At 62.1% G+C, this 57,671-nt stretch carries 39 protein-coding genes (2 of these 39 running past the window's edge); 15 read left to right on the top strand and 24 right to left on the bottom strand.

What is annotated here, in order from left to right; translation table 11 throughout:
* The 3 genes from LVJ94_37820 to LVJ94_37810 all read left to right on the top strand — a co-directional run.
* On the top strand, nt 1-1,068 hold the end of the coding sequence (locus LVJ94_37820; protein ID WXB02663.1) for an SDR family NAD(P)-dependent oxidoreductase. The gene continues 8,037 nt to the left of window position 1, outside the view; only the last 1,068 of its 9,105 coding nucleotides appear in the window; its start codon lies off the left edge, out of view; it ends in the stop codon at nt 1,066-1,068.
* Nucleotides 1,065-11,612, top strand: coding sequence for an SDR family NAD(P)-dependent oxidoreductase (locus LVJ94_37815; GenBank protein ID WXB02662.1), 10,548 nt, complete (start codon nt 1,065-1,067; stop codon nt 11,610-11,612). The genes LVJ94_37820 and LVJ94_37815 overlap by 4 nt, the downstream gene beginning before the upstream one ends.
* A 67-nt stretch (nt 11,613-11,679) precedes the next feature.
* On the top strand, nt 11,680-13,470 hold the full coding sequence (locus tag LVJ94_37810) for an AMP-binding protein (GenBank protein WXB02661.1): 1,791 nt from the start codon (nt 11,680-11,682) through the stop codon (nt 13,468-13,470).
* A gap of 37 nt (nt 13,471-13,507) precedes the next feature.
* Here LVJ94_37810 and LVJ94_37805 read toward each other — a convergent pair whose 3' ends face one another.
* Entirely contained in the window at nt 13,508-14,785 is a 1,278-nt protein-coding gene (locus LVJ94_37805; protein WXB02660.1) for a hypothetical protein, read from the bottom strand.
* An 88-nt stretch (nt 14,786-14,873) separates the two neighbouring features.
* Between LVJ94_37805 and LVJ94_37800 the strand changes: the two genes are divergently transcribed.
* The 4 genes from LVJ94_37800 (at nt 14,874) to LVJ94_37785 (ending at nt 18,668) form a co-directional block, all read left to right on the top strand.
* The gene (locus LVJ94_37800; GenBank protein WXB02659.1) at nt 14,874-15,137 is read left to right on the top strand and encodes an acyl carrier protein; all 264 of its coding nucleotides are present in this window, start codon (nt 14,874-14,876) and stop codon (nt 15,135-15,137) included.
* A gap of 226 nt (nt 15,138-15,363) precedes the next feature.
* Nucleotides 15,364-16,515 (top strand): ACP S-malonyltransferase, encoded by a 1,152-nt coding sequence (gene fabD, locus LVJ94_37795; GenBank protein WXB02658.1) that lies wholly within the window; start codon nt 15,364-15,366, stop codon nt 16,513-16,515.
* A gap of 117 nt (nt 16,516-16,632) precedes the next feature.
* Nucleotides 16,633-17,892, top strand: a complete 1,260-nt coding sequence (locus LVJ94_37790; protein ID WXB02657.1) for a hydroxymethylglutaryl-CoA synthase family protein — start codon at nt 16,633-16,635, stop codon at nt 17,890-17,892.
* The gene (locus LVJ94_37785) at nt 17,880-18,668 is read left to right on the top strand and encodes an enoyl-CoA hydratase/isomerase (GenBank protein ID WXB02656.1); all 789 of its coding nucleotides are present in this window, start codon (nt 17,880-17,882) and stop codon (nt 18,666-18,668) included. The genes LVJ94_37790 and LVJ94_37785 overlap by 13 nt, the downstream gene beginning before the upstream one ends.
* Before the next feature lie 13 nt (nt 18,669-18,681).
* Here LVJ94_37785 and LVJ94_37780 read toward each other — a convergent pair whose 3' ends face one another.
* Nucleotides 18,682-20,280 (bottom strand): protein kinase, encoded by a 1,599-nt coding sequence (locus LVJ94_37780; protein WXB02655.1) that lies wholly within the window; start codon nt 20,278-20,280, stop codon nt 18,682-18,684.
* Nucleotides 20,281-20,414: 134 nt separating this feature from the next.
* On the opposite strand from LVJ94_37780, the gene LVJ94_37775 reads away from it, so the two are divergent.
* Nucleotides 20,415-23,744 (top strand): type 2 lantipeptide synthetase LanM family protein, encoded by a 3,330-nt coding sequence (locus LVJ94_37775; GenBank protein ID WXB02654.1) that lies wholly within the window; start codon nt 20,415-20,417, stop codon nt 23,742-23,744.
* A gap of 381 nt (nt 23,745-24,125) precedes the next feature.
* Here LVJ94_37775 and LVJ94_37770 read toward each other — a convergent pair whose 3' ends face one another.
* From LVJ94_37770 to LVJ94_37685, 18 genes are all read right to left on the bottom strand, one after another.
* Nucleotides 24,126-24,977 (bottom strand): formylglycine-generating enzyme family protein, encoded by an 852-nt coding sequence (locus tag LVJ94_37770; GenBank protein WXB02653.1) that lies wholly within the window; start codon nt 24,975-24,977, stop codon nt 24,126-24,128.
* Between the two features lie 113 nt (nt 24,978-25,090).
* On the bottom strand, nt 25,091-26,632 hold the full coding sequence (locus tag LVJ94_37765) for an arylsulfatase (GenBank protein ID WXB02652.1): 1,542 nt from the start codon (nt 26,630-26,632) through the stop codon (nt 25,091-25,093).
* Nucleotides 26,633-26,781: 149 nt separating this feature from the next.
* Entirely contained in the window at nt 26,782-27,012 is a 231-nt protein-coding gene (locus LVJ94_37760; protein ID WXB02651.1) for a hypothetical protein, read from the bottom strand.
* Between the two features lie 506 nt (nt 27,013-27,518).
* Nucleotides 27,519-29,141: an NAD(P)-binding protein gene (locus LVJ94_37755; protein WXB02650.1), complete on the bottom strand. Its 1,623-nt coding sequence runs from the start codon at nt 29,139-29,141 to the stop codon at nt 27,519-27,521.
* A gap of 266 nt (nt 29,142-29,407) precedes the next feature.
* Complete coding sequence (locus LVJ94_37750; GenBank protein WXB02649.1) at nt 29,408-30,430, bottom strand: hypothetical protein; 1,023 nt, start codon at nt 30,428-30,430, stop codon at nt 29,408-29,410.
* A gap of 501 nt (nt 30,431-30,931) precedes the next feature.
* On the bottom strand, nt 30,932-31,969 hold the full coding sequence (locus LVJ94_37745) for a hypothetical protein (protein WXB02648.1): 1,038 nt from the start codon (nt 31,967-31,969) through the stop codon (nt 30,932-30,934).
* A 42-nt stretch (nt 31,970-32,011) separates the two neighbouring features.
* Nucleotides 32,012-32,782: an SDR family oxidoreductase gene (locus LVJ94_37740; protein ID WXB02647.1), complete on the bottom strand. Its 771-nt coding sequence runs from the start codon at nt 32,780-32,782 to the stop codon at nt 32,012-32,014.
* Complete coding sequence (locus tag LVJ94_37735) at nt 32,779-34,293, bottom strand: FAD-dependent monooxygenase (protein ID WXB02646.1); 1,515 nt, start codon at nt 34,291-34,293, stop codon at nt 32,779-32,781. The genes LVJ94_37740 and LVJ94_37735 overlap by 4 nt, the downstream gene beginning before the upstream one ends.
* A gap of 65 nt (nt 34,294-34,358) precedes the next feature.
* On the bottom strand, nt 34,359-35,309 hold the full coding sequence (locus LVJ94_37730; protein ID WXB02645.1) for an aromatase/cyclase: 951 nt from the start codon (nt 35,307-35,309) through the stop codon (nt 34,359-34,361).
* 50 nt (nt 35,310-35,359) lie between these two features.
* Complete coding sequence (gene fabG / locus LVJ94_37725; protein WXB02644.1) at nt 35,360-36,145, bottom strand: 3-oxoacyl-ACP reductase FabG; 786 nt, start codon at nt 36,143-36,145, stop codon at nt 35,360-35,362.
* Nucleotides 36,142-36,423, bottom strand: a complete 282-nt coding sequence (locus tag LVJ94_37720) for an acyl carrier protein (GenBank protein ID WXB02643.1) — start codon at nt 36,421-36,423, stop codon at nt 36,142-36,144. The genes fabG and LVJ94_37720 overlap by 4 nt, the downstream gene beginning before the upstream one ends.
* Before the next feature lie 23 nt (nt 36,424-36,446).
* Complete coding sequence (locus LVJ94_37715) at nt 36,447-37,676, bottom strand: ketosynthase chain-length factor (GenBank protein ID WXB02642.1); 1,230 nt, start codon at nt 37,674-37,676, stop codon at nt 36,447-36,449.
* Nucleotides 37,673-38,953, bottom strand: coding sequence for a beta-ketoacyl-[acyl-carrier-protein] synthase family protein (locus LVJ94_37710; protein ID WXB02641.1), 1,281 nt, complete (start codon nt 38,951-38,953; stop codon nt 37,673-37,675). The genes LVJ94_37715 and LVJ94_37710 overlap by 4 nt, the downstream gene beginning before the upstream one ends.
* Entirely contained in the window at nt 38,953-39,282 is a 330-nt protein-coding gene (locus LVJ94_37705) for a TcmI family type II polyketide cyclase (protein ID WXB02640.1), read from the bottom strand. The genes LVJ94_37710 and LVJ94_37705 overlap by 1 nt, the downstream gene beginning before the upstream one ends.
* Before the next feature lie 110 nt (nt 39,283-39,392).
* On the bottom strand, nt 39,393-40,307 hold the full coding sequence (gene fabD / locus LVJ94_37700) for an ACP S-malonyltransferase (protein ID WXB02639.1): 915 nt from the start codon (nt 40,305-40,307) through the stop codon (nt 39,393-39,395).
* A 505-nt stretch (nt 40,308-40,812) separates the two neighbouring features.
* Nucleotides 40,813-41,343, bottom strand: a complete 531-nt coding sequence (locus tag LVJ94_37695) for a hypothetical protein (GenBank protein ID WXB02638.1) — start codon at nt 41,341-41,343, stop codon at nt 40,813-40,815.
* Nucleotides 41,344-41,912: 569 nt separating this feature from the next.
* A complete protein-coding gene (locus LVJ94_37690) occupies nt 41,913-42,173 on the bottom strand; it encodes a hypothetical protein (protein ID WXB02637.1) in 261 nt (86 codons plus the stop codon).
* A gap of 268 nt (nt 42,174-42,441) precedes the next feature.
* Complete coding sequence (locus LVJ94_37685) at nt 42,442-42,918, bottom strand: hypothetical protein (protein ID WXB02636.1); 477 nt, start codon at nt 42,916-42,918, stop codon at nt 42,442-42,444.
* Between the two features lie 906 nt (nt 42,919-43,824).
* Here LVJ94_37685 and LVJ94_37680 point away from each other — a divergent pair.
* Both LVJ94_37680 and LVJ94_37675 read left to right on the top strand, forming a co-directional pair.
* The gene (locus LVJ94_37680) at nt 43,825-44,592 is read left to right on the top strand and encodes a GAF domain-containing protein (GenBank protein ID WXB02635.1); all 768 of its coding nucleotides are present in this window, start codon (nt 43,825-43,827) and stop codon (nt 44,590-44,592) included.
* Nucleotides 44,593-44,707: 115 nt separating this feature from the next.
* The gene (locus LVJ94_37675) at nt 44,708-46,237 is read left to right on the top strand and encodes an FAD-dependent oxidoreductase (protein WXB02634.1); all 1,530 of its coding nucleotides are present in this window, start codon (nt 44,708-44,710) and stop codon (nt 46,235-46,237) included.
* A 33-nt stretch (nt 46,238-46,270) separates the two neighbouring features.
* Here the strand turns inward: LVJ94_37675 and LVJ94_37670 are convergent, their stop codons facing one another.
* Nucleotides 46,271-48,967: a protein kinase gene (locus LVJ94_37670; GenBank protein WXB02633.1), complete on the bottom strand. Its 2,697-nt coding sequence runs from the start codon at nt 48,965-48,967 to the stop codon at nt 46,271-46,273.
* Nucleotides 48,968-49,217: 250 nt separating this feature from the next.
* Between LVJ94_37670 and LVJ94_37665 the strand changes: the two genes are divergently transcribed.
* The 3 genes from LVJ94_37665 to LVJ94_37655 are packed head-to-tail and all read left to right on the top strand — an operon-like array spanning nt 49,218 to nt 52,327.
* On the top strand, nt 49,218-50,450 hold the full coding sequence (locus tag LVJ94_37665) for a hypothetical protein (protein WXB02632.1): 1,233 nt from the start codon (nt 49,218-49,220) through the stop codon (nt 50,448-50,450).
* 51 nt (nt 50,451-50,501) lie between these two features.
* Nucleotides 50,502-51,482, top strand: coding sequence for an alpha/beta hydrolase (locus LVJ94_37660; GenBank protein ID WXB02631.1), 981 nt, complete (start codon nt 50,502-50,504; stop codon nt 51,480-51,482).
* Complete coding sequence (locus tag LVJ94_37655; protein ID WXB02630.1) at nt 51,479-52,327, top strand: isocitrate lyase/phosphoenolpyruvate mutase family protein; 849 nt, start codon at nt 51,479-51,481, stop codon at nt 52,325-52,327. Before LVJ94_37660 ends, LVJ94_37655 begins: the two co-directional genes overlap by 4 nt.
* Here LVJ94_37655 and LVJ94_37650 read toward each other — a convergent pair.
* Together LVJ94_37650 and LVJ94_37645 are read right to left on the bottom strand one after the other, a co-directional pair.
* Entirely contained in the window at nt 52,318-53,298 is a 981-nt protein-coding gene (locus tag LVJ94_37650) for an aldo/keto reductase (GenBank protein WXB02629.1), read from the bottom strand. The two genes, LVJ94_37655 and LVJ94_37650, sit on opposite strands and share 10 nt — an antisense overlap.
* The gene (locus LVJ94_37645) at nt 53,265-54,125 is read right to left on the bottom strand and encodes an EamA family transporter (GenBank protein ID WXB02628.1); all 861 of its coding nucleotides are present in this window, start codon (nt 54,123-54,125) and stop codon (nt 53,265-53,267) included. The genes LVJ94_37650 and LVJ94_37645 overlap by 34 nt, the downstream gene beginning before the upstream one ends.
* A gap of 92 nt (nt 54,126-54,217) precedes the next feature.
* On the opposite strand from LVJ94_37645, the gene LVJ94_37640 reads away from it, so the two are divergent.
* Together LVJ94_37640 and LVJ94_37635 are read left to right on the top strand one after the other, a co-directional pair.
* Nucleotides 54,218-54,688, top strand: a complete 471-nt coding sequence (locus LVJ94_37640; protein WXB02627.1) for an Lrp/AsnC family transcriptional regulator — start codon at nt 54,218-54,220, stop codon at nt 54,686-54,688.
* Nucleotides 54,689-54,859: 171 nt separating this feature from the next.
* On the top strand, nt 54,860-57,115 hold the full coding sequence (locus LVJ94_37635; GenBank protein ID WXB02626.1) for a zinc-dependent metalloprotease: 2,256 nt from the start codon (nt 54,860-54,862) through the stop codon (nt 57,113-57,115).
* A gap of 4 nt (nt 57,116-57,119) precedes the next feature.
* Here LVJ94_37635 and LVJ94_37630 read toward each other — a convergent pair whose 3' ends face one another.
* Nucleotides 57,120-57,671: the 3' portion of an ABC transporter substrate-binding protein gene (locus tag LVJ94_37630; GenBank protein ID WXB02625.1), read on the bottom strand. It continues 912 nt past the right edge of the window; 552 of the gene's 1,464 nt are visible here — the last part of the coding sequence; its start codon lies beyond the right edge, outside the window — the gene reads right to left on this strand; it ends in the stop codon at nt 57,120-57,122.

Genomic DNA, 57,671 nt, shown 5'->3' with positions numbered 1-57,671 from the left:
CATTCAAAGCCGGAGTTGGCTCAAAAGCTCGAGGAATTCATCGAAGGCAGGGATGGCACGGAAGGCGTCTATTCAGGGCAGGTCAAGAAGAACAAAGAGATCGTGACGGACTCCGGAGCCGATGAAGACCTGCGGGAAGCGGTGGGCAAATGGATGGAGGGCAAGGAGTTCGCCAAGGTTCTCGAGCTGTGGGTGAAAGGTTTGAATGTCGATTGGAACGGACTTCATGGTGCGCGCAGACCGCGGCGGATCAGCGCGCCTACCTATCCGTTCGCCAGGGAGTGCTACTGGGTGGAGCCCCGCAGTGCATCGGTGGCAGACAGTGCGCCGTCGGAGATCGTCCTTCGCGCGGATCCCCCAGCCTCCTTGAACTCTGCCGGCCCCCCAGCCGGCATGGGCCAGTTGCTATGTTTCGAGGAGACTTGGCAACCCGTCACCGCCCGGCCCGATGCGCGTCATCGCGTGGCGTGGACTCCGCGCAGTGTACTCTGCTTTCTCTCGGACAGCGCGGAGCAGCAGCACCTGCGCCGCTATCTCGAGGCAAAGAGTCCGGCCATAAAGACCTCTTTCATTTCCACGACGGTATCCTCTTCCGGGGCAAGTTGGCGGGTGGAGCCCGGCAACAGGGACAGCTTCCGGGAAGCCTTCCAGCGCGTCGCCGGGGCCGCAGCCGATGTGGATGCCATGCTGTATTTGTGGCCGCTGGAAAATCCGGCCTTCATCGAAGACGCGGCCGGTATCGCGACGATCCTTCAATCCCTGAACCTGGCGGCGATCCATCCCCGCCGCATCGTGCTCGCCGGTGAATACAGCGACGGCCTGCAGCGCAGTCACCTCGAATCCTGGATCGGTTTCGAGCGATCCATCGGCCTGGCGTGGCCGGACACCCGGGTGACGGCGCTTATCCGGGAGCAAGGCGGTGGCGACCGGGCTGATTGGTGGCCAATGCTGTGGCGCGAACTCACCAAGGCGGAGACCAGCAGCGTGTTGTACGAGGGGCAGATGCCGCGCGAATTGCGCATTCGCCCGCTTGCAGAAGAGTTGCAAACAGGGGCGGCAACACGATGACGGAAACCATACTGATTACTGGCGGCTGCGGCGGCCTGGGGGCTATCGTCGCCGGGCACCTGGCGGCCAAGGGACCCGTCAATCTGATTTTGAACGGAAGGTCTCCGTTGGGTGAGCGACAACGGAGCCAGCTTGCGGCGTTGGAGCAGCACAATTGCAATCCATTTTATCTGGAGGCGGATGTTAGTGACGCCAGCGCGCTTCGCCGAGGTTTGGCGGAAGCCCGAGCGCGGTTTGGTCCGATCGATGGTGTGATTCACGCCGCGGGTCTGGCCGGGCGGAAACTCTTCGAGCAGCCGCCAGGGGAGTTCCAGAAATTTCTGGACCCCAAGGTCCGCGGCGTACAGGTGCTCGATGAGGTGCTGGCCGGGGAGCCGCTGCGATTCGTGTGTTACTTCTCCTCGACTTCCGCCGTATTGGGTGACTTCGGCGCTTGCAACTATGCCGTCGGTAACCGTTTCATGATCGCCTACGCCCGCCACCGCAATGCGCTGTGGGAGCAGGGGCAGCGCCAGGGGCGCACCATCGTGATCAACTGGCCGCTGTGGCGCGATGGCGGCATGGGTTTTGGCGACGATCGGGTCGCGGCGCGGTACCTCAATGCCAGCGGCCAGCGGATGTTGGAGACGCGAGAAGGGCTGGCGCTGCTGGACCGTTTTCTCGGCGCGCAGCAGGAGTCGACCCAGCCTCTGGTGTTCGCAGGCCGACCCGATCGGATTTGCCGTTTTCTCGGTGTCGAGACCGCGGAGCAAGAAACGGCGCAGATTGCCGATGCGCCGGCCGCCGGCTCGGACAGCTCGGACAGCAGCGGCAAAAACGGGTTGGGCCGAGCGGCGCACATGCACGGCTGGCCGCTGGAAAACTGCCTGGCCTGGGACCTCAGAGAGATGATTACGGCGTTGCTCAAAGTGCCGGGCGATCGCCTGGACGAGACGACGCAACTGACGGACTTCGGTTTCGATTCGATCGGCCTGGTCCATTACGCGCGCGCGCTTTCGGAGCGCTACGGTCTTGCGATCACCCCCGATCTTTTCTTTGCCCATTCAACGCTGGAGCAACTGGAGCACTATTTCCTCACCGAGCACGGCCCGGTCATGGCGCGTTGCTATCGCGAAGAGCACGAAGAGCATCGAGGGGAACAACGAGAACAACGAGATCATCGGCAGGAACAACGACCCGTCCCCGCCTCCACGATTCGGGCAGAAGCCCCGTCGAATACGTCGGAGCCGATCGCCATCATCGGCATGAGTGGCCGATTTCCCAAAGCCCGCACGGTGGACGAACTGTGGAAGCTTCTTGCCGAGGGAATCAATGCGGTCGATAGAATTCCCGCCGATCGTTTCGACTGGCCAGCGTATGGCGGCTCCCTAGGTGAAGGTGCCGATCGGCCGTTGCCCCAATGGGCCGGCATGATCTCCGGGGTGGCGGAATTCGATCCGCAGTTTTTCGAGCTCTCCCCGCGCGAAGCCAACAGCATGGATCCCCGCCAGCGCCTTCTGCTGCAGGAAGCCTGGAATGCGCTGGAAAATGCCGCCTACGGGCCGCGGCAAATCGAGCGTCAACGCATGGGCATGTTCGTCGGCGTGGAGGAGGGGGACTACCATCGCTTGGGTGAAGAGTATTCGGTAGATCTGGATAAGGAGTCTTCGATAGCCTCCAATCACACCGGGATACTCGCCGCCCGCCTGGCCTACTTTCTCGATTTCAAAGGGCCGGTCATGGCCATCAACACCGCTTGTTCCTCGGCCCTGGTGGCCGTGCATCAGGCCTGCCAGAGTCTCTATAGCGACGAGTGCGACACTGCGCTGGCCGCGGGGGTCAACCTGCTCCTGACACCGGGCCCGCTACTCGACATGGCGCGGGCTGGCATGTTGTCGCCGGACGGGGAGTGCCGGCCCTTCGATAAACGCGCCAATGGGCTGGTGCCTGGCGAGGCGGTTGCCGTGGTGGTGCTCAAGCGCCTTTCCCGCGCCCTCGCCGACGGCGATCCCATTCACGCCATGTTGCTCGGCAGCGGCATCAATCACGACGGCCGAACCAACGGCATCACGGCGCCGAACCGGCTTTCCCAGACCGAGCTGATTCGCCGGGTTCACGCCAAGTCGGGTATCGAAGCCGCCCATATCGGCTACATTATCGCGCACGGCACCGGCACGTCATTGGGGGATCCGGTGGAGGTCAACGCCCTCAACGATGCCTTCCAAGGTGCGCCAGCGCGCGACGCTTGCGCCCTGACCTCGACCAAGTCCAACCTTGGCCACACCTTTGCGGCCTCCGGGCTGGTGAGCCTGCTGTGCATGGTGCAGGCGCTTCGCCACCGGACCATTCCCGCGAGCCTTCATTGCGAAGAGGAGAACGATTTCATTCAATGGGGCAAAGGCCCGTTCTTCGTCAACAAGGCGAATCGGCCTTGGCAGGTCGGGGCCGGTGAGCGGCGGCGCGGCGCGGTCAGCGCGTTCGGGATCAGCGGCACCAACGCCCATGTGGTGTTGGAGGAGTTCGATGGAGAGCCTGTAACCGGGGCCGGTGACGGGACGGAACCGCCGTACCACTTGCTGGTGCTTTCGGCAAAGACAGCGGCGGCGCTCACGGAAAACGCGCGCTCGCTCGGGCGGGCGCTCGGGGACGAAACCCTGGCGCGGCGGGGACTCGCCGCCATCGGCTACACCTTGCTCGAGGGGCGCACCCACTTCCGTCACCGCTGCGCCCTGGTGGTGACGTCGATCGACGACGCCAGAGAGCAGTTGAATCGGTTCGGCGAAGGAAAGCGGCGGACGCTGTTCGAGGGCGTGGTGCCGCGCGAGTTCAGCGAGCAGAAAGTGGTGGCGAATCACATCGCCGAATTGCTGCAACGAAGTCCCGATTTGATACGGGATCCTTCCTCTTATCGCGACATACTCTTGGGGCTGGGCGAATTTTACTGCCGCGGCTACCACATCGACGGCGAGATGCTGGCGGGAGGTCCGCGCCGCCGGATCTCCCTCCCGGCCTACGCGTTCGCGCGCGGGCACTACTGGCAAACGCGCGGCACGGGCGCCGAGCGTCGAACTGCCCGGGAAGAAAACAGGGAGGTAAACGTCGCACCGGAGGCCATTGGCACAGCCAGCTTCGAACCAATTTGGCTGGCTTCACCGCTGCCGGAAACAGCGGAAGAACTGGATTTTGCCGAACGGATCCAGTGGGTGTGCCGCGCCAATGAAAGCTCGATCCGCGAATTCTCCGTCGATGAACGCTCGACCGATGTGCATTCGACCGACGAATTCGATGCCCAAACTCCGTGCGAGCGTTACGAAGCCATCGCGCTACAGGTTTTCGAGCGGCTGCAGGGGATTCTGAGCCGCAAACCGGAGGCGGAAATCCTGCTGCAGTTGGTGGTCTGCGGCGAGGGGGACGACTCTCCGTTGACCAATCTGACGGGATTGCTGCGCACTGCCCAATGGGAAAACCCCGCGCTGGTCGCCCAGTTGATTCACGTAGAAGGCTCGCCCTCCCGACGACGGCTGGCGGATATCTTGGCGGAGAACCGCCGCGCGTCGAGGGATCGACAGATTCGCTACCGGCAAGGGCAGCGCGAGGTCATGCGCTGGGTGCCCCTGGAGAATGGACCGGTCGACGCGGAGGATGGCAGAATTCCCTGGCGCCATAACGGCGTCTACCTGATCACCGGTGGCAGCGGAGAACTCGCCCGCCTGCTCGCCAATGACATCTCGGCCAGCGCCCCGCAGGCCCGGTTGATTCTGTGCGGCCGCTCCGCGCCCGACGCCAGGATGGAAGCACGGCTTGCCGCCGGGCAGGGCTATCGACAAGCCGATATGAGCCGCCGGGAGGATGTCGAGAAGCTGATCGCTGATATCGAATCTCGGTATGGGCGGCTCACCGGCGTCATTCACTGCGCGGGCATTGTCGAAGATGGCTTCATCGTCAACAAAACAAGCCGGCAATTCCGCGCCGTCCTGTCGCCGAAGGTGGCCGGTACCGAGTGGCTCGACGGGGCCACGCGCGATATGGACCTCGATTTCTTCTTGCTGTTTTCGTCGAGCACCGGCGCACTGGGCAATCCCGGACAAGCGGATTATGCCGCGGCGAACGGTTTCATGGACGCCTTTGCGGACTACCGCAACCGGCTGGTGGCGGCGGGCGTGCGCCGCGGACACACGTTGTCGATCAATTGGCCATTGTGGCGCGAGGGCGGAATGCGGGTGGAGGCCGGCCGCCTGGAAATCCTTCGGCGCGACAACGGCATCGCGCCGCTGGAGACGGCCGCCGGGATGGGGGCGCTCCGGCGCGCGTTGACGGGAAGGAGGGCGCGCGTGATGGTGCTCGCGGGCGAAGTTTCCCGCCTGCCGTCGATATTGCAGCTCCCACAATCGCAGAACGCGCAACCACGGCATCGAAGCCCCGAGGCCCAAACCCCACCGCCTTCGAACCGAGAAGGGGTGAACGGGCAACGGATGACCCGGGCGGCGGCCGGCAGCCTGCTGATGCGGGAAATTCGGCAACAACTCCTGATCGGCGATGAACAGCCCCTGGATGCGGAAGCGACATTCACCGAACTCGGGCTCGATTCGATTCAATCGCTACGCTTGATGCGCGCGTTGTCGGCAAAGTTCGACCGGCCTTTGCGCGAGACACTGGTATTCGACTACCCAAACATCGCCGCCCTGGCGGAATATCTTTCCGGGCAGGAAATTGAAAAACCGCGGCCGCTGCCGCGGCCACTGAGCGCCGAGCCGCAGCCGGCCGATTTCAAAACGCATTTGGCCGCGCTGCGCCAGCGCTACGATGAAATCGTGCCCCTGCAGATCGAGGGCGACGGGCCATTGTTGTTCTGTATCCACCCCATGTCCGGGGACGTTGGTATCTACACCAAACTGGCGGAGTTCGCGGCGCGGCGGTTTCGCGTGATCGGCATCCGGTCGAGAGGATTGCTGAGCGGGCAGGAACCGCTGGCCACGGTGGAGACGATGGGTCGTCACTACGCGGGCATCCTCGCCGCGCTCGAACCGGGGAGGCCGAAGCATCTCATCGGCGCCTCCATGGGCGGTGCCGCCGCGTACGAGACCGCGCGACAACTTCAGCTGCAGGGCGAAAGCGTCCACACGCTGTTCCTGGTGGAGGCGCCGCTCATCGAGACGGACGAAGACGCCGCGCTCTGGGCTAGCGACTGGGTTGAAAACCATGTGATGAACGCCAATTTTCTATTGATTGCCCTGTTGCATCTCGAAGCCGATTTCCGCGCCAGAAAGGCCGCCGGCTACATCCAGTGGAGCGACCTGGAGATTCGCAGAGATGAACTCGAATCCCCGGGCGAAGCAAGGAGCAATGGGCAACAGCTGTGGGGTCACGGCGAAGAGTCGCTGGTCGAGCGCCTGGTTAGCCTGATCAAAGGCCGCGGCGTAACGCCGGAAAAGCCCTATCTCAAACAGCGGCTGCAATCCATGGCCGCCATTCATTCGGCCAACCTCCGGGCGCTGCAGGGTTATCGGGCGTCGCCCCGGTCCGCGGAGCGGGCGCAGTTGCCCCGTGTGCCCCGCGCGTTTTTTCTGCGCAGCCGCAGCGGCCAGGCGGTGTCCACCGGGGTTTACAATCCCGACTATCTCGTCAGGGTTCAACGCGCCAAGGGCGGTTTGTTGCCTTTTTTCGAGCCCTGGCAGGCCCTACTCCCGGGCATGACAACCTTCGAGGCGGAAGGCGGTAATCATTTCGACCTGCTCAGCAGCGATGCCGCGGTCGAACGCATGGCGGAGCGAATCGCGGCCATACTCGCGGCACCGGTTGAAATTCTGGATGCTCCTCCTGAAGTGGCAAAACTGCCGACGAAAACCCCGGCATTGAAACGGCCCGAGCCCGATGAACACGGCGGCGAAGCCATCGCCATCATCGGCATGTCGGGCCGCTTTCCCGGCGCCGAGACGCTCGAACAGTTTTATGATCTACTGAAGTCAGACCGCTGCGCACTCGCGCCGCTGCCGAGCACACGCGGCTGGGACCTGCCCACAGTCGAAGTGAATCAGGGCGGATTTCTACCGGATATCGAGAAATTCGATCCACTGTTTTTCAATATACCGCCGAACGAGGCCGCGCTGGCCGACCCCGCCGAACGGCTCTTTCTACAAGAGAGCTGGAAGGCCATCGAAGACGCCGGCGTCGACCCTCTGTCGCTCGCGGGAAAAAACTGGGGCGTGTTCTGCGGTGGCGGCGGCGATTACACCCTTCGGATCCAGGCCCACAGCGGTGTCTCTCCCCATGTGACGACGTCGGCCATCCCTGGGCGGGTATCTTACAGCCTCAATTTGGCCGGCCCCTGCCTGTCGGTGGACGCCGGCTGCGCCTCCTCGCTGCTGGCGCTGGCACAGGCCTGCGATTATCTGACCCTGGGCCGGTGCGAAGTGGCGCTGGCTGGCGGCGTGCTGATTCAGAGTACGGCCAATCTTATCCACGCGGCCTGGCGTTCCGGAACGTTGTCGCGGGACGGGCAGTGCCTGGCGCTCGACCAGCGCGCGGGCGGTATGGCCGTGGGCGAGGGCGTGTGCGCCGTGGTGCTCAAACCGCTCCGAGCGGCACTGGCCGACGGCGACCGTATCCACGCCGTCATCGAGGCCTGGGGCCACAATCACAACGGCAAGACCAACGGTATGGCGGCGCCGAGCGGCAAAGCGCAGACGGCGCTGATCTCGGATATCTATCGCCGGTTCCGGATCCAGCCCGAGACAATCGGCCTCGTCGAGGCCAACGCCACCGGCACGCCGCTCGGCGATACGGTGGAGATCCAGGCCCTGGTAGATGCCTTTCGCCGATATACCGACAAGCGCGCGTACTGCGCTCTGGGGACGGTCGAGAACCATATCGGGCACGCCTATCAGTGCTCCGGCATGGCGCATCTGATGAAGGCCGTCCTGGCTCTCAAGCATGGGGAAATTCCAGGCACCCTGCGTGCCGAGCAGCCCAGTGCCGCGCTGGAGCCGGAGAGCAGCCCCTTTTATATCCATCGGCACGCGATGCCCTGGCCGGCCCCCAACGGCGCACCCCGGCGCGCCGCGGTCAACAGTTTTGGCTCCACGGGAGCCAATGTGCACATGGTCGTGGCCGAAGCGGTGATGCCGCCGGCGGCACCGGATGCCACGAACGGTCCGGTGCTGATAGCGCTCTCCGCGAAAACGCAATCGGCGCTGACCCAGCGTTGTCGCGAGCTCCTGGCGTTTCTCGAGCACCGGCAGGTGAACCTGGGCCAGCTTTCGGCGAATTTGCTATTGCGACGCAGTCATTTTACCGAGCACCGCTGTGCACTGGTGGTTTCGACCCGCGACGAGCTGCTTGCCCAGCTTGCATATCTTGCTGGCGATACGGCGGCCCGCGGCGGCGAAGCACCCGCGACGGGGCACAGCGAACTTTACGCGTTGGCGGCCCAGTACCGGAGCGGCGGTGCCATCGACCTGGAGCGACATTTTTTGGTGCAGGAGAAAGTCCCCCTGTCGTTGCCCGGCTATCCGTTCGAAAAAAGGCATTGTTGGATGGAGAGCGGGCTGGAAGCTGGGAGGGCGGAGCAACCGGCCTCCAGTCGGACGATCATTCAACGACTGATTCAGGACATCAGCGGTTACCGCGCCGAGGAGATGGATCCAACCTCGCCGCTAAGCCGCTATGGGCTCGACTCTCTGATGAGTATGAGATTGCTGGCGCTGATCAACGAGCGTTTCGGCCTGGCGTTGCAACTTGCGGATCTGACCGCCAATGACAGCCTGAATGCGCTGGCTCGCCTCGCCGATCGTGAAGGCGCCATCCCCCGCGAACCGCAACAGCGGATCGGTGCGCCGCGGCCGGAGGCGGCGGAGAAGGAGTTTACGCAGCAAACGCGCTGGTTCTTCGAGCGTCTGCAAGCATTGCCCGAGGCCCTTCACGTTATCCGCCGGGTGCGCCGCGACGCCGATGGCGATCGCGACCCGCAGAGCGCTACGGCGGTTGCGGACGGGTTGACACCCCAGGATTGGTTAATGCCCGAGGATTGGTTGATGCATTGCCGCCCGGCGTTGACCTACCTGCTCGAGCGCGGCATCGCTGTGTTCAACAGCTCCAGTCATTCTTACTTTGTCGCGCACCGCTCGATCGATGTGGCCGCGGAGATTGAACGGCTCGATGTCCCCGCTCGCGAGAGCCTGTTGCGCCACTGCCCGATGGGGGTACTGATCGCCCCCGTCTCCCAGGAGCAGGAGCGAAATCTCTATCACTCCGAGGTGATGCAACAGTCGGCCTGGAACATTCACCACGTCTACCAATCGAGCCTCGACGACCTGGACGTGTCCCTGCTCGAGTCGGCGCTGGTGAGTTTGATCCGCCGCCACGACCTGCTGCGCACACGTTACGTGCAGTCGGGGCCATCGAGCTGGGCGCAGCTCGTCGAAGCCGAAGGCCGGCCGGTGTTTCAGGTCGTCGAAATGCCATCGCCCGAAGCCTTTCAACGGTTTATCCTGGAGCGGAAAAATCGCCTGCTGCAGCTGGGCGAATTGCCGCTGTTCCACCTATGGCTGACAAAGACCGCCGGCCACTGGTATTTCGGCTTTGTCACCCACCACAGTCTCGCCGACGCTTTCACCACGACGCTTTTGTTTACCGACTTGATGCGCCGGTACACCGCGCTGGCGAAGCGTGAAATCCCGCTGGACGAGCCGCTGGGCGAAGAGTACTGGCACTACACCCTGGGGCAGTTCGACCCGCAACGCTGTGCCGATGAAGAGACGGCGCAGTTTTGGCGCCAGCGTCTCTCGGCTGCGACGGTGGCGATGAAATTGCCTTACAACCGACCGCCGGACGACGTCGATGAGCGTGTTCTGCGGATCGCCGAAAATCGTGTCATCACCTTGCCGGACAGACTGAACCAGGCAATAGATCACGTTCATCGGGCTCACGGCATCACCTTTACACACTTGTTTTCCGCCGCCATCGCCCTGGCCCTGGTCGAAGGTATGGGCAACGAAAAAGCGTTGATACAATACATCAACAACCAGCGCGACCGGGCTTCCCTGTTGAACACACCCGGGGAATTCACCAACATGCTGTTTGTTCCCTTCGAGATGAGCGCTTTCTCGAACGCCGGTTCTGCGGGCGCGCCAGCCTGGCCTGGGGCCACGGTACTGCAATTTTTACTCGGCATGAAGCGGCAGACCCTGGCGTGCTTGCGCCATGCCAAAATAGCGTTTTCGGATTTGCTGGCCCTCACCGGGCTGGAAAATTATGAGGGGTATTACCGCCAGCGCGGGGACGTGGTGATCGACAGCGCCGATATCGATACGGCAACGCTGAAGCAGACGCAGGCGCACGGCAGCTCCCGCTATGCCGATGGTTTCGACAGGGAGGGGCGGGCCGTCGAAGGGCCGGCGCTCGCCACGCTGTTGTTTCAGCTTTTGCGCGTGAACGGGCGCATTCATCTAGTCACCTCCTATCGAAAAGCGTTGTTCGACACGAGTGAGCTGCATCGGCTAGCGTCCATGATTGTCGATATCGTGGAGCACATGGTCGAGAATCCCGATCGGCCCTGCAGCCAAATGCTGGCCCATTTTCAGGCCCCGTTGCAGCGACTGCGGGAGCGATCGCTGCGTTCTGTCGGCGCCCCCCCTTTCGCGCGACCGTCGCGGAGCTCCAGCAAACCTCCGGTTTTTGCCGAGTGCCAAGCGCTCAATCGGGTTGAACAGGGGCGGCCCGTATTCTGGATTCACGCCGGAGGACTGGGCGGCGTGGAAGCTTACCGCACCATTGCCCGTGACGTTCCGCGTCTATTTTACGGCATTCAGGCCCGCGGCTGGATGACGGAACACCATCCGTTGCGAGGTGTGGAGGCCATGGCCGCCTATTATGCCCACATCATCAAATCGGTACAGCCGCACGGCCCTTACGATCTTGGCGGTTACTCCCTGGGGGGCATGCTGGGCTACGAAGTCGCCCGCCAGTTGCAAGCGTCGGGCGATGACGTGGCGAGCCTGGTGATGGTGGACAGCTACGATGTCGTCGACACCGAACCCGGCCCGCATTTCAACAAGAAGAACATGCTCGGCGCGGTGAATCTGTCGCTGCAGGCATTGGCGGCGGAGCCCAAACGGGCTGACGAGTATTTGATCCACAGGGACGAACTGGACTGCGATGCCGACGACCATGGGTTCTGGTCGCAACTGATGATGCTGGCTGGTAAGCGCGGGATGACCAAGCCCGAAGGCCAATTGCGGGAGTTGGTGCGGCAGATGATCAAGTTTGGCCGTTCATTGATGGGCGATCCGTATTCCATCCCGCCGCTCATCGCGCCGCGGTCGGTCCGGTGTCATTACGTTCGCAACCAAAGCGGAACGTTTTATGGACAACTGGAACCCCACTTTACGCTGCCGGGAACGAACAAGCTGTATGTCGACGGTATGAATTACTGGCGCACCTGGGAGGAGAGACTGCCCATTCTTGAAATCATGGACGTGGAGTCGTCCAATCACATCAGCCTGCTGTCGGAGCGGTGCTCCGCGGAGGCTATCTCGGGGGTTTGTAGGGGCTTGTATGCAATTTCATAGTCTGCCTTTGAGATCCCGCATTGTCACATTGAATGAATGGAGGTCCTTACCCGCCACCGAAAACATCATGGGGGCGATCATCTATCAAAAGGCCGAGGCTGAGCCCTGGCCGCTCCCCCGGGAAGTGCCCCGGATATATGTGCAGATGGTCAGACCGCAAGACGAGAGTGTCGCCGAAATATGGTACAGCTCCAACGCCGTGCGCTATGAATCCACGGGTACGACGACAATCGCGCACGACGGGGAATACCTATTCGTCGCAACCGGGTTCACAGAAAAGGGCGACCAGCTGGAGGTGCAGACCGAACGTCTGTATTTGGAGACGTTTCGTTTGCTGGATCGCCTGGCCTATACCACGATCTGCCGAATATGGAACTATGTCCCCGAGGTCAATCAGGACGACCGAAACGGCCATGAGCGGTACAAAGTATTTTGCTCCGGCCGGAGCAAGGCTTTCACCCAATATTTTCCCGAAGCGGATACCGAGTTTTCTGCCGCTACGGGGATAGGAAGTATGGGGGGAGACGTCGGGGTCGTGTTCCTGGCAAAAAAGGCGGGGGAGGTGATTCACCTCGAGAACCCGGAGCAAACCCCCGCCTATTTCTATCCTGAACAATATGGGCCCAGATCGCCCAGTTTTGCGCGCGCCACCTATGCCAGGAGCCAGGTCGGGCGGGGGTACCATATTTTCGTCTCCGGCACCGCCAGCGTTATCGGCTACGAGAGCGTCCACCAGGGAGACATCACCAGACAGGTCGAGACCTCAATCGATAATATCAACACCGTGGTCTCGGCCATCAATCTGAACGCGTACGGGATCAATAGCGGCCATGGCGCGCACAGCCTGAGTTCGGTCAAGGTCTATATTCGACACGAGAGGGACTTTGCCACGGTCAAGGCGCTCTGTGAGCGCCATTGTCCCAACCGCCCCATAGCCTATCTGCACGCGGATATTTGCCGTTCCGATCTCGATGTTGAAATCGAGGGTGTGGCCTACGGTGAGGACCGCCCGAGTGTTCCAGCGACCTTGAGGGATTACTTCACGTTGCAAACCGCGCGCAACGCCCGAAAGCCAGCCTACATTTATCTCGACGAGAACGGCGAGGAGTGCGACCAGATCAGCTTCTTGCTGCTGAGGCACAAGGTATTCAATATCGCGTCCTGCCTGCAACGGCGCTTCAAGAAGGGCGACAAGCTGGTATTGGCCTATTCCCCCGGGATAGAATTCGTCATCGCTTACTATGCGTGCATCTTGTCAGGTCTCGTCGTCATCCCCATTCCGGCGGGGGATCAGGTCGAGACGGAGTATACGTTGCAAAAGATTCAGCTCGTCGCCGAGACCTTGGACGGCGGGTTTGCCGTATTATGCGATGATGATACGAAGAGGCGAGTCGGTGAGCGTTCGTTGCCAGACATCGAGTTCTTGACGCTCGGTGATCTATGGGACAAGCATCAGAAGTCCTTCGAATTCATCGCGGTCGAACGGGATGACATCGCCACACTCTGGATTGCCTCGGATTCCGCGGGCGACGCCAAGGTGGTATCGCTGAGCCATGACGATCTGGTCGAGAAGGCCAGAGCCGAGATAGAGAACTGGGACTACACGAGTCAGTCCGTCTCCGTATCCTGTGTTCCGCACTACCGTTATCTCGGTCTGGTGTTCAGTATGATTCTTCCCATCTGCAACGGCACCACGACCATCTTGATGGCACCCGGAGCGTTCGTGCGTCCCCAGACGGACTGGCTGCGGGCGATCTCCCATTACCGCGCCACCCATAGCATCGTGGCAACGTCCGGCTACGAGGCCTGCGTCGCGCGGCTGACGAACATGCAGGATATGGAGGTGTCCGGTTTTTGATCGCACCCCTGCGTCAGTGTCGTTGAGCAAACCGATGTTAGCCCCCACCAGGATGCTGTTTTTCGAACAGAATGCTGCTGTTGATGCCGCCAAATCCGAAACTGTTACTCATCGCAATGCCGATGCGGGCGTCGATTGCGGTCCCGCCGACGAAGCGGCACTCTCGATCGATTGGCTCGTCCAGGTTGATGTTTGGGTGCAGAAAGCCGTCTTGCATTTGTACGACGCAGGCGATGGCCTCGATGATGCCGGCGGAGAACAGGCAGTGTCCGGTCAGGCCTTTGGTGGAATTGATCCAAAGCTCGGCGAGCTCATTGCGGAATACTTCCCGAATGGCGTCGAGCTCCGTGATGTCTCCTAGAGGAGAGGAGGTCCCATGAGCATTGATGTAGTCAACTTGGTGCGGCTCGATGCCGGCTTGCTGTAGGCAAAGCCGCATGGATCGTGCCTCGCCTGCTTCGCTCGGATTCGCCAGTCGATTTCCGTCCAACGATAGACTCCCCCCAAGTACCCGTGCGAACTGGAGGACGCCTCGTTTCTTGATGGACTCCTCGGACTCCAAAATGATGCAGCCCGAACCTTGGCCCGGGATGAACCCTTCGTGTTGCTCGTCAAAAGGACGACAGGCCTGGTCTGGCTTATCGTGGAATCGCTTACCGCCCATGGCGCCAAGGTTGTGGAAACCCTGTAGGGCCAGCGGTGATAGGTCACTCAAGGCGCCGGCGACGACGCAGGCGTCGGCGAGTCCGAGTTGTAGGAGCTGCATTCCCTTCACGATGGCGACATTGCCGCTTGCCGAGGCCCCTCCGACAGAAAAACCTTCACCTTGAATGGAAAATATCTCGCTGATCGTACCGACGTAGTCGGTTGCCAATGCATGCAGTGGGTAGCGTGGCGATAGGTATTCGGGAGCTTGCTGAAATTGGAGCATCGACTCGTATTGATAGGCTTGGCAGGCGTTGTCGCTGGCAACGACCATGGCGATTCGGTGCTCGGGGATCGGTCTGTCATGCAAGTGGGCTTGCCGCCAGGCTTGCAAGACGGCCAGCACCGTCGTTTGAATGGGGTACGGTGCTCGACCGGCGCATTCATCCGCCTTTTCGAGTATGTGCGCCGGCAGATCGCTGCACGACAGCTGTCTGTTGAACGAAAAGTCCTTTATGGCGGCTCCGATATTCACGGAGCCGGGTTGGCTTGAAGCTTGCGGTAAGAACCCGATGCCACGAACGCCATGTCGCAACGAAGACGAAAATTCATCCGTGTTCTGCGCAATGCTGCAGACCGTTCCCATTCCCGTGATGAATGTGTTTTGCATCGGTGCTTACGTGCGTCCTCCTGAGGGTGCGCCGAGAGGCTTCGGGCGCTTGTCTGTTTCGGAAAAATCTCGTATAAATTGAGGGATCATGTCAGGAAACGAAGTTACGAAGGATGAGATATTCGGTGTTGTTCGAGGGCATATTCTCGAGATTTTGACGAAGTTGGCTCCTGCCGATGTTCGCTCCGATGTCAGTATGAAAACCCTCGGTGCCAACTCGATTGATCGCGTCGAGGTGATCGTGAAATCCATGGCCGATTTGGCGTTGAAGATTCCGCTCATGGAATTCAGCAATGTCAGCAACATAGGGGAGCTCGTCGATGTATTTTACGAGAAAATGCAGGTCAAATGATATGGGTGCAGATCGATCGTGACGCCAATGAGATCGCGCTTCTAGGTCGAAGATTGCTGGGAAAGCCGTGACCCGCGAAGGCGGGGAGCTCGAGCGGCGAGTGCTGCAAGGGCCCCTGGACCTGCGTGCCGCGGCCGAGTCCGTTGCAAAGATCCGTTGCTTCGGAGGTAGACCGATGTGCCCGGCGAGCTCGCCCTCCAACGATCGGCATGAGAGGTAAGGCGCTATGACATGTTATCTTTTTCCCGGCCAAGGTTCTCAGGTCAAAGGCATGGGCGGATATTTGTTCGATGAGTATCCGCAGATGACAGAGCAGGCGAGCGATATCCTTGGTTATTCGATCAAGGCGCTTTGTCTGGAGGATTCCGACAAACGGTTGGGGCAGACGAAATATACGCAGCCGGCGCTCTACGTGGTCAACGCCATGGCGTACCAGCAGAAATTGAAGGTGACGGGCAGGCTCCCCGACTTCGTTGCCGGCCACAGTTTGGGCGAATACAACGCTCTGCAAGCGGCGGGCGCGCTCAGCTTCGAGCAGGGTTTGAAGTTGGTAGAACGACGGGGTGAACTCATGAGCCAGGCGCCCAAGGGGGCGATGGCGGCCATTGTCGGGCCTTCGCCAGAGGCGGTTGCTGAATGTCTCAAGAGCCATCATCTGGACACGATCGACATCGCCAACATGAATTCTCCCAGGCAAACCGTGGTCGCTGGGGCGTTCGACGACCTCAAAGAGTCGCAGACCGCTTTCGAGGCGATCGGTGCGACGTTCATTCCTTTGAATACCAGCGGTGCCTTCCATTCGCGCTATATGGCGGCGGCAGCTTCGGAATTCGAAGAGTACCTCGAAACGGTGAAGTTTTCGAAGCTTCAACTTCCAGTGATTGCGAACGTGTCGGCCAAACCGCATCGGCAGGGCCAGGTTGCCCGCTATCTGGTGAAGCAGATTACCCATCCGGTGAGGTGGGTCGAGAGTATGCAGTATTTGCTGGCGCAGGGCGAAACGGATTTCGAAGAGCTAGGCGTCGGGGATGTGCTGACGAAATTGGTGGCGGCCATTCGGAAAGGATTCGTGCCGACGGGCTCCCTGAAGGAGAGCTCGAACGAAAGCATCGAGACGTCTGCGGCTGCGAGGGATGCGAAACCGATCGCGGAAGCGGAACTCCGGGCAGCAAAAGAGAAGAAGATGGCAGACGTGCGTAGAAGGATCGAGGACTGGAATGGGAGGCATCCCGTAGGGACTCGGGTGAGGGTGGAGGGATATGGGGAATTCATGAAAACCCGTAGCCCCGCGATGGTGCTATTTGGACATCGTGCGGCCATCTATCTGCAAGGTTATGACGGATATTTTGTGCTGGATGAGGTGAGACGGGTTGCTTGAACGTCCTGCCAGCTCGGTCAGCCCTGCCAGCTCTGTCAGCTCGAGGGGCCGGCACGCACGGCGACGAGCAACACTTCGATCTATAGTTCGGCGAGCAAGCTTGTAGGAGAAAGAGATATGACCGCTGTCGGAATTGAAGCGATGAACGTTTTCGCGGGAACTGCCTACCTGGATGTGCGAAAGCTGGCCGAGCACCGCAACTTGGATACTACCAGATTTCAAAATCTGTTGATGGTGGAGAAGACCGTTGCCTTGCCCTACGAAGACCCGGTCACCTTCGGCGTGAATGCTGCCAAACCGATCATCGACGCGCTCAGCGACGAGGAGCGAGGTAGGATTGAAATGGTCATCACGTGCACGGAATCGGCGTTCGATTTCGGCAAGTCGATGAGTACCTATTTTCATCACTACTTGCGACTGAGTCGCAATTGCCGGCTGTTCGAGCTCAAAAACGCCTGCTACTCCGGCGTGGCCGGTTTGCAGATGGCCATTAGTTTCATTCTTTCCCAGGTATCACCGGGCGCCAAAGTCTTGGTGATCGCCACCGATATTTCCCGTTTCATCATGGAGGAGGGGGGCGAATCGCTCACACAAGACTGGTCTTTCGCCGAGCCCAGCGGCGGTGCCGGCGCGGTGGCCATGTTGGTCAGTGAAACGCCCCACGTGTTTCAAGTCGATGTAGGGGCGAACGGCTACTATGGTTACGAGGTGATGGACGCCTGTCGACCGGCACCGGACAGCGAAGCCGGGAATGCCGATTTGTCGCTGCTTTCCTATCTGGATTGCTGTGAGAATGCTTTCCTGGAGTATCAAAAGCGCGTCGACGGCGCGGACTACGCAAAAAGCTTCAATTATCTGGCGTTTCACACGCCGTTTGGCGGCATGATCAAAGGAGCGCATCGCAATTTGATGCGCACGTTGGCGAAGGCGCCATCGGAACACATTGAAGAGGACTTCAAGCGACGTGTGACTCCGGGCCTCAAATACTGCCAGCGAGTCGGCAACATCATGGGGGCGACCACCATGTTGTCCGTGGCAAGCACCATCGACAATGGTGATTTTGCGCAAGCGCAGCGAATCGGCTGCTTTTCCTATGGTTCCGGTTGCTGCTCGGAATTTTTTAGCGGTATCGTCACCAGGGAGGGGCAGGAGCGTCTGCAACGCTTTAGGATCCATGATCAACTCGACCGGCGCCATGAGTTGTCGATGGAAGAATACGACAATCTACTGATCGGCAGCCGCGTCGTGAGATTTGGTACGCGCAACGCGACCCTGGATATGAGCTTTATCCCTCAGGCAGTCAGCACGCACCGCAAAGAAACTCTGTTTTTGACCAGGATCAAAGAATACCACCGGGAGTATCAATGGCTATCTTGAACCGGGCAACGACAGATTACGAAACACTCCGCGTCAGATTCGAAGAGGATATTTGCTACCTCCAGTTCCATCGCCCGGAGGCAAACAATACCATCAACGATCGACTCGTCGAGGAATGCGGGCAGGTACTCGAGCTGTGCAGGGAGAACGCCAAGATCGTGATCCTGGAAGGTTTACCGGAGGTTTTCTGTTTTGGGGCGGACTTCCAGCAGATTCAAGCAGACCTCGAGAGCACATCGCACCAGGCGCAAAAAGATCCGGAGCCTATTTATGATCTCTGGTTGCAGTTGGCCAGAGGCCCCTATTTGACAATTGCTCACGTGCGCGGCAAGGCCAATGCCGGTGGGGTTGGCTTCGTCGCCGCCTGTGATGTGGTGCTGGCCGACGATAAAGCGGTATTCAGCCTGTCCGAACTGCTCTTCGGCCTGATTCCGGCCTGTGTACTGCCGTTCTTGATTCGCCGCGTGGGCCTTTCCAAGGCTCACCATATGACCCTGATGACTCAACCTATCTCCGCCAAACAGGCCCTGGAGTGGGGGCTGGTCGATGCCTGTGAAGCCAATAGCGACAATCTCCTGCGGAAGTACCTATTACGTCTGAGGCGGCTATCCAAGCAAAGCATTGACCGCTACAAAACGTACATGAACAGCTTGAGCGATATCTTGATCGCGTCCAAGCCGCAGGCGCTCGCCACCAATCGTGCCGTGTTTTCCGATACGAGCAATCTGCAAAATATCGCGCGCTATGTGAAAACAGGGAAATTTCCCTGGGAATGACGACGAGACCAACTTACCTTCGCCTTTGCTCCCCCTGGCGCGCCTCCTCGATGGCCTCGGCCTCCTCCTCGGCCTCTTCGGCATCTCGCTCGCGGCCGGTGTTGACCCGTGCAACGCGCACCCTTGCCGGTGACCGCTCGAATCTCGCTCCCCTTGCAGAAGCCTCGATCCGCGCCGCCTCGCGGGGAGCTCTGCGTGCCATGAGATCGTCGCGCCGGCGCCGCTGGTGCTCGTGCCACCACGTCATCCCCGCTTCGTGCTCCCTGAAGTCTTCCTCGCTCGATGTCAGCGCGACGAGTGCGTGAATGGCCAGGCCGATGCCCCAGCCAAGCAGGGGCAAGAACCAGATCCACCATGGGGTGAAGCTCAGGAGAACCAGGCCGAGGACCAGGATGCCCGCGTTGACGATCCCGTAGACCCCCGCATGGCGATAGAGGTTCAGGCGCTGTTGGCGGATCCAGACATCGCGCCGCCTCACGAAATCGCGGTCCGCGGCGCTCGGCTCCTGCTTGCCGGCTCGCAGTGCGCGGCTGGCCTCCCGCAGGGAATCGGGGTCGATACCCACTTCGGCCGCGACGGCGAGGAGCTCCTCGAAGCCAAGCTTGGTCGCCCCCTGGCGCTCGGCTTGCTGCTCGATGGCCTGGGCGAGCACATCGCGGACCTCGGCCGTCGAGAAACGCTGCGCATCGGTCGCGCTCTGCGGCAGCTTACGGGTTTGCGGGCGATTCGCCGCTCCGCGCTCGCTGCCTTCGCGAACGGCGGCATCGAGCGCCTGCACCACCTCGTGCATGGAGGAGAAGCGGTCCTCGGGGCGCTTCTCGAGGGCGCGGAGGATCACGTCCTGGATGGCCCGCGGCACCGCGGCCTGATCGAGTGGGGCGCGGTCGACGCGATCCGTGAGCACCGACGCCATGACGGCAATCGCATCATTCGATCCGCGCCAAGGAAGCCGCCCCGCGAGCCGTTCGTATGCGACGACGCCCCACGCGAACTGGTCGGTGCGACCGTCGAGCGCGTCGCCGCGGATTTGCTCGGGAGCCATGTAGACAGGGGTTCCCAGCTTGACGCCCTCGATGGTGAGCGTCGGAATGGCGGGCGTCTCGGTTTCGTCGTGGGGATCGCTGCCGCGCTGGCGACGGGCGATGCCGAAGTCGACGACCTTCACCACCCCGTCCTGCCGAATCATCACGTTCTCGGGCTTGATGTCGCGGTGGACGAGTCCTCGCTCGTGCGCCACACCGAGCGCCCGGGCCACGTCGGCGAGCTGCGCGACGCACGTCGCCCGTGGGATGGAATCATCGCCAACGGCGTCGCGCAGTGTCCGACCCGAGACGAGCTCCATGACGATGAACGGCGTCCCCTCGTACTCGCCGACGTCGAAGATGGAGACGACGTTGGGATGATCGAGTGCCGCCGCAACGCGGGCCTCGCGGAGGAGGCGAGCGTTGGCCTCGGCGTCAACCTGCCCATCGCGCTGCTCTTCGGAGATGACCTTGAGGGCCACGCGCCTCTGCAGCCGCGTGTCGTGGGCGCGGTAGACGCAGCCCATCCCTCCCTCCCCGAGTTGGGCCTCGATCGTGTAACGCTCGAACGTGTCTCCCGGCTTCAGCACCGGGCGCGAGAATAGTAGATCTTCGCGGCCTCCCCCGCCCATTTTGTGACAACCGCGCAGGGCAGCGGGTCGATGGATTCGAGGCATTGCTCGGTGCCGCCCATTCGCAGTCACATGGCGAGGTTGCAAAATACATGGATCACCAGGACAGAGATCGGTCGAATTCGGCCTCCACGCACCACGAGCGTGACGCCCGCGCGGGTTTTTTCGTACGAGCGACCCTTTTGCCCGAACTACGGCGCGCATGGAGCGATTCGGCTGCGGGGGACTTGCTGCAGGAAGTCACACCCGAACAGGTCGGTGACGTGGTGCGCGCATGGCAGGACGCGATCCCACTGGACGATGCGGCGTTCGACGAGCGGCTCGATGCGGAAGGCCTGGGGCGCGTGGCGTTTGGCCAATTGCTGGCCTTGCGTGAGCAGATTGCGGCGCGGATGAAGGAGCCCTGGCACGATACGTTGGGCGCGGTCCTGGATCGGATAGGGCAGCCCATGGGGTTGGAACCGGCATGGAGTGAGTTGGGGCCGTTTGCGGAGGTGCTGGACGGGTTCGTGGCCGTGGGATGGGAAAGCGTGCGCAAGCGTGCGCCGAGCTGCGAAGCGGCCTTCGACATCGCGTGGGATGCGATCGCAAAAGGCTTACAGAACCAGCTACGCGAAAGACTTCTCTGGCTGGCCTCGCGCACCTTGGTGCTGGAGCTGAACGTGGCACGCCTCCAAGAACGCCTGGAAGGTGACACGCCCGAGGCGCGTTGCCGTTACTACACCGAAACGCTGTTGCGCGGGCGTGACGAGTGGGAAAGGCTCTTCGACGAGTATCAGGGGCTCGCACGCCTGCTGTGCACGACCTGTCTGCGTTGGGCGGACGCCGTCTCCGAGGTGCTGGGCCACTTGGCCGAAGATTTTCCTCGGATCCAGCCGATGCTCTTGCATCGGCCGCAGACACGGCTCGCGCTGGTGGAGCTCGAGGGGGGTATCTCCGACCCGCACCGCGACGGCCGTGGGGTGTGGAAGGTCGCCCTTGCTGCGGGTGCAAAGACGAAGGAGCGGCTCGTGTACAAGCCGCGTTCGCTCGCCGTGGACGCGCATTTTCAACAGCTCCTCGGGTTCTGCAACGAGGGGGCACGAAAGGGCGAGTTGCGGCTCTCCGATTTGCGCCACGGCGCGCTCCAGCATACCGGGCCTGATTTTCCGGAGATGCCGATCCTTGGGGTGCTCGACTGCGGCGATCACGGCTGGATGGAGCACGTCGAGCGAGGGGACTGCCCGAACGACGCGGCGGCCGAGCGCTTCTACGTGCGCCAGGGAGGGTACCTCGCGCTCTTGCACGTGCTCGACGCCGTCGATTTCCACTATCAAAACCTGATCGCCCGTGGCGAGCATCCCGTGCTCGTCGACCTGGAGAGCTTGTTCCATCCGGCCCTGCCGAGCCCACCCTCGGACAACGAAGCCTATTCGCTGGGCTACGTGCGCCTCCTCCACTCGGTGATCGGTACGGGACTTCTGCCCGGTCGCATGTGGGGCAACGACGTGAATGCGGGCATCAACATCGGCGGCATGGGCGATGGCGATGCGCGGGTGGCTCCTCAGGCGAGCCGCATGTTGCAAGACATCGGGACCGACACCATGCGCGTCGTCGAGGGCCCGAATCCGACGCTTCCCCTCGGCGACAACGTGCCGCGCGTGGCCGGTGCCGTTGCGCGGTTGACGCAGCACACGGAGGCCCTCGTGGCCGGCCTCGAGGCCATGTTGCGCTTCCTCGGCGCGCGCGCGGCGGAGCTTCTCGCGTCCGGTGGCGCCATTGCAGCCTTTGCAAACGATCCGGTGCGCCACATCGTACGCGGCACGGCGGTGTACCTGCGGCTTCTCGGCGGAGCGAGGCATCCCGACCGCTTGCGCGATCTGCTCGAGCGTGAGCGGTTGTTCGAGCTCTTATGGCGGGTCACCGCGTCCCCGACGTTGCGCCGCCTCATTCCGTTCGAGAAGGAGGATCTGCGCCTCGGGGATGTGCCGTATTTCACCGCGCGCCCCGATTCGCGCGATCTCTGGAGCAGCCGGGGCCATCGGGTGGCGGACGTCTTTCCGCGCGGCGCCCTCGACGATGTCGGAGCGCGTTTGCGCGGCCTCGACGACGGCGAAATCGACGCGCAGGTGTTCATCACCCGCGGCGCGATCTCCGCCGTGTACCCCGATGGCCCCATCCATTGGCCCGTCGAGTCGAGGGCGCGCTCGCGTGCCCAAGACTCGGCTGCGCGAGCCCTCGAGATGGCATGGCGCATCGGAGAGAGCCTATCCAAAAGTGCGATTCGAGGTCCCCGCAGCGCGACGTGGTTGGGAATGGATCCCGTGACCGGTGAGAGCTCGTTCCGGCTCGCACCGATCGGCCCGGACCTTTACGGTGGGACCGCGGGTGTGGCGCTGTTTCTCGCGTATCTGGGCGCCATCGCCCACGAGGAGCGCTTCACGCGCCTTGCCGAGCAGGCGGCCCATGCGACGCGTACCGCACTGGAAGAGTCCGCGATGTTGCGGCCCGCCGGTGGGTTCATCGGCGCGATGTCTGGCCTTTACGCGCTCGTCCTTCTCCGAAAATGCTGGCACGACGATGCCCAGCTGCCGCGCGCGGCCACGTTGCACGGGCTGCTCGATGGGGTCGAGGAGGCACTTGGGCGCGATACGAAGCTTGACGTGATGCATGGAGCGGCGGGCGCCATCCTTGCGCTGCTGACGCTCCACGAGGCCACCTCCGAGCCGCGTGCGCTCGACGTGGCCGTGACCGCGGGTCGCCATCTCGGCCGCCATGCCGTGCGCACCGCCGCGGGAACCGCGTGGAATACCGGCACGGGCCGGCGCATGTTGCTCGGCTTCTCCCACGGCGCGGCGGGGATCGCCTGCGCATTGTTTCGTTTGGCCGCGACCTTGCGACGGCATGCCATTTTGGCCGACGACGCGGCCGTCTTCGACGAGCTCTCGCAGGGGGCACTTTCGTTCGAGCGAGCACACTTCGATGTTTCCGCAGGCAATTGGCCCGATTTGCGCGACGAGGTGGGTGATCGCTTCATGCTGGCCTGGTGCCATGGCGCGCCCGGGATCGCCCTCTCCCGTCTTGGTATCCTTGCAGGAGCGCCCGACGCAACTGCCCGCACCGAGGTGGAGACGGCGGTGAAGACCGTGCTTGCGAGCCCCGCCCGAGAAAACCATGTGCTTTGCCACGGCGAACTCGGAAATCTCATGATCCTTCGGCACGCGGCCAATGTCTTGGATCGACCCAACTGGCACGTGGCCATCGAGCAACGATTGGACGCGAGCTTGGCCGTCGAATCGTCCCTGGGCCCGCGCTGTGGGTTTTCCTCTCCCGCGGCAGCCCCCTCGCTCATGGCCGGCATCGCGGGCATCGGCTACGGCCTGCTGCATCTGACACGGCCGGACGTGGTTCCTCGGATGCTCGACCTATCCTCACCGAAGTAGGCGAACCGCGCGAGGGTTGAAAAAGTCTCTGCGCGTGCATCATGCACGCGTCGAGTTGGTAATCACTGGAGGTGCATCTTGGACAAAGAAATGATCATTCGTAGTTGGAAAAATCAGGCCGGGTCCCAGACGGGGATCAACAAAGACCCTATGCCCCCCAACCCGGCGGGCTCGGCCGACGTCTCGATCGAACTCCTGGGAGGAGCCGTCGAGAATCGCGCATGGCCCACCGATTTCGAAACGGCACATTGCGCCACCTGCGGATCGGCTTGTCTCATCTAAATTAGCGCAACGCAACGGCGGGCGCGGATGATCTTCCTGACGGAAACATCGTGATGGAAGCCCGCGCCCCCGTTGTCGTACTGCGAAATGTGGAGTCGCTCAATCCGACTTGGCCGTGCGAAAGCCCAGATGGGCGGCGCCGAGGCCAGCGTCTTGCGGGTGCCTTGCCGTCGCGCGATGGCGGGCGCAGAAGTTCGATGCGCATAGGTACGAGCCGCCCTTGATCACACGGAGCTCCACCGAGGCGTGCTCCGGCGCATCTTCTTGGGGCTCGTGCGGCCCTCGATAGGAATCGCTCGTCCACTCCCAGACATTCCCGATCATGTCGTAGAGGCCCAATCCGTTCGCGGGAAAGCAACCGACGGGGGCGCGCCCCACGTAGCCGTCTTGGGCGAGGTTCTCGACGGGGAACTCACCTTGCCAAAAGTTCGCCCCGGGCCTTCCTTCCCGGGTCGTCGGGGCGCGATCGAGCTCCTCGCCCGTGAGGCCCGCCCGCGCCGCCAGCTCCCATTCGGCTTCGGTGGGCAGCCGTCGCCCGAGCCATTGCGCATAGGCGGTGGCGTCCTCCAGAGTGAGCTGCACGACCGGCTCGTTGCCGCGACTGGCCACTTCACTCGACGGGCCATCGGGGTGACGCCAATTGGCACCGCGTTCGTCGTGCCACCAGGGGTTTGGTCCTTCGCCAATCGCGGCGCGGGTGGGCTGGCGAAACACGGCGCCCCCGCCGCGTCTTTCGGCGGCCGTCACGTACCCCGTGCCGACGACGAAGGCTGCGAATTGGGCATTCGTCACCTCCGTACGGTCGAGGAAGAAGCCGCCCACGCGGACCGCACCTGCAGGGCGTTCATCGGCATATCCGTGCATGCTCCCGGGGACGAATTCCCCCCCTTCGACGTAAACCATACCGGCCGTCGGCGATGCGCCCCAATCGGGAGGGAGACCGCTGTACATACCGCAATCGACGGCGGAGCCGAGACGTGGCGAAGGGGCGCGGGGCCGGGCGCGAGCCCACACGGCGCCTACACTCACGGCCGTTATCAACGCGGTCGCGAGGATGATCCGCCTCACGGCGCCCCCGTGCCCCCCGGAATGACGCCCTTCGCTCGTTTGTATTTGCGCCACTCGGCTTGCAGCTCTTGGAAAATCACCGGCTCTTCCGCCGCCTTGTCGTGAGCCTCGGCCCCATCCGTCGCAAGATTGAACAGCTGCCATCCTCCCGAGCCCGCCGGGGCTTCGACCCACGTGAGCTTCCACTGGTCCCGCCGCACGTATCGATCGCCAAATAGCTCGTCGGCCAGAACGCTGCCGGCCGGGCGCACCCTCGTGGCGTTACCTCTCAAGCCGTTCAGCATCGAAAATCCGGTGATCGGATTTACCTCTTTCCCGTCGTATCGGGAGCCAGGATTTGGAATGTTGGCCATCTGGAGAAAGGTGGGCGCAAGATCCAAGGTTCGCGAGAGCCCTCGGAATGCTGCGCGACAACCGATCCGCCGCGGCAGGTGTGCAATGGCCGGCACGCGAACGCCGCCTTCGGTCGAATGCCCTTTCCAGAGCCTGTACGGAGCAGCGCTCACCTCGGCCCAGCGGGCGCCGTAGTTGATATTCGAGAGTGGACGCCCGATATTCTCGTGCGAATTGTCGGCATTCGGTCCATTCGGAAAAGTAAACGCGCTTCCCTCTGCGCCGTTGTCCGATTGGAAGAACACGAACGTGTCGTCGTACTCGCCAATATCGCGCAGATGCTGCAGCAATCGGCCGATGTTCGCGTCGAGATGCTCGACCATGGCGGCATACACTTCCATGGTGCGGGCCGAGAACATCTTCTGCTCTTCGGTCAGAGCGTCCCATCTGGGGTTTTCCGCCGTCGAAGGCAGTGGCGGATTCGGCTCGAATGCTACCGGAACGACACCGAGTTGCTTCAACCGCGCGATGCGCTTCAACCGGGCGGGCTCGAACCCACCGTCGTATCGTCCACGGTAGCGATCGATCATGTCGGGCGGCGCCTGAAGGGGCCAATGCGGAGCCGTGTAGGCCGCGTAGGCGAAGAACGGTTTCCCGTCGCCTGCATGCTCGTCGATGTACGAGATAAGCTTGTCGGTGTAGAACGTCGTCGAAAAAAAGTCCGCGGGGACAGTGGTGAGGGTACCGTTCTCTCGATACTTCACGTCATCGTACGGCATGGGCTTTCCGGGCACGGGCGCGAAGTGCGACCCGCCACCACCGAGCAATGCGAACGACGATTCGAATCCGCGCGCCTTGGGGCTCTGATCTTCCTCGAGCCCGAGATGCCACTTGCCCGCCATGTACGTGTGGTATCCACCATCCTGCAGAAGCTTTGCAATGGATAGGGAACGCTCGTTCAAATACCCCTCGTAGCCAGGCTTCCCTCGCTGCGAAGGAAGCAGCACCTCGGCCATCGAACCAAGGCCTGCGAGGTGATGATCCGTTCCGGAGAGCAGCTCGGACCGGGTGGGCGAGCACGTGGCCGCGGCATAGTAATCCGTGAGGATGCGACCCGTGGCCGCGAGCGCGTCGAGATTGGGCGTGGAGATTTCGCCGCCAAGAGCCCCGATGTCGGAATAACCCAGATCATCGGCCAGAATCATCAAAATATTCGGACGCCTTCGTGGTGCCCCATCCTCACCTACGAGGGCATTCCGTTCATCGTCGATCGTGCCCTTGGTTTCGTCCGTACTCGAGCACGAGAGAGAAACGACGAGACCCAGACAAAGTATGGCCGATCGCACGATCGACGTCACGTCGCATCCTGCGCTCCGATGAGGCGCGCGCTTTTGGGAGAATCGTCCTCCGCGAGCCGTGAATCGTCGCCCGCCGACGGAAGCGGTTCCTTGGAGCCAATCAGCTCGAGGAGTTCGCTCGCAAATCGGATGAGTTGGACGCGCTCGTATCCTTGCCCCTGGAGGTTGCGGAATACGCTCTTCGCTAGGATACGAATACTCCGAACAGAATCTTGTTCCTGCTGCATGGATGTTCTCCTCGTCCCGGGAGATTCGCGGAACGACCGAGCGAGAGAATCGAATAAGTCAGGTCTTGCAGAGACTGTCTATTTCAATCCGTGCAAGGCATGTTGGCGTAAAGGTCGTCATCCGGGACGAACTCTTCCGCCGCGTCCCTGGATGGCGGCTCTTGGGGTCGGCGTGGCTCCGCCGCCCTTTCGGGCGAAGGAGGGTGGATGGCTTTCTTCGCGGGATTCATGCGTTGTTCCTAAGAAGAAGTTGGCAATTTACCGATGATTTTCAGATGGGCGAGCACAATTCTGGAATATGAAGAAGGAAACCGCCAAGAACGCCAAAGGCTGCCAGGATCGCCACCTGGCGACACTCTTTTGGCGTCCTGGCGGTTCTTCTTCCTTTTGCGACGCGATGATACTGTTCGCGGACACCTGCTCGCCAAGGGGGGTAACGCTTTCTTACAGCTTCATGTGGCACCTCCCGGAACTTGGCGTGGCGCACGCTCGTCACGCAGCCATGGTTACGAGAAGGAGGGAGGGGTTGCCTGCACGTACGTGGTCGGCCTTCCCTCCCACGCGTTCGTGAAACGCGATTTGAGGACGGATACGATTTGGTCGAGCTTCTCCGCGGGAACCCGGCCCACGAGGTTGTGCGGGATCAGTTGATCGAAAATGTCTCGATGAGGGACGCTCTTCTCCATGGCAACGGGGACGCGCATGATGACCTTTCGGGCGCCCTCGGGATCTGCATGTGGACCAACCAATCTGTAGCAGGGTGCGATATTGGAGCCGCACGCGAGGCGGTACAACAGATCGGGATCGTCGAGGAAGTCTTCCAGCTTGGGGTTGCATCCAACGAGGTTGGCCACGTCATCCATGTAGTCCGTATATCGGACGAGCGTGCGCATGTACGGAATGCCGTTGGTCAGCGCTGTTTCTCTGGCAACGTCGGCGGCGATCTTGTCGTGCAGTTCGGTTCCTTGCGGAAGATCCCACTTTCCGCTGCACGCGCGCGCGAACAGACGGGCTTGCATTTCCGCTGCAGCGGGTATGCCGCCTTGAACGGGGCGCGCCCAGCCGATGAATGCAAGTCGCCGGCCCGTGTCGGGATGAAACATATGCTTGTAGAGGTGCCTCACGTCGGGGATCTCGAGACCCTCGACCCAATCCGATGGAATGGACCCCTCTTCGTAACCCGTGCAAAGCATGACGATGTCAGCTTCGGTGCTCTGCCCGTCCTTGAAGTAAATTCGCTTGCCCTCGCATCGCTCGATGCCGCCGATGGTGGGTTTGATCGCTCCGCTTAGAACGTTGTCGATGAACACGTCGTTCTTCTGGAGGAACCGTCCACCCTTCGACTTGGAAAGCCACTCAAGGACGAGGCGGTTGCGCGCAGGCATCTCGGGCGAATAGTGCAGCAACCTCTCTTTGAGGGCCGTGACGGTTCGAATGTGGTCTCCCCAATGAAGGACCCTCGTCGAAAATGCGTCGTTGGTGTCGGCACCGCCGTAGGGATACCGCTCGATGAGCAGAGGGTAGGAGCGCATCGAGAGCCAGCACTCTTGCGCAACATCCGAAATCCACTTCGTAATGTCGGCCGATGTCTCGCCCATTCCAACACAGACGACCCGCTTGCCGCGAAATTGCTCGGGGCCAGACCAGTCCGCGGTGTGGACGATCTCTCCAGTATAGTTCCCTTCCAACGGAATCATGCGAGGCGCCACGCGACGAAAGGCACCGCGACAAATGGCCACCGCCGTGAAGTTCTCCTCCCGCGGTCCGAGCGGTCCCATGCTCGCCACGCGGAACGTGCCGTCGGGATTTCTGAATATCCCCGTTACCTTGGTACTGGTGCGGGTGTGCTTCTTGAGGTCGAACTTGTCCGTGAACCGCTCGAGATATTGCACATACTCCGCGCGGCTCCAGAAGTAGCGGCCCTGATCCTCGGGAGGGGGCAAGGACGAAAAGGCCATGAAGTAATTGGACACCGTGAGGTGCATTCGGTCGTAGCCGAGGCCCGTCGAGAACACTCCTCCGATCTTGGCCTCTTCTTCGAAAAGAACGACCTCCGAGCCCTCTTCGAGGACTTCCTTGGCCGTCACCAGACCGGCCATCCCAGCGCCCACGACCGCTACTCTTTCCATCCCTCACCTCTCGGATATACTTTATGCTGCGGCGCGCCCTATCGCGGCCCACAGGGATTGCAGTGTTTGGTACTGCCAGACTCAATCATAACTAGTACCTGAGTCTCGTCAAGCGAACATCATCCAGGTCCTATCGATTGTATTGGATATCGGCAAAAGATATTCGTATCGACGAATCAAGGATTTCTGCTGGAACGAATTTCACGACCTGGCTTCCGGCTTCCGTCTCTCGTCTCCGAGCGTACGGAAGCCGGGGCAATGGCGACTCATCGCCGGCGCGATTCGATGACGTAACTGTACGACGTGGTTGGTACGAGGCGCACCAGGTCGAAGCCACCCGCGTCCAAGATCTTCGCGTACTCCTTCTCGGTGCGTTCGCGGCCGTTGCCCGTCATGATCATCATACCGAGATCGACGATCTTGCCGATGTCGGGGCCATTTCCGGGTTGAATGATGGCCTCGACCAAGAGAAGCTTCTGGCCGGGCTTCGTGGCGCGCTGCACCGTCTGGAAGATGCGCACGGACTCTTCGTCGGTCCAATCGTGAATGACGCTCTTCATCACGTAAGCATCGGCCGCCGGCACCGACTCGAAGAAGTTTCCGCCCACGGCCTGACAACGGTCTTTGATCGCGTCCCAGCGATCGTGGCCCTTTCCGGCGGAGGTGATCACGTGCGGTTGGTCGAAGAGAATACCCTTCAGATGCGGATGCTTCGCCAGAATCGTGGCGAGCAAGATGCCTCGACCGCCACCGAGGTCGCATAGCGTGCCGATGTCCGAGAAATCGTACGCATTGGCCACCGCGGCGGCGGACAAGGTCGAAAAGGACGTCATGCCGGCATTGAACACCGAGGCCGCCTCGGGATGCTTCGACGTGTACTGCCAAAGGTTCTCGCCATAGTGCAGATCGAATGCCGGCTTTCCGGTTTCGATGGCGGCGGGCAGCTTCGTCCACGCCTGAGCCATGATGTCGTGATGAAGAAACAGGACGCTATCGCGCATCGAATTCGGATTGTCGGTGCGAAGCAACTCGGACGACGCCGTATTCGCAAATCTGCCGTCGTCTTGCTCGGCGAAGATACCCAAGCTGGCGAGCGCCCGCAGCAGGCGGAGTACCGACGGGGCATGGGTGTTGGTGAGTCGAGCAAGTTCGTCCGACGTCTTCGGCTCCGAGGCGAGAAGGTCGGCAAAGCCGAATTTCGTGGCCGCGTGCAACGCGTGCGCACCTCGCGCCCCCAGTAGAGTGTCGGTCAGAGTCTGGGAGGGTTTTGACTGGTTGGCAGATGACATGCGAGCGTTTCCTTCCGATGAATACGAGTCTTATGACTGCTAGAGGTTTCTATGAGGAGGTGATGGGATATGTGGTTGAGCCCCTCGATACGTCCGAGGGGGCGTAGACGCCAGCACGTGGTCACTTTGAAGTGGAAGAATATTTCTTCGATGTAAGGGGGCGTTCGTTCATCGAATTGCTACTCTCAGCACGAAGGAAGTGGGACAACCGGGTGTTCGCAAATCTGCCGTCGTCGAGCTCGATGAAAATCCCCACGCTGGCGAGCGTCCGCAGCAAGCGGAGCACCGAGGGCGCAGGGACGTTGGTAAGTTGAGAAAGCTCGATCAATGTTTTCGGCCCCGAGGCGAGAAGATCCGCAAAGCCGAATTTGGTTGCAGCGTACAAGGCCTGAGGGCCCCGCGCTCCCAATAGAGTGTCGAGCTGCCTGGGGGACGGTGATGACTTGATGGCAGACGACATGCGCGGGGCCCTTCGGACGAATATGGTCTTACGGTCGCCAGCTACTTCCCATGGCAAGTGAAACAACCCCCGCCGATGAGCGGTTGTTTCTGAGGATCGGCGCCGTTGTACTCGGCAGCGCGCTTCGACAAATCCGAAGCCAAGCGCTCTTCGACGATATGTTTGAATTTCGGATTCCAGGTATCGTAACCTTCACTCTTGGAAATGAACTCGTAAACGGGGCGGGCCGCGTCGGGCTGCTGATTCTTTACGAGAATGTCGCCAAAATTGAGTAGGTATCCTTGAATCGAGTGCGGCCAGTTGTAGGCATTTCCGCAGTCGCGGCTCGGATTCGCAAAGGGCCTCTTGGCGAGCGGGCGTACGTCCGGGCGTGCACGATCGAACTTCACGCCGGAGCACATCTCGTAGAGACGAAAGATTGAATCGATGGACGTCGCAAAGTCTGGGCTGTTGCGGGGGGCCCCATTCATCAGATCGGTAACCGTGGCATAGCCCAGAGCGGGCATGTGGGCCGTGACGAGCTTTTCCATCTCGCGCCCTTTCTGCGCCGCGGCCCAGTCTTGTTTCACCATGGCGGCCGAATAAAGGACTCCACCCGCGAAAGCCGTATTGAAGATTTTGGACTGCTCGTCGGGCGAGGCATCCACGCCCTGCTGCGTGTATCTGACGGCCAATTCGAAGTGGGCCGGGATCTTCGCCGGGTCCATCGGAGGACCGCCGTAGCGCATCGTCTGAACGGGAATGACGTAAGCGAAGCCGCCGATGGTCGCGAGGTCCGCGTCCTTCGGGGAGGCGTTGAAGATCGCGATCATCTTGTCGCGAGAGGTGGCAATCGCGTCGAGGTCCATCGAGCGGAATGCCTCCCAGAAGGCATCCTTGGCGGCGCGCGCCGAAGCATCCGTCGTCGTCGCGGCGCCGTTGGTCGTGGCCCCGCTTGCCGCCGCGCCGCTCGTCGTCGCACCGCTCGTCGCGGTGACGTCGGACGCGGGCTTCGCACCCGCCTCACTGCATCCCAATGCCGCAGCCACGAGGGCTCCGGTTCCGAGTATCGTCGTAAAGTGCATTCTCAACGTGTTCATGGCTCGTCCTTTCCGGCGCGTAACATCGAAGACGTGTGTCCCTCAGCTGCTGCCGAGCAGCGATCCGCCGGTCGCGTCCACGAAGGAACCGGTGATCCATCGCGAGTCATCGGAAGCGAAGAACGCCACCACGTCGCCGATGTCCTCCGGTTCGGCAACTCGGCCGAAGGTGGAGAACTGCCCCAGCTGCTTCACGATTTCGGGGACATTAAAAACTGGATTGCTATTGCGCGTGACGCCTGGCGCCACACTATTGACCGTGATGTTGCGCGGTCCCAGATACTTGGCAAAATGCCGCGCCAGCATCTCGAGGGCGCTCTTGCTCATCGCGAATACAATCTCCTCCGGATTGGCGAACCTCGTCAGGCCCGTGGAGATGTTGATGATGCGGCCGCCATCCGGAATGATCGATAGCGCGCGCTGGATGATGAAATACGGTGCCTTGGCGTTGACGGCCATCAGGCGGTCGAACATCTCGGGCGTGGTGGTTTCGGGCGGGTTGCGCGCCAGAATCCCTGCATTGTTGACCAGAATGTTGAGTTCGACCTTCCCTGTGTGCTCCTGGAGCCCCTGTTCCAGTCCGGCGAAGAGCCGGTCCACGTCACCGGGAACGCCCAGCTCGGCCTGGATTGCAAAGGCGCGGCCACCCGCCTTCCCGATCGTGGTGACGACTTCCTGGGCAGCGGCCGCGTTGGTCGCATAATGGACGGCGACGAGCGCCCCTTCGCGAGCGAGTCGGATGGCGGTCGCTCGGCCGATGGCGCGGCTCGATCCCGTGACCAATGCGGTCTTGCCAGTGAGCTTGCCCGTCATGACCTATCTCCTATCCCTGTTTGAGATTGCGGCGCGCCGAACCAACGGCGCAAAGCGGTGGTGAGTTCGCTCGAATCCGTGCTCGTGGCGCTCCACACGACGTAGCCATCGGGACGAACGAGAAGGGCGCCTCCAGCCAGCAGCTCGTTTTGCAGTGGCTTCGCCTGGACGACCTGGATCTGGCCCGCCCACGGCGCTGCTTGCGCATGCAGCTGCTCGAATCGTGCTCGGTCGTCGCTGTCTGCAAAAACGAGCAGCACGCCTCGACCACCGCGGAGCAACGTCGCCGTGTCGGTGGCGCCCGACGTGGTGGTCAGCTCCGTGTGCGGCATCCGCGCGCCCAGCAAGGGGTGTGCGCCTGCGCCGACGTCGTATCGAATATCCAGACCGCTGATCATGGATGCGAAATCGGTGCGTACGTCATCGTGCGGGATCAATTTGCCGATGAGGTTTCGAAGCGCCTCCACCTCCGGGCCTCCCAAGAGGAGCATGGCCTGTGCCTTGATATTCGACAGCACGCTTTCGCCGACTCGATGCCGCTCGTGATGATAGGTATCGAGCAGCTCCTGGGAGGCTTGACCGCGGACACAAAGTGCAAGCTTCCAGCCGAGGTTAAATGCATCCTGCAGACCGAGGTTGAGGGCCTGGCCGCCAATTGGCATTTGCCGATGTGCGGAGTCTCCCGCAAACAAGATCCGCCCATGGCGGTAGTGCGTGAGTTGGCAGGAGCCATCGCTGAAGGAGTTGACCCACAGCGGGGTTCCACCGCGGATGTCTTCACCGGTGACGCGCATCCAGATGTCCGCCACCTCGGCGAACGAGGCTTGCGCGGCCCCGCGTTTCTCCGTGCGACCGAACTCGTGCACCATCACGCGGGTGACCCCATCTTCGCGACGAGCTGCAATGGCGAGTCCCTTCGCCAAACGCTGGAATCGGCGGTTGGGGATTTGGATGCCGGCGACGTCCGCGCGAATCATCACGCGCTCCAACTCCGAATTGGGGAAGTCCACCCCAACGAGCCGTCGAACCGTGCTGTTCTCGCCGTCGCAGGCGACCACATAATCGGCGTCGAACCGTACGAGGCCTTCCGGGCCGGTCGCGTGGATCTCGACGCCACCATCACCGGCGGTCACGCTGGTCACTTCGTGCCCCCGGCGGATGTCTGCTCCCAAAGAGGCCGCCCATTGCTGGAGGATCTGCTCGAGACGCGTTTGAGTAACCTTCCATTGGCCGGGGTACGGGCTCGGAAGGGTAAGGTCGAGCGGCAGCCCCCCGAAATGACCCATGGCGTCGTTCGAGGGCTTCCCGACGCTCGCCAGAAGGCCCCGGCTATCCAAAATTTCCATGGTGCGTGCGTGGAGCGTCGAGGCTCGGGACTCCGTCATCGGGGCGTCCAGCTTCTCCAGCACGATCACCTCGGCACCGCCGAGTTTCAGTTCGCCGGCGAGCATCAGCCCGACCGGCCCCGCGCCCACGACGACCACCTGCGTCGTGGTCCGTATTCTTGTCATTGGTCCCGTTTTATCCATCGCGATTCAACGCCGGCGAGCGTCGGACCCGCCGGCCTTGCGCCTCGTCATTTGCTGCGCTTCGCCTCTGCGTACTCTTTGGCGTAACCGAGGGTCGCACGGCTGTTCGTGCTCAGCGCGGTGCGAACGTAGTCCTTCGCCTTTTCGACGTCGGCCTGGGGGCCGAGAATCCTCGCGATGTTCTCCTCCTTGATGATGACCGTGTGCTGCGACGCTGCGCGGACGCCATTCACCGTCTCGCGGAAGGTCCAATAGCCGGTGTGCAGATCCATCAACGCGGGAAGCGTGATTTGCTTGTAGGCGATCCGGTAATGGGGGAAGCAGACGCGAATGGACTTGGTGGTGTGGGTGGAGCCATCCTTGGCCCGCGTGTCCATCTCCAGAGTCTGCAGGCCCTGCTCGTCCTGCTCGAAACTCACCCTCGCCACGTGAGGCAAGCGCTCGGTCCACAGATTCGCTTCGTTGATGAAATCGTAAACGTCTTTTGCCGACCCACGAATCTCGATCTCGTCCTCGAAGGACATGATCAGCTTCTCGGAGGCGGTCACCCGTTCGACGTTCGCCTTGAGTGCGGTCAGCTCGGAGCGTGAATTGCGGTCGACCGCCTCGTCAATCCACTTCAGGCCCGCCGGATCGTCGTTGATTGCTCGGTAATCGTGGAGCAGCCGAACCCGTGATTCGGAGTTGGAAATCGGCTCGATGATCCACGTTCCACCCATCGAGGCGACCGGGGGTGCGGACACCTCCTGCCGAAATTCGATGCGCAGCTTCTCGCGATCGAGGACGCGGCGCGACGCCCACGTTTTTGCCTGCCCATTGGCGGTCGCCCAAATCCGAATCCGCTCCTCGCGCTCGGTTTGCTCGAAACGATCGACGTACACCGTCGGAGGGAAGATTTGCGGCCAATTCTGCACGTCCGCAATCAATTGGTACACGGCTTCGGCTGGGGCGAGCACCGTGATCTCGTGCTCGACCTCTTTGAGGCCCATCGTCGGCATGGGATATGTCTCCTGGATGAATTTCTATGAACTGATGGGCGGGGCGCAGCTCAGAAGTTGCCCAGACCGCCGCACACGTTGAGGGCTTGCGCCGTAATCGAGCCCGCGGTATCGGTGGCCAAGTAGCCCACCAGGCCGGCCACTTCCTCCGGCGTCGAATATCGGCCGAGGGGAATCTTTGCCTGGAACTTGGTGAGAATCTCCTCTTCAGTGCTCTTGTACGCCGCGGCGTAACCTTGGCGAACGCGCGCTGCCATCGGCGTCTCCACGTAGCCCGGGCATACCGCGTTCACCGTGATGCCGGTCGGTGCAAGCTCATTGCCCAGTGCTTTGGTGAACCCCACCACGCCGTGCTTCGACGCCGAATACGGGGCTCCCAAAATGACACCCTGTTTGCCGGCTGTCGAGGCGATGTTGATGATGCGGCCCCATTTCTTCTGCCGCATTCCGCCCGGGCCGAGCACTTCGCGCGTGATACGAAAGACGCTATTGAGGTTCGTCTCGATGACGTCGTTCCAGAGGTCGTCGCTGATGTCGGCGGTGATGCCGCCGCCGCTGCGGCCGGCGTTGTTGACCAAGACGTCAATCGTGCCGAAGCGCGCGACAGCGCCCTGGACGAATGCGCGCACCGACTCCATGGAGCGCACATCCAGCGTGGTTCCATCGACCTCGAGAGCCTCGTCACGCAGCTTCTGTACCGTCTCCTTCACATTGTCGGCGTTGCGGGCGCCGATGAACACGCGATGTCCCTGCTTGGCCAGCAATCGGGCGACTGCGAGACCGATGCCGCTGGTCGCGCCCGTGACGAGGGCGACGCGCTGATTCGACTCGCTCATGATGCCTCGCGGAGCTGGGCGTTGGCGGCGTTGCGGTGGCCGTTCACCAAAGACAGCAGGGCGCGGGGCGTGCGGACCTGCGCGAGCGCGCCATCGTCGAGGGAGACGCGGCATTCGAGCTCGATCTGCCGGCCCGTTTCGAGCAGGGCCACCGATTCGTAGCCCAAGTCTGCAAAGTCGATGTCGAGGATATTGCTGTCCAGATCAACGCCCTCCGCCGCTCCGGCGCTAGCTAGAAGGACCCGCTTGAGATCTTCGAGGGTGAATTCTTTGGTCATGGTTGGCTCCCTGTATTGTGCAACTAGTTGTTCGAGGATTCGCGAAAGTCCCTCACGATGAGGGCGGAGTTGAAACCGCGATAGCCGCGGGCGAGAACGAGTGCGGTGCGGACTTTGGCTCGTCGCGGTGCGCCGGTGACCAGATCGAGCTGGTAGTCGGAGATTGCCGCGGTATGCACGGTGGGAGGGATGACGCCCTCTTGAATGGCGAGCAACGCCGTGGCCACGTCGAGCGGTGCGGCGCCCGAGTACAGCCGTCCGGTCATCGTCTTGGGGGCGGTGACGGGCACGCCGCGCGGGCCGAAAATCTCCGCGAGCGCCTCGGACTCGATGCGATCGAGCTCGGGGATCGCGGCTCCGTCGGCGAAGACTACGTCGATGTCGCGAGCTCCGACACCGGCGTCGGCCAGGGCCAGCTCGATGGCTTTGCGCAGACCGGGGCCGCGTGAGCTTCCCGGCTTCGGATCGATGGTCGCGCCGTATCCGGCGATTTCACCGTAGATCTTCGCGCCGCGTTGCCGTGCGGCGCTCCCGTTTTCGAGGATGAGGATCGCACCACCCTCGCCGGGGACGAAGCCCGATGCATCGGCGTCGAACGGAAGATACGCGCGCGACGGATCGGTTCGAGTGCTGAGTCGTCCGCTCGCTCCTTGCGCCACCCAGCCCCACGTGCATATCGACGCATCGATGCTGCCGGAGACGATGAGGGGCGTACCCTTGCGGATCTGGCGACGCGCCTGCGCGAGGGCATCGAGGCCGCCGGCCTGATCGCTCACCACCACGCCGCTCGGGCCCTTCATTCCATTGCGAATGGAGATCTGCCCGCTGTTGACCGCGTAAAACCAGGCGAAGGACTGGTATGCGCTGACGTGTTGGCTGCCCAGGCTCCAGAGCCTTTGGAGCTCGCGCTGGCCGAATTCGAACCCGCCCGAAGAGCTGGCGGTGACGACGCCCATGTCGAAATCGGCGAACGAGCCAGGCTTCACGCCCGCGTCTTCCAGCGCCCAATCGGTGGCGACCAACGCGAGCCGGGTCATGCGATCCGTTTGCGGGAGCAACCTTTGAGGCAGATGCTTCCCCGCCTCGAAGCCGTCGATCTCACCGGCCAATTGCGATGGATATCCCGTCGGGTCGAATCGGGTGATGCGACCGATACCGTTTTTGCCTTCGAGAGTTGCCGACCAATATTCCTTCGTACCGAGGCCATTAGGCGATGCGATGCCCAGACCGGTCACCACGACCGAGGTGCTCATGCCGCGCTCCTTGCAATGGTCGTGCTCGGGTCGGCGAGCACCATGGCGCTCTGAAATCCGCCGAATCCGCTGCCGACGGTCAGTACGACGTCCGTTTTGTGATCGCGCGCAACGCGCGGAACGTAATCCAAATCGCACTCGGGATCGGCATTGTGCAAATTGGCCGTGGGAGGAACCACGTTGTGCTGTATGGCGAGCACCGACGCGGCAATTTCAATCGAGCCAATGGCGCCCAACGAGTGCCCAACCATCGATTTGATGGAGCTCACCGGTGTGCGGTAGGCATGCTGACCCAGGCTCCGCTTGAATGCAGCGGTCTCGTGGCGATCGTTCTGCTTCGTGCCGGAGCCGTGCGCGTTGATGTAGTTGATCGCTTCGGGATTCATGCGTGACTCTTCCAGCGCCACGCGGATGGCCTCGGCCATTTCCACACCATCCGGGCGCAGCCCGGTCATGTGGAAAGCGTTGCAACGCGCGGCATATCCGGTGATCTCGGCGAGAATGCGTGCTCCCCGCTGCTTGGCGCTCTCGAACTCCTCGAGCACGAAGATGGCGGAGCCTTCGCCCAGGACGAATCCGTCCCTCGTCGCGTCGAACGGCCGCGAGGCGTGCTCGGGATCGTCGTTGCGCGGCGTGGTTGCCTTGATCGCGTCGAAGCAGGCCAAGGTGATCGGCGAAATGGGCGCGTCGGTCGCGCCGGTGATCATGACGTCGGCCGAGCCCTCGCGGAGCAGTTCGACGGCGTGGCCCACCGAATCGATGCCCGACGTGCAACCGGTGGACACCACGGTGCTCGGCCCTTCGGCGCCGAACGCCCACGCGATCTCCGCCGCGAAGGAGCTCGGCACGAAGTAATCGTAAAGATGCGGGACCGCATACGTGTGATCGACCCTCTCGAGCCGGCCGCCGTTGCTCACCACGCGGTACTCACTGTCGAGACCCATGGTGGCACCGACCGCGCTGCCGATGGTGACGCCGATGCGGTAAGGATCGAAACGATTCATTTCGATACCACTGTCGGCGATCGCTTCGCGCGCAGCCACGAGGGCCAATTGCGCGGCGCGGTCCATTCGGCGGATTTCCTGGGGCTCCAGGCCGCTCGCTTCGGGGTCGAAGTCGATCTCCGCCGCGACGCGCGAGCGAAACGGCGAGGGATCGAAGGTGGAAATCTTCCGCGTTGCGGTCCGGCCGTCGCAGAGCAACTTCCAGAAATTCGCGGTCCCGATGCCGCCTGGGGCCACCACGCCCAAGCCGGTAATGACGACACGCCGGCGCATCACTTCGAAGCTTCCCAATTGTAAAAGCGCGTAGCCATTGCATCGATCGGCGAGCGCCACGTGGCGGGGTCGTACGCTTGAATGAACGGCTTGAGATCCGTACTAATGTTGACGAATCGCGCATCGGACTTGGCGCGCTCGATGAGCTCGCCCCCGTTGTCGGTGTCGAAATCCTGAAGATGGAAATAGAGGCCTTTGTACGAAAAGAGCTGGCGTCGGCGCGTCCCCATACGATGGGGCATGTCGGTCAGGTCGAAATCTCGGAAAAGCTGGACGACGTTCGTGCTCCAGTGCGGCTCCATGCGGGCCACAATCAACGTGCTATGCATGTCATCTCCTCTTCGCGGCCGGATCGTTCCGGCCTCGAATGCTCGTACGAAAAATGGTCTACGAAGAACAGTGGCCGCCCGGTGCGGCTTCCGCGATCAAGATCCCGTCATCAATTCGTTTCGTTCTGCTCATGACGTACATCGAGATCTGCACGGTGGTGCGGAGCAAAACCCAGCGACGAAGCCGTTTCGTTCGAGTGACGTAGGAGCGAACCCTCGAGCGGCTCGGACCCTTTCTTGATCTGCCGAATCAGGCCGGTGAGAACCTTGCCCGGTCCGACTTCCTCGAACTGCGGATCGCTCAATGACATAAGGCGTCGAACCGTTTCTGTCCATCGGACAGGGCTCACAATTTGAGCGACCAACGTTTCGGCGATGGTCTCGGTTTCATGGGCCAATGCGTCTACATTGGAGATAACCGGGAATTGCAACGGCGACATGCGGATATCGCGTAAGAAAGCTCGAAACTCGTTGGCTGTTTCGGCCATGTAACGAGAATGGAACGCTGCACTCACCCGGAGTGGGACGAAGCTCCGGGCCTTCGCCGCGAGAAGGGGCTCCTTGCAACGCGCCAAGTCGTCTCGAGGCCCCGCGAGGACGACTTGCTTGGGGCCGTTGATATTGGCAATGTCAATCGTACTGGCGCCTTCGGCCCGGAGCACCTCGGCAACTTCGCTTTCGGTGAGTCCCATGACCGCGGCCATGCTTCCCGGGCTCGAGCGCGACATCAGCTCCCCGCGCTTCTTCACCAGGGCGACCCCAGTGGCAAAGTCGAATGCGCCCGCGGCAAACAGAGCGCTGTACTCACCCAGGCTATGGCCAGCAACGATATCGGGCTCGGCGCCTTCGGCCTGCTTCTCCATGAAGCTGAGGGCATTGACCACGAAGAGCGCGGGTTGTGTGTACTCGGTGCGGTCGAGGCGCGGATCCGCTTCCGCGAGGCACAGGTCCGTGACGGAATAGCCGAGCACGCGATCCGCCGTCGCCACAGCGTCCGGATACTTCGCAAAAAGTGCGCTCCCCATGCCGGCCTGCTGAGAGCCTTGACCCGGAAAAACATATATTCGAGTCATTGGCGGACCGTCGATGGTTTCGGTGATCGAATGTAAAGCATCGCCTTGCGCCCTCGAGGATGAAAGTGTGGTGGTTTGAAGTGGTGAATATAAGTAGTATGAGCGTAATGCGATGTATTCGTCGTTCGTTCGAATGGTTCAGCGGTCTCGGTACCGCCGCAGGCTCGAACGATGGGTGATGTGCATTTATTCGGTCGCGTCGTTCTGATTGCCCATTTTGACGATGACGTCTTGTACCGCCCCATGTCGTACATCGCCGGTCGTACCGCGCCATGCGCGCTCGTGTCGTCGGCGTGAATTTCTACGAGAACGTCCCTCGTAGACATCTACGTAATTTCTTTGACGCCTACTCGAAGAAAGGAACGAAATCCGCGCTCGGACATCAAACGAAAACGGCGACAATTATATCGCCATGGTTACACAGTGGCGCGTAACGTTCACCACTGGGTGCGCCGTGTCAATCGTCGTGACTTTGCTCGTGGCGCGATGGAGAAACGGTCTGTCGTGCGACGGGCTGTTTTTTCGGAATGCCCCGGATACGGGCGGCCAAATCGCGAACAGACAATCTCTCGCCCAGGATGGACTGCACCAATGTCCAACGGGCGTCGCGTCCGCGAACCTCGGTCAGAAGTTCGAGATGCGACCAGGTGATGGGGTGTCCGCCGTTGGCGCGCAAAGCCAATACCGCTTCGAGTTCGTCCACGGAGATCATTTCACTGACACGAGCGGAGCGGCGAAGCGCGCTCGGGTGAGTATCGAAGGCATGGGCCAGGCGGCGGAGCGCGTCGGTAGGAAAAGCACCGGTCGGATCGTGTCGAATTCTGCTCACGATGCGCCCTAGATCGTACCGAGTTCGCATCTCCTGGGTGGCGATGTCAGCGAGCCGTTCGAGGAAGTGCAGCACGACGGCTTCGAGTGGCGTACCCAGCAAATCGCCATCGAGCCGCTGTGGCTGCCCTTTTTGCGCCTGATCGAATGTTCGCCGCATGAAGTGGGGTGCCTCCGAATTCAAGATCTCGGGCAAATACGGATCATGGGATCAACGCTTGGCTACGTCAAGAAGTCGCCGAGGGAGCCACCGCACCACGGGAGGATCGGCGAGCATCGAGCATTCAATCGAGGAACGATGGGCGGATCCGACGGATTGCTGATGCCTAATGCACATCGGCTGATTGGCCCGCCAACCCGGGCGATAATTTGAAGTCCGGCATGTTTCGTCTAGCGCCTCGTATCGAAGTTCGGTCAGGTGGTGTGGTTGCCAATTCGTCATCGGCGCGGAACGCGACCGATGGATCGCGCCCGCCATCAGGTATCGGCCGCGGATGCGCGAGTGTTGGTCGAATTCGGCGCGGAGGCGGATTTTCCCGCCCGCTCCAGGGCACAGTTGCCGTCTTTGCCCGCGCGCGGGTCTGTCGTCATATGCGGCCGTGGGGCCGAAGGGGGTTGGAGGTTTAGCGACCTCGTTCCACGAACTCATGACACGACGGAGAAACTTCGCGCTGTGCCATTTTCCCGAAATTTGATGACCACCGACGACGGCGCCCCTCGAATCGAGATTCACGAGGCCACGATCCCGCCATCGACGGCGTGAAGCATCCACGTCGCTCGCCGGCGCGCGACGGGACACGTCATCGAGCCCGCTCGAACGGCGAAGTCGGCAATTAAAATCGCTACTTCGGTGGACGGTTGGCGCACCACCTGGACTCGCTGCAACGTCCTGGTGGCGATATCGCAGGAGTGTCGATTGAACACCCCGGCGGCCACCGTGGTGGCGTCAGCCGCGGCCTGCCTGGAAATCAGCACGATGGGGACGTTCATCGAAAAATCGTGTCCGGGCTTGATCGGATTGAACCGGGCGTCTCCGTTTCTTGGCGACTCGGAGACGAGCCCCCCCGGAAGGACTTACCAGTTTTCCCGGGGGGCTCGTTCGATGTGACTCTTGAATGACTTGATCGAAATATGATCGCGAAGGGGGGGCGGCGCGGCCACATTACCTTCGACCCGCGGATGCGGGTTCCATTACATGCATGAAAGCTTTCCCCCACGGCTCGTGGCCGGCGCCGCTGACGAGGAAAGTCTCGTCGCTCTACTTCTTTCGCGTCGAGGTGAAGTCGGCCGCATAGTGTTCGATCAGCGACCCGTCGGGGTTGTACTGGGTGATCACGCCCGTGGAGGTGAAACAACGATAGCTCGTGAGGGTGCCATCCTGGTGTCCGACGGCCTTACCGCCCGGCGGCAGATTGTGCTCGTAGTCGAACTGGATGGAGGAACCTTTTTGAGTCCAGGTCGCTGGTCCGTGCAGCCCAATGCTCGTTACCATCGACCCGCCGCCGCCCGCCTCGAAGGTGAAAGTCCCCGTGCGAGTGACGTCTCCGGCCGCGTGGTGTTCGATGACAGTGACCTCCCAAACGCCCACCAGCGAGCGACCAAATTGTGAGTCCTCTGCCGCCTGGGTGACGGCCGGCACGTCACCGTCATTCGTCGACTCTGCGGCGCATCCCGCCACAGTCGCCATGAGTCCGATCGTTCCTAGAAGTGCGCCCAATTTCATGAGTTTGGCCATGCTCAGCGCTAGAGCAAAGCGTTTGCCTAGTCGTCGCGTCGACACCAATCAAAAATTGCTCGGCAAAATCGATAATAGCTACTGCCATGTACCAAATTGATACGGTACGATGTACCAGTCCGCGTACCGCGCGTGATACATCTCGGAGCGAGAGTTAATTTGATTTCTAAATTCAATGCAATAGGAACGCGCCACGCGATGACGCGATTCGCGCATCGAGTGGGATGTCCGTGGTTCATCGATGCGACGAAGACATCGTCCGCGAACCGAGTCTCCTGGAGATAACCCGGTGAGGGACAACGATATTCGTGATGGCGTATTCGTCGTCGCGTTGACAGCAGCCGACCCATAAACCGCATTGGCGGAAACGTCCGTCCCGCGCCCGCCACGCCCGATGACGCTTTTTGGCATTGCACGACACCTCCCGCTTGCCGCGCACGATCGTATGAGAAGTCCCTGTTTCGTAGACGAACCCTGTTGCATGAGCCGGGGTTTCGTGTCTCTGGCTTCGAGTGCGGCTGAATCCGTTGGGGCATCCATCCCCGCGCTCCCACGTCACCTGTGCGCCGTGGGATCGCCAACATGTCCGTAATAGCAATTAGAGATATTTGGAATTGGAGTGCTTCTCCGTCTCATGCGACCAAGTGCGCGCTCGGGGATCAGGGCTGGGCATTTCGCGGGAGGGCCGCCCGTGCCTCGCGAGATCTCGCCATGGAGGCCTCCGCTCGACGCGTGGTGGCAGCTCTACGGTGAGGTCCCACACGCGTGCGTTTCTTGTCGCCGGGGTCAACGAGAACGCCGTCACCCTCGTGGCCGCCGCGGCCGGAGGCGCGCGCGTGGTAGCGGCAGCCGATTTCAGCCGCGATTCCCTTCCACACGGCATGCAGGCATGATGAAATTGTCGATATGGGATATCGGTGCGCTCAGTTCTTTCGTGAAGCTGAAAAGATCGGTGGCATCCCGGCGAAGGTTCGGTTGGCGTCGCTGGCATGCATCACCTCAGCCGAGGCAGCGGCGAGCAATGACGACCTTCGGCTCGTCACACGCTTGAAGGATGCGCTCGAGCAAGTCCGCACGGAGATTGATACGCGCACCGGTGGCTTTTTGGACCAAGCCACGATCGCCACGGGCAACAACGCCAAACTGGTCGCCAAGCTGCGCCGCCATATGGAAAGCTTCGTCGATATCATGAGCCAACGCTCGCTCATGCTGGGCAACATCCGTGAAGCGGCTCGCCGCACCAACGAAGCCGCAAGCTATGCGATGGATATCGCGCGTGTCAGCGTCTGGCTCATCGACGACAAGCGCACCAAGATCACCTGCGTCGATTTGTTCGATATGGACAAGGGAACGCACGGTGGCGGCGGCGGCGAGCTTTTCGCGACGCAGTATGCGCCGTACTTCGCGGCGCTCGGCTACGAACGCACCATCATTGCGAACGACGCGAGAAAAGACGCGCGCACCGCGTGCCTGGCCAAGTCGTACCTCGAGCCACTTGGCATCGGTGCCATGCTCGATGTTCCCATCTGGGCGCACGACCGCCTCGCCGGCGTGGTCTGCCACGAGCACGTCGGTGGTCCCCGTGAGTGGGACGCCGACGAAGAGCGTCTGGGCTATCTTCTGTCGAGTTTCGTCGCCCTCGCGCTCGAAGGTTCGCGCACCTCGTGGCGATAGCTAGCGCCGGTCGAAGCCGTTGACGTCGCCGTCCCACGAAACGCAACCGTGGGGCGGATGGCTGGCCTTGGTCGCCTCGTAGAAAGCGCGTACCATCGACGCGAAGGAGCTAACCATGGGCGGTGGAGACTCGAAGCTCGCGGGGCCCGATCTTGCGGTGGGGATCGGTATTGGGGAACTGGCCGACGGAGCCATGTTGGTAGGGCACGCGCATGGCGAGGCCGTGCTCGTGGCGCGGCGAGGTCGTGAAGTCTTTGCGATCGGTGCCACGTGCACGCATTACGGTGGGCCCTTGGCGGAAGGGCTGCGTGTGGGCGACACGGTCCGTTGCCCATGGCATCACGCTTGTTTTTCGCTGCGCACGGGCGAGGCGGTGCGCGCACCCGCGCTCAATCCCGTTGCGTGTTTCGATGTGGAGCAGCGCGAGGGGAAGCTCTACGTGCTTGGCAAACGCGCCCCGGAGGCCAAACGCGCGCCGGCAGGAGCTCCCGAGTCCGTCGTCATCGTCGGCGCCGGTGCCGCGGGCAACGCCGCGGCCGAAATGCTGCGACGCGAAGGGTACTCGGGAAAGGTGACCATGGTGGGGGCGGATCCGGCGCTGCCCTGCGACCGACCCAATCTGTCCAAGGATTACCTTGCAGGCACTGCGCCCGAGGAATGGATTCCGCTGCGGTCTCCAGACTTCTACGAAGCGCAGACGATCGATCTTCGCCTTGGCGCACAGGTGGAACGCATCGAGCCCGAGGCGCGCCAGGTGGTTTTTGCCGACGGAACGCGACTTGGCTATGGGGCACTTTTACTCGCCACGGGAGCCGAACCCGTGCGCTTGCAGATCCCGGGGGCCACGCTGCCGCACGTGCGCTATCTGCGATCCCTGGGCGATTGCCGCGCCATCATCTCGCGCTGCGAGCATGCCAAGAAGGCCGTGGTGGTGGGAGCGAGCTTCATTGGACTGGAAGTCGCCGCTTCGCTCCGCGCCCGCGGACTCGAAGTTGCGGTCGTCGCGCCCGAAAACAAGCCACTGGAACGGATCATGGGCACGGAGCTCGGAGACTTTCTCCGTGCACTCCACGAGGAGCATGGCGTCGTATTTCATCTTGGCCATACCGCCCATCGCATCGACGAGAAGGCCGTTATCCTCGACGACGGCGCGTCGCTCGACGCCGATCTCGTCGTCGTTGGCATTGGGGTCCGCCCCAACGTCGAACTCGCCGAGCGAGCGGGCCTGATGATCGAGCGCGGCGTCCGCGTCGATGCCTATCTCAAGACGAGCTCCCCGGGGATCTGGGCCGCCGGCGATATCGCACGATGGCCCGACCCTCACACCGGCCAGAACATCCGAATCGAGCATTGGGTCGTGGCCGAACGACACGGGCAGATTGCCGCGTTGAACATGTTGGGGCGCGCCACCGTCTGCGACGTCGTGCCGTTCTTCTGGAGCCAGCACTACGACGTGCCCATCGCCTACGTTGGCCACGCCGAGCGATGGGATCGCATCGACGTATCGGGCAGCCTCGCCCAGCGCGACGCCACACTGGCCTTCCGTGCGGGCGACAAGACGCTCGCCATCGCCACCCTCGGCCGCGACCTACAAAGCCTCGAAGCCGAGCGCGCGATCGAAATGGGGAAGGGGACCGTGCCCTAGCCGGATGGCAATGGACCCTCCAGCTCCGCGAATTCACGGCCCGCAGGCAAGTGCCCGGCTGCGTTGCTTTGCGTCCTTCGCCGTGACCGATGCCGGCTTCGCATTTCCCCAACGAGCGAGGACGACTCGGTACGCGTCGCAGGCTTTGTCCACATCTCCCAGCGCCTCACGTGTCCGGCCGAGCCAGTAATGTGCACGCGTATTGTCGAGTGCAGAATACAATGGATCACAGTGGCTCGATGCCAAGCCTAGCGATGCGGCGGCTTGTGCGGTGTCGCCGACGGCCAGGGCGATGCGGCCCTCCGTGAGTTTGGCACTGGTGCGATAGTCGGGGCTTTGACCTGGCAACAAGGTATTCGCACCCGAAGGTGGACGCTCGGCCCATGCCTCGGCGGCTAGTTCGGGATTGTTGCTGACCGGGCCCCATTGAAAGGCCCACATTTGATGCCTCGTAAAGTTCGTTCCCGCGCGCTTCTTCCACGCCTCGGTCGACGTGCGCCACTCCGAGCGTGACATCCGCCCTTGCCGAAACAGCACACCAAGAAGAAAAGGCTCGCCGGAATCCATCCAGAAGCCGTCGGTGAGTGCATCCTTTCGGAGAAAGAACCGTTGCGCGACTTCGGCCGCGGCTGCGTTGTTTCCCATTTCTAGCAGGACATCCGCCTTGAATCCGAGCAGGGCGAGATGTTCCAGTGTCAGCGACGGACTTTCGTAAGCTTCCAATCGTGCGAGACCTTTGCTGGCGAGTTTTTCCGCAGTGATGAAGTCTCCGACGAGCACCGCCAACTTTGCCATATGGATCGCAAAAACGCCCTCCCGGTAGCTGCTCGAATCGGTGTTGTATTCTTGCTGCAGTGTGGCCTTGATGCTTTCCAGTGGAGCGTCCTGAATACTGAGTGCGTTCGCTAGCATACCGTATGCCTGCGAGTTCGTCGGGACCAACGCAATCAATCTTCGAACCTCGGGTGCAATTGCCTGGCATTGACCCGTTGCACTCAAAATGCGAATCCGCTCCTGAATGCAATCGGCGGCGCCTGGGGCTATCTCGATGCATTTGTCGATTCCCTCGAGCGCTTCGTCGTATCGATCCAAAAATTCGAGGGCACCAGACCGCAGCTGCCAAGCGTCTGCATACAATGGGTCGATCGTCACGGCTCGAGTGAAAAAATTGAGGGCCTGCTCGTGCCCTTGTTCGCTCGCCGTGTGCATTTGAGCGAGACCGGCGAACAGAAGGATTTGCGCATCCTGCGGAAAACGCGTCGCGAGAGCATCGAGCCGGCGTGCCCACTCGTCTCGATCGGCAGGTTCGGTGGCGATTCGTGGAACGTAGGCATCGAGGAGCCCGCGGCCTCTTTCGTCGAGCGCGTCGCGTACCGACAATGCGAGATGGAACCGTTTGCGCGCCTCCGGGATCGGCTCCATGATCGACGACGTCAATGCAAGTTGCAATTGGGCCTCGGGGCATGTCGGATCCGATGCAGCCGCTCTCTGAAAATGGTAGTGTGCTCTTAGCCAATCCGCAGAGCGTTCCGCGGCCAGCGCCGCTCGGTACTGCGTTTGGGCCTCCGTGTTGCACGTCGACGAAATGGGCAACTGCGTCATCGACATGAGCGAGGAAACGGAGAGCGTCGAGCTCTTGCTCTCCGGGGCCGCTTTGGAGGAAATTGAACGTTGGTAAGCCCGGGCCGCGAATGCACCGCCAATGCTGATGGCGGTGCCGACGGCAGCCGCCCAGATGAAGCGACGCCACGATTCAGGCGCTCCGGTGCCTGCGGAAGAAAGGCTTTGGCGTTTGCCCTTTGGGTGCAAGGTCTCCTGCGAAAGAGTGTCGCCCATTGCCGGCGACAACTCTGCCGCGATCTCTGCGCGAAGTGAGGTTGCGATCTCGGAAATCGGACTGGCGAGCGCCTCTCCGAAGACCGAGAGAAGAGCCTCGCGCATCTCCGTTGCGGACTGCCATCGGTCCGCAATGTCGAATGCAAGAGCCTTGTCCACGAATTGCGTAACGGGGAGAGGTAGTTCTGGGGCGACGCCGGCCAAGGAACGGGCATGTTTGGACGCTGCCGCAGCCAGCAACCCACCGGTAGTCTCGGCCTGGTGCACGAACTCGCCCGAGAGCAGTGAAAACATGGTTGCGCCTACTGCCCAGCAATCGCTGTGCGGCCCAATCTTCTTTTGTTCTCCCAGTGCCTGTTCTGGCGGCATGAACGCAGGGGTACCCAATGTCCGACCCGTTGCGGTCGCGGTCCCTTGGCTCTCCGGCCATCGTGCGATCCCGAAGTCTAATACCTGCAGGTGTCCGGTGCTCGTGACGAATAAGTTGTCCGGCTTGATATCGCGATGGATGATCCCTTTCGTGTGCGCAAATGCGAGTACCTCCAAGGCATCCGCAGCCAAGACCGCGACTTCCGCGACACGTAAGTGCGGTCCCAGCCGTTCCCAGCGCCGTCGCAGTGTTTCTCCTTCGAGCAACGGCATGACCAGAAATGGGCAGCTAGCATCATCGACGCCGTCGTCCAAGACCCTCACGGCCCCTGGATGTCCGACCCGGTTCGCGATGTATGCCTCACGCCGAAACAGACGGCACATTGCCGAGTCATCGGAATAGCGCTCTAGTAAGAACTTCATGGCGACTCGCTGACGACGGCGATCGCTCGCAGCATAGACAGCGGCCATCCCGCCGAGTCCGATCAGGCGTTCGATGCGGTACTTCTGAACGGTCGTCCCCACGCGCTGCAAGAGCCGCTTGGACGCGGCCCCCGATATTTCCGGCTTCAGACTCTCCACGGGCTCGAGATCCGTTAGCGTACATCAGACGGACGCGCACGGGGCGGCTTGATGGCGCGGCGACTTTTCCGAGTCGTCGAGCCAGCTTCGCGTGGCGGTCGCTTTCGGAGACCGAAGCCTTGCCCGCTCGGTGTGTGGCGACGTCACGTGCCGATGCGGATGGCACCGAGCCTGCAACGCCATCGAAGCAAGCATGCTCGATAACGTTGCGCGAATCCGATTGGCGTATTTCGCAGTTGTCGTCGCCGCGGTGGTCTCATCGGTTGGCTGCAAGCGGGCGCCCACGTACCATCGCGATGTCGCGCCGATCGTGACGCGGCGGTGCATCCGTTGCCACGCGGGCGATGACGCCTCTGCGCCGCCGCGGCTCGATACCTACGAGAGCGTCGTGGGGGCGGCGCCGAAGATCAAATATACGGTTCAACGAAGGATGATGCCACCTTGGGGCGCCGACGATACCGGCATTTGCCGCACCTGGCGCGATGCGCTCTGGCTCGACAACGCCGAGCTCTCCACGCTGGTCGCGTGGACGGAGGGGGGGACTCCCGAGGGCGATCCCGTTGGGCGCGCGCATGTGCAGCCCGATTCGGTTCCCGAGCTTGCGCACGTCGAGGCCAGCTTGGACCTTGGTTTCGACTACAAACCTGGGCTCGGCCCCACGTCGTATCGATGTTTCGTCGTGGACCCGAACCTCGATCGCGACCGGTTCCTCACCGGGATTCGCGTCCGATTCAGCAATCCGCAGATGCTCGCCCAGGTCACCCTGTTTGCACCGCAGACCATCGCCGCAGAAGCCGAGGCTATCAAGTTGGACCAGGACGATCCCGCGGCCGGGTACTCCTGTTACGGCTCGCCCCGGGTGGATCCTGCGACCCTCGTTTCGAGTTGGACATGGTCCACCCCGGCGCAGATTTTCCCGGCGGGAACGGGAATACGACTTGCGGCGCACCGCAAATTGGTGGCGCAAGTCCACTACAACGTTCTGAACGCTGGACTGAACGCGTCGAGCCGCACGGCCATCGACCTGCAATTCGACGATAACGTGCGCGAGGCAACCTACCTCCCGCTGGCGGCGCGCGCCATGCAGCTCGCGCCGGGCAAGACGTACGCGGAGTCTTCTGCCGAAATGACGGTGACGGCGCCCTCCACGGTTTTCGGTGTGGCTCCCCGAATGCATTCGCTGGGCCGTACGATGCAGCTCGATCGCTTCCGCGGAGCATCCCCGAGCTGCGTCGGCAACTTCGATCATTGGGACTTCTACCGCCAGCGCCTCTTCACCTACGACGTACCGTTGCGCCTCGATGCCGGCGATCGTTTGCGTGTATCCTGCATCTACAACACCGAAGGCCGCGCGGAGCCCGTCCTCCAAGGTGAAAGCATTCGCGATGAGGAATGTGCGGCGTACCTCTACATGCCGTCGCCGTAGCCCATGTCCATATTTGCATGATATTTGTCGAAACTGACACATGATCGAAGCGTGGCCCGACACCAGATTCGCTGGGCCATGAACGAGCACACACCGAAGCTGCCATCCTATTTCGAACATTGCACCATTCCCGCGAACGACGCCGAGCTGTTCGTCCAGTTCGGCGGTGCGGGGCCCGCGGTCGTGCTTCTGCACGGCCATGCACAAAACGGCAATGCCTGGGCACCGCTCGCGGCCGATCTGGCCCGAGACCACCGCGTCGTCGTACCGGACCTGCGCGGACTCGGGCGCTCTTCGCGCGCTGCCGCGGGGTACGAGAAGGCGGCGCAAGCCGGCGACGTGCGTGCCATCGTCGAGGCGCTCGGCATCGACGACGTTGCCGTCGTGGGGCACGACCTCGGCGGCATGGTGGCCTATGCCTACGCCGCGCGATACCCCAGCAGCGTACATCGATTGGTCATCATGGACGCACCGCTACCCGGGATTGGCCCGTGGGAGGCGCTTCGCAAGATGCCTGCGCTCTGGCACTGGAACTTCGGCGGCTCCGTCGCCGAGCGCCTCGTCGCGGGGCGCGAGCACATCTACCTGGAGCACTTTTGGGATTACGCCGCCGACCCCTCGAAGATCCGCCGGGAGGTGCGCGCATACTATGCCGAGCAATACGCCGCACCGGGAGCGATGCGCGCCGCGTTTACACAGTTTGCTGCCTTTCCCCAAGATGCGCGCGACAACGCCGTGCTTGCGCGCAACGCGCTGACCATGAAGGTTCTCGCCATGGGCGCACAGCCCGAGATCGACGGGCGGGTCACCGGATTGGGGCCATGGGTTGCGGCCACATTGCGTGAGGTGGCCTCCGACGTCGAGGAGGTCGTCGTGGCAGGCTCGGGCCATTGGCTCCTCGAGGAAGAGCCTGGCGTCGTCGTCGCGCGAATTCGCGAGTTCCTCGAGGGGGCTCCGCGCGACCGCAAGATCTTCCAAGTTCCGTCCAGGGCGCGTCCCTACGATGGTGGCCGACCAAGGAGATCGGAATGAAGCAGCTCTCAATCGAAGAAAAAGCGGCCAGATTCTCACAGATGCACGACGCGGGGTGCTTCATTCTGCCCAATGCCTGGGACGCGCCCAGCGCCGTGTTGGCGTGCGAAGCCGGATTCGGCGCAGTCGCAACGACCTCGGCGGGGGTGGCGCTCGCGCATGGCTTCCCCGACGGCGAACGCATTGGCCGTACGCGCATGCTCGCGGTCGCGGGCAGCATCGCGCGCCGTTTGCCGGTGCCGGTGACCGCCGATCTCGAGGCGGGCTACGGCCCCGCGCCCGAAGACGTCGCCGCCTCGATTCGCGGGGCCATCGATGCCGGCCTCGTGGGTTGCAACATCGAAGATACCGATCCACGCAAAGGTGCGTTGTTCGAATTGGAATCCGCCGTCGCGCGCCTCCGCGCCGGAGCCCGAGCGGCGCGCGATGCCGGTCTCGCGAACTTCGTCCTCAATGCGCGAATCGACACCTTCTTCGTGGGCACCGGCTCACCCGAAGAACGCGCCGCGGAGGCCATCCGGCGTGGTAATGCCTATTTGGAGGCGGGCGCCCGTTGCGTCTTCGTTCCCGGCCCCGTCGATACGGCCACTATCGGGGCCCTGGCCAAGGGGATCCACGGCCCGCTCAACGTGTGGGGCGGCGTCGGCGATCGCCTTGCGCCCCTCGAGGAGCTGCGCGCGCTGGGCGTACGGCGTGTGAGCCTTGGGGCCGGGCCGATGCTCGCGACCTATGCCTTTGCGAAGCAGCTTTTCGAGCGCGCGACCTCGGAGCGCGGCGTCGCGTTCGACGGCGCGGGAAGCATGTTTGGCGAGCTCACGGGATTGATGCAAAAATATCACGAATGACCGCGCACGGTGTGCGGTCGATACGGAGCCTCCAACTGCGCAACTTCCTCGTGCGTCAAGGTGAGCTCCACGGCCGCCACCGCATCGTCGATATGATGCAATTTGGTCGCGCCCACGATGGGGGCACACACGCCGCTCTTTCCGAGTAGCCAAGCCAGCGCAACGCGTGCCATGGGAACGTTGCGCTGCGCGGCCACACGCGACAGAGCGTCGACCACGTCGAAATCCGCCTCCGTGTACAGTTCGTTGGCATAAGGATCGTTTCCGGCGCGCACCGTGTGCAAGGCACCGCCCCGCGAGCGCGCGCCCGCGAGCAGCCCCCGCGCCAGTGGACTCCATGGGAGTGCCCCCACGCCTTGGTCGATGCAGAACGGCAGCATCTCCCGTTCCTCCTCGCGATAGGCCAAATTGTAATGGTTCTGCATCGACACGAACCGTGTCCATCGGTGTGCATCGGCGGTGTATTGCGCTTTGGCGAATTGCCACGCATACATGCTCGACGCGCCGATGTACCGCGCTTTGCCCGCGCGCACCACGTCGTGCAGTGCCTCCATGGTTTCTTCGATGGGCGTCTCGTCATCCCATCGGTGGATTTGATACAAGTCGACGTATTCGGTGCCCAGCCGCCGCAGCGATGCGTCGATGCTCGAGAGAATGTGCTTGCGCGAGAGCCCGCGGTCATTGGGCCCCGGCCCCATGGGATAATAGACTTTGGTCGCCAGCACGTAGTCGTCGCGGTGCGAAAAGAGCGTGCGCAGAAGCCGCCCGGTGATCTCCTCGCTGGCGCCATCCGAGTACATGTCGGCGGTGTCGAAGAACGTCACGCCGGCTTCCACGGCGCGCCGCACGAGGGGTTCGGCCTCGTCGAGCTCGAGGTGCCATGCCCGTGAGCTCTTGGTGCCGTAGCTCATCATGCCCAATGAGATGCGCGATACCTTCAGACCGGATGTTCCAATTCGTGCGTACTGCATGCATTCTCCTGTTCCCGTGGCAGGGATTGATGTAGGGCCACCCCGGTGATGATCAATGCCACCCCCGTCAGGTCCTGAGCCGTGGGCACCTGCTGCAATGCGAGCAGCCCCACCACCGTTGCGGTTGCAGGCAGCAAGGCGAGCAGCAGCGCAAACGTCGACCGCGGAAGCCGCGCCATGGCCAGTTGATCGCACACGTAGGGGATGACCGATGACGAGATGCCCACACCGATGGCCGCGCCGAGCAACGTCGGACTGTGAAAGGCTGGCATCGCATCGCGGATCCCCAGCGGCAATGCGACCACCATGGCCACGAGCATGGCTGCCCCCAGTCGGTCGATCCCGCTGCGCGCCGCGATGCGATGGCCGAGCACCACGTACAGCACGAAGAGCGCGCAATTCGCGAACGCGAACAGGTAGGCGAGGGGATCGCCGGCAAGCCGAACGCGGGTCAGCGCGTAAACGCCGGCCGTGGCCAGCGCGAGGGCCAGCAGGTTGCGCCGCGTTCGCGCCCCGGCGGCGGCCAGCGCGATGGGACCGAGAAACTCGATCGCGCCCACCGTGCCCAAGGGAAGGCGGGAGATGGCCAGGTAAAAGCACACGTTCATGGCCGCCAGAACGACACCCAGCGCGACGATGGTCCTATTTACGAAACGCCAGGGACGCCGCCATAACGCGAAGACCGCGCCTGCGCTGGCAATGCGCAGCCACGCCACACCGAGCGGATGGATCTGGGCGAACAAGAGAACGGCAAACGCAGGCCCCAGGTAATGAAACAGCGCGCTGCACAGAAAGAAAACGTGCGGAGGAATGCTTCTTCGACTCACGGCATGGACTTTGGTGCACGCACGCCGATCGCGCTATCATGCCCTGAAAGCGAAACGGCGATTTTGCCTTCGTTTTGAAAGGAGAAGTTCGATTGAGCCTAAAAACCTTGAACCTGGCCCGCGATCCCTGCAACGCGGAGCTTCTTCGGCTCCTGCAGGGCGACCCGCGCATGTCGGTTTCGGAGCTCGCCCGGCGCGTGGGCATGTCCGCCCCGGCGGTGAAGGAGCGCGTTCAGCGTCTGGAGGACGCCGGCATCATCAAAGGCTACCGCCTGGAGCTCGACCCCGCGGCGTTGGGACTGCCCATTACCATCTACGTGCGGGTGCGGCCGGCACCGGGAAAACTTCCCAAGGTGGCCGACCTTGCACGCTCGATGCCGCAGGTCGTCGAGTGCCACCGCATCACGGGGGAGGACTGCTTCATCATGAAGATCCACATCGATGCACTGGAGAACCTGGACCGTATCCTCGATCGGTTTCTGGCCCATGGCCAAACCACAACATCGATAGTGCAATCATCTCCCGTGCCATTGCGTCCGCCGCCTTTGCCGCCCTCCACTTAAAATGAAATGACTTTGCTAAGGGGACGTTCGTCGCCGCACTAACGAACCAGCATCGTTCCAAAGTGTGTCTAGTATAGCAGACGTATTGTTCGTTTTGTTGAACTTTAACTTGCAGAAACGTTCACGCACGGCTAATTCGCTGCATCCTGGGGGGAGTGGAGGGTGTTCGCGATGTCGCTCGCTCGAACGTTCCGTGGGGTCCATTTGTCGCTGGCGCTCGTAGCGCCAGCCGTCGTCGTTGCCGCCGGATGCGCGCAAACGACCGATTCTTCGATCACAGAATCCAATGAGCTCTCGCAGGGCGACGCATTCGTTGCCATAGATCGGCCGCTGCCCGCGGCGGCGCAGGGGCTTATGACGCAGTCGGTGCCGAGCACCGACACGCCGCGTTCCTTTTACGTGGCCATCAACCGGAAGGAGCTCGGGCAGCGGTATTTCCTTACGGCCTACGTCAAAGATTACTTTCCCGGTACCGTCGGTGCCTTCGCCGCCGCGTCACTCGGTGTGCGTGTGGTCACCTTCCGGGAGCAAAACGGAAAGCTCTTCGTCTTCGATGCATCGAACAATTACGCCACCAGCGATACATTCGACCCATCGTTGATCGTCGAGGCGTACCCCATCGTAAAGTCGAATAGCTTCGATGAGCTCGCTGGCTCGCACAATTACGTTCTTTTCGATCCCGCCGCAGGCTTGAACCGCTTTGGCGTGCTGTCGGACGCATTCGGCCAGGGCTCTCAGCCCGCGCATTTCCAGATCGATTTGGCGTTTTTGCAGAAGTTCCGCAAGCTTTCGGACGGCGTTACCTTCGAGGAGGTGTTCACGGGCTTCAGCGACGACGTGGCGCTGAACGCCAGCGGCGGGCTCGAACCGAATCGGTTCAAGGCGTCGGGCACCTTGGGGCTTTCGCTCCGCCGCTACCAAGAGAGCCCGGATTACGTGGCTTCGCCGCTTCCCGCGAAGGAATTCTATTTCCGTAGCGATCGGCACTCCGTCAAAAACACGGGGACCACGTCGCAAACGCCGGTGAAATGGAACATTCACCCCGGTGGAAAGCCGATCACCTGGCTCCTGTCCAATCACTTCCTCAAGTTGAAGGACAATCCGGTTTACGCGCCGTACGACATCCTGGGGGCCGTCAAACACGGTGTCGAGGGATGGAACCAGGTGTTCGGCTTCAAGGCGCTCGAGGCCAAGGTGGCCAGCGCCGACGATTCGTTTGCCGACGACGACAAGAACTACCTCGTCTTCGACGCCGACCCCACGTACGGATTCGCCTTTGCCGATTGGCGATCCAATCCGAACACCGGCGAAATCCGCGGTGCGAGCGTGTACTTCAACGGCGTTTGGCTGACCTCCCTCAGCGCGTTCTTCGACGATCCGCCCGCACCCGGTCCGGTCGCCCCGCGGCTGGACATTGGGTCGCCCGCGCATGCGCCCATCCCCGGGCTCTCGTGGGGCGATTTCCGCAGCGATCCGTCGTGCGTGCTCTGGGCCCCCACGGCTGCGGAGCTGCAGGAGGCCGAGCAGGCCGCGGGGGCGCTGCCGCCGCTCACCAAGAAGCAGAAGTTCGAGGCGTACATCTCGCACGTGATTTCGCACGAGATCGGCCACACCTTGGGCCTGCGTCACAACTTCAAAGGTTCGCTCGAGCCCATCTCGTCGACGGTGATGGATTACAACCTGACCCAGGATCGCGCGCGGATCGGCGACCCGCTGCCCTACGACTACGCGGCCATCAAATACCTGTACGGGCTCTCGAACGAAGCGCCCACGCAGCGGTTCTGCACGGACCCCGACGTGCTCGTCGATCCCGAGTGCTCGCGGTTCGACTTCGGGGCAAACCCGCTCGCCGATGACGCGACGCCCGGCTACAACACGGCGTTGAACGGCTTCCTCAGCGGCTCCGTGGGCGCGCCGCCGGGCAACATTCTGAACCGGCTCCTCAAATGGATCCGCGGTGGGACGGCTGCGCAGCACCTGCAAGCGTGGAACGTCGCCCTCGGGCCGCTCAAGGTCCCCGCCGACCCCACCAAGGTCGCCACCATTCCGGGGTACGCTGCGCGTGTGGATCAGGCGACGAGCCTTCTCTTCTCGCGTCTTTACCTGGATGCAGCCTCGCTCCGCGGGGATACGCGCAATGGCGGCGCCTTCCTCGCCGACCCGCCGTTCGATGCGCAGGTCACCCCGCTGATCATTGCCGAGTTGAAGGCAAACCTCGTCAATGTCGATTCGATTCGCTCGTACCCCACACGCCGCACGGCGGTGGCCGTCCTGAAGAAGCTGCAACTCACGGCGGCGCTCAGCGCGCTCGTCGACGCGCGCGCGACCATTCAGGCCGCGCGCCCGGGCTTGAGCGGAGACGATGCCGTCCTGACGGACGAACTCCTCTCCCGCATCGACACCGCCGTGACGAACTACTTCAATTAGGTTTTCACCAGCCTAGCCAAGAACTCTCCAGGGAGATGGTGCGGTCGGGCGGCTCGCGAACCAGCTTGCCGTCCGTTCCGATTTTGTAAATCGCCTCGGTGGACTGGGGCCGATGGTCCTTTTCGCCATAGGACAATCGGTCCGTGAGTCCCCCCATGTCGATGTTGCGGAATGTCTCGAGGGCGGCTCTCAAGTTTTCGCCCGTCACCGGTTTTCGTTGGCTGACCACCGCCTCGACGCCCAATCGGAAGAGCATGGCGTTGATGTAGCCCTGCACGTAGCGCACATTCTTGTACGAAGAGGCCGCCGCGCCCGATTGGGCCGCATCGATCTGCCGCCACTTGTCGTGCAGCTCCATGACCCTGGTCATTTCGCTCGAGCCGCGGCTCGAATCTCCATAGGGCGTATAGGGCACGATGCCGTGCACGGCGTTGACGCACGGCACCCCACAAATCGTGTACATGTCCTCGCTGAAGCCGTTGTTGTTCAAAATGAGCTGCACGTCGGGGATCGGCGGGGTCGTTCCTGCGAGCGCCGATTTCATCCGCGACAGGGC

This window comes from Sorangiineae bacterium MSr11367, from assembly GCA_037157805.1.
GTDB classification, from domain to species: domain Bacteria; phylum Myxococcota_A; class Polyangia; order Polyangiales; family Polyangiaceae; genus Pendulispora; species Pendulispora rubella.
This window is presented reverse-complemented; position numbering and strand designations above follow the sequence as displayed.

Excerpts from the sequence above, each read along its gene's own strand:
- LVJ94_37815 (WXB02662.1), top strand. The coding sequence starts at position 1,065 with ATGACGGAAACCATACTGATTACTGGCGGCTGCGGCGGCCTGGGGGCT.
- LVJ94_37810 (WXB02661.1), top strand. The coding sequence starts at position 11,680 with ATGGGGGCGATCATCTATCAAAAGGCCGAGGCTGAGCCCTGGCCGCTC.
- LVJ94_37805 (WXB02660.1), bottom strand. The coding sequence starts at position 14,785 with ATGCAAAACACATTCATCACGGGAATGGGAACGGTCTGCAGCATTGCG.
- LVJ94_37800 (WXB02659.1), top strand. The coding sequence starts at position 14,874 with ATGTCAGGAAACGAAGTTACGAAGGATGAGATATTCGGTGTTGTTCGA.
- fabD (WXB02658.1), top strand. The coding sequence starts at position 15,364 with ATGACATGTTATCTTTTTCCCGGCCAAGGTTCTCAGGTCAAAGGCATG.
- LVJ94_37790 (WXB02657.1), top strand. The coding sequence starts at position 16,633 with ATGACCGCTGTCGGAATTGAAGCGATGAACGTTTTCGCGGGAACTGCC.
- LVJ94_37785 (WXB02656.1), top strand. The coding sequence starts at position 17,880 with ATGGCTATCTTGAACCGGGCAACGACAGATTACGAAACACTCCGCGTC.
- LVJ94_37775 (WXB02654.1), top strand. The coding sequence starts at position 20,415 with ATGGATCACCAGGACAGAGATCGGTCGAATTCGGCCTCCACGCACCAC.
- LVJ94_37770 (WXB02653.1), bottom strand. The coding sequence starts at position 24,977 with ATGTACAGCGGTCTCCCTCCCGATTGGGGCGCATCGCCGACGGCCGGT.
- LVJ94_37765 (WXB02652.1), bottom strand. The coding sequence starts at position 26,632 with ATGATTCTGGCCGATGATCTGGGTTATTCCGACATCGGGGCTCTTGGC.
- LVJ94_37760 (WXB02651.1), bottom strand. The coding sequence starts at position 27,012 with ATGCAGCAGGAACAAGATTCTGTTCGGAGTATTCGTATCCTAGCGAAG.
- LVJ94_37755 (WXB02650.1), bottom strand. The coding sequence starts at position 29,141 with ATGGAAAGAGTAGCGGTCGTGGGCGCTGGGATGGCCGGTCTGGTGACG.
- LVJ94_37750 (WXB02649.1), bottom strand. The coding sequence starts at position 30,430 with ATGTCATCTGCCAACCAGTCAAAACCCTCCCAGACTCTGACCGACACT.
- LVJ94_37745 (WXB02648.1), bottom strand. The coding sequence starts at position 31,969 with ATGAACACGTTGAGAATGCACTTTACGACGATACTCGGAACCGGAGCC.
- LVJ94_37740 (WXB02647.1), bottom strand. The coding sequence starts at position 32,782 with ATGACGGGCAAGCTCACTGGCAAGACCGCATTGGTCACGGGATCGAGC.
- LVJ94_37735 (WXB02646.1), bottom strand. The coding sequence starts at position 34,293 with ATGACAAGAATACGGACCACGACGCAGGTGGTCGTCGTGGGCGCGGGG.
- LVJ94_37730 (WXB02645.1), bottom strand. The coding sequence starts at position 35,309 with ATGCCGACGATGGGCCTCAAAGAGGTCGAGCACGAGATCACGGTGCTC.
- fabG (WXB02644.1), bottom strand. The coding sequence starts at position 36,145 with ATGAGCGAGTCGAATCAGCGCGTCGCCCTCGTCACGGGCGCGACCAGC.
- LVJ94_37720 (WXB02643.1), bottom strand. The coding sequence starts at position 36,423 with ATGACCAAAGAATTCACCCTCGAAGATCTCAAGCGGGTCCTTCTAGCT.
- LVJ94_37715 (WXB02642.1), bottom strand. The coding sequence starts at position 37,676 with ATGAGCACCTCGGTCGTGGTGACCGGTCTGGGCATCGCATCGCCTAAT.
- LVJ94_37710 (WXB02641.1), bottom strand. The coding sequence starts at position 38,953 with ATGCGCCGGCGTGTCGTCATTACCGGCTTGGGCGTGGTGGCCCCAGGC.
- LVJ94_37705 (WXB02640.1), bottom strand. The coding sequence starts at position 39,282 with ATGCATAGCACGTTGATTGTGGCCCGCATGGAGCCGCACTGGAGCACG.
- fabD (WXB02639.1), bottom strand. The coding sequence starts at position 40,307 with ATGGGGAGCGCACTTTTTGCGAAGTATCCGGACGCTGTGGCGACGGCG.
- LVJ94_37695 (WXB02638.1), bottom strand. The coding sequence starts at position 41,343 with ATGCGGCGAACATTCGATCAGGCGCAAAAAGGGCAGCCACAGCGGCTC.
- LVJ94_37690 (WXB02637.1), bottom strand. The coding sequence starts at position 42,173 with ATGAACGTCCCCATCGTGCTGATTTCCAGGCAGGCCGCGGCTGACGCC.
- LVJ94_37685 (WXB02636.1), bottom strand. The coding sequence starts at position 42,918 with ATGGCCAAACTCATGAAATTGGGCGCACTTCTAGGAACGATCGGACTC.
- LVJ94_37680 (WXB02635.1), top strand. The coding sequence starts at position 43,825 with ATGGGATATCGGTGCGCTCAGTTCTTTCGTGAAGCTGAAAAGATCGGT.
- LVJ94_37675 (WXB02634.1), top strand. The coding sequence starts at position 44,708 with ATGGGCGGTGGAGACTCGAAGCTCGCGGGGCCCGATCTTGCGGTGGGG.
- LVJ94_37665 (WXB02632.1), top strand. The coding sequence starts at position 49,218 with ATGCTCGATAACGTTGCGCGAATCCGATTGGCGTATTTCGCAGTTGTC.
- LVJ94_37655 (WXB02630.1), top strand. The coding sequence starts at position 51,479 with ATGAAGCAGCTCTCAATCGAAGAAAAAGCGGCCAGATTCTCACAGATG.
- LVJ94_37650 (WXB02629.1), bottom strand. The coding sequence starts at position 53,298 with ATGCAGTACGCACGAATTGGAACATCCGGTCTGAAGGTATCGCGCATC.
- LVJ94_37635 (WXB02626.1), top strand. The coding sequence starts at position 54,860 with ATGTCGCTCGCTCGAACGTTCCGTGGGGTCCATTTGTCGCTGGCGCTC.